39 protein-coding genes are annotated in these 46454 nt (G+C 72.4%); 12 read left to right on the forward strand and 27 right to left on the reverse strand.

Annotation, left to right across the window (positions count from 1 at the left end; translation table 11 throughout):
* Positions 1-54: 54 nt before the first annotated feature.
* The 4 genes from OF819_RS25235 to OF819_RS25250 all read right to left on the reverse strand — a co-directional run bounded on the left by OF819_RS25235 (position 55) and on the right by OF819_RS25250 (position 3350).
* Positions 55-1143, reverse strand: a complete 1089-nt coding sequence (locus OF819_RS25235; protein ID WP_267245933.1) for a PDZ domain-containing protein — start codon at positions 1141-1143, stop codon at positions 55-57.
* Positions 1144-1298: 155 nt separating this feature from the next.
* Positions 1299-1469 carry a hypothetical protein gene (locus OF819_RS25240; protein ID WP_267245934.1) on the reverse strand — a complete coding sequence of 57 codons (171 nt, stop codon included), beginning with the start codon at positions 1467-1469 and terminating at the stop codon, positions 1299-1301.
* A gap of 152 nt (positions 1470-1621) precedes the next feature.
* Positions 1622-2083 carry a molybdenum cofactor biosynthesis protein MoaE gene (locus tag OF819_RS25245; RefSeq protein WP_267245935.1) on the reverse strand — a complete coding sequence of 154 codons (462 nt, stop codon included), beginning with the start codon at positions 2081-2083 and terminating at the stop codon, positions 1622-1624.
* A gap of 139 nt (positions 2084-2222) precedes the next feature.
* Positions 2223-3350: an SDR family oxidoreductase gene (locus OF819_RS25250; protein ID WP_267245936.1), complete on the reverse strand. Its 1128-nt coding sequence runs from the start codon at positions 3348-3350 to the stop codon at positions 2223-2225.
* A gap of 198 nt (positions 3351-3548) precedes the next feature.
* Here OF819_RS25250 and OF819_RS25255 point away from each other — a divergent pair, with 198 nt between their 5' ends.
* Together OF819_RS25255 and OF819_RS25260 are read left to right on the forward strand one after the other, a co-directional pair.
* On the forward strand, positions 3549-5021 hold the full coding sequence (locus tag OF819_RS25255) for a zinc-dependent metalloprotease (protein ID WP_267245937.1): 1473 nt from the start codon (positions 3549-3551) through the stop codon (positions 5019-5021).
* Positions 5018-5545, forward strand: a complete 528-nt coding sequence (locus OF819_RS25260; protein ID WP_267245938.1) for an NUDIX hydrolase — start codon at positions 5018-5020, stop codon at positions 5543-5545. Before OF819_RS25255 ends, OF819_RS25260 begins: the two co-directional genes overlap by 4 nt.
* 105 nt (positions 5546-5650) lie before the next feature.
* Here the strand turns inward: OF819_RS25260 and OF819_RS25265 are convergent, their stop codons facing one another.
* From OF819_RS25265 to OF819_RS25280, 4 genes are all read right to left on the reverse strand, one after another.
* A complete protein-coding gene (locus tag OF819_RS25265) occupies positions 5651-6406 on the reverse strand; it encodes an AIM24 family protein (RefSeq protein WP_267245939.1) in 756 nt (251 codons plus the stop codon).
* 16 nt (positions 6407-6422) lie between these two features.
* Complete coding sequence (locus tag OF819_RS25270; protein WP_267245940.1) at positions 6423-7103, reverse strand: AIM24 family protein; 681 nt, start codon at positions 7101-7103, stop codon at positions 6423-6425.
* A gap of 14 nt (positions 7104-7117) precedes the next feature.
* Positions 7118-8764, reverse strand: a complete 1647-nt coding sequence (locus OF819_RS25275; RefSeq protein WP_267245941.1) for a TerD family protein — start codon at positions 8762-8764, stop codon at positions 7118-7120.
* Positions 8765-8873: 109 nt separating this feature from the next.
* Positions 8874-9470 (reverse strand): M48 family metallopeptidase, encoded by a 597-nt coding sequence (locus OF819_RS25280; protein ID WP_267245942.1) that lies wholly within the window; start codon positions 9468-9470, stop codon positions 8874-8876.
* Positions 9471-9680: 210 nt separating this feature from the next.
* Between OF819_RS25280 and OF819_RS25285 the strand changes: the two genes are divergently transcribed.
* Positions 9681-10859, forward strand: a complete 1179-nt coding sequence (locus OF819_RS25285) for a ThiF family adenylyltransferase (RefSeq protein ID WP_416370621.1) — start codon at positions 9681-9683, stop codon at positions 10857-10859.
* Positions 10860-10899: 40 nt separating this feature from the next.
* Positions 10900-12276 carry an ABC1 kinase family protein gene (locus OF819_RS25290; RefSeq protein WP_267245944.1) on the forward strand — a complete coding sequence of 459 codons (1377 nt, stop codon included), beginning with the start codon at positions 10900-10902 and terminating at the stop codon, positions 12274-12276.
* A 28-nt stretch (positions 12277-12304) separates the two neighbouring features.
* On the opposite strand, the gene OF819_RS25295 is transcribed toward OF819_RS25290, so the two are convergent.
* From OF819_RS25295 to OF819_RS25315, 5 genes are all read right to left on the reverse strand, one after another.
* On the reverse strand, positions 12305-12520 hold the full coding sequence (locus tag OF819_RS25295) for a hypothetical protein (protein ID WP_267245945.1): 216 nt from the start codon (positions 12518-12520) through the stop codon (positions 12305-12307).
* Between the two features lie 110 nt (positions 12521-12630).
* Positions 12631-12954, reverse strand: coding sequence for a hypothetical protein (locus OF819_RS25300; RefSeq protein WP_267245970.1), 324 nt, complete (start codon positions 12952-12954; stop codon positions 12631-12633).
* Between the two features lie 11 nt (positions 12955-12965).
* A complete protein-coding gene (locus OF819_RS25305; RefSeq protein WP_267245946.1) occupies positions 12966-13343 on the reverse strand; it encodes a WhiB family transcriptional regulator in 378 nt (125 codons plus the stop codon).
* Positions 13344-13516: 173 nt separating this feature from the next.
* Positions 13517-13837: a hypothetical protein gene (locus tag OF819_RS25310; protein ID WP_267245947.1), complete on the reverse strand. Its 321-nt coding sequence runs from the start codon at positions 13835-13837 to the stop codon at positions 13517-13519.
* 164 nt (positions 13838-14001) lie between these two features.
* Positions 14002-16173: an ATP-dependent DNA helicase UvrD2 gene (locus OF819_RS25315; protein ID WP_267245948.1), complete on the reverse strand. Its 2172-nt coding sequence runs from the start codon at positions 16171-16173 to the stop codon at positions 14002-14004.
* Positions 16174-16369: 196 nt separating this feature from the next.
* On the opposite strand from OF819_RS25315, the gene OF819_RS25320 reads away from it, so the two are divergent.
* The gene (locus tag OF819_RS25320) at positions 16370-16612 is read left to right on the forward strand and encodes a mycoredoxin (RefSeq protein WP_267245949.1); all 243 of its coding nucleotides are present in this window, start codon (positions 16370-16372) and stop codon (positions 16610-16612) included.
* Positions 16613-16629: 17 nt separating this feature from the next.
* On the opposite strand, the gene nudC is transcribed toward OF819_RS25320, so the two are convergent.
* The 6 genes from nudC to OF819_RS25350 form a co-directional block, all read right to left on the reverse strand.
* Entirely contained in the window at positions 16630-17589 is a 960-nt protein-coding gene (nudC, locus tag OF819_RS25325) for an NAD(+) diphosphatase (RefSeq protein ID WP_416370622.1), read from the reverse strand.
* Positions 17590-17632: 43 nt separating this feature from the next.
* Entirely contained in the window at positions 17633-19042 is a 1410-nt protein-coding gene (locus OF819_RS25330; RefSeq protein ID WP_267245951.1) for a dipeptidase, read from the reverse strand.
* Positions 19043-19052: 10 nt separating this feature from the next.
* On the reverse strand, positions 19053-22865 hold the full coding sequence (locus tag OF819_RS25335) for a UvrD-helicase domain-containing protein (protein ID WP_267245952.1): 3813 nt from the start codon (positions 22863-22865) through the stop codon (positions 19053-19055).
* 80 nt (positions 22866-22945) lie between these two features.
* Positions 22946-23752, reverse strand: coding sequence for a hypothetical protein (locus OF819_RS25340; protein WP_267245953.1), 807 nt, complete (start codon positions 23750-23752; stop codon positions 22946-22948).
* An 89-nt stretch (positions 23753-23841) separates the two neighbouring features.
* The gene (locus tag OF819_RS25345; RefSeq protein ID WP_267245954.1) at positions 23842-27558 is read right to left on the reverse strand and encodes an ATP-dependent helicase; all 3717 of its coding nucleotides are present in this window, start codon (positions 27556-27558) and stop codon (positions 23842-23844) included.
* A gap of 86 nt (positions 27559-27644) precedes the next feature.
* Positions 27645-27986: an MGMT family protein gene (locus tag OF819_RS25350; protein ID WP_323748964.1), complete on the reverse strand. Its 342-nt coding sequence runs from the start codon at positions 27984-27986 to the stop codon at positions 27645-27647.
* A 143-nt stretch (positions 27987-28129) separates the two neighbouring features.
* Between OF819_RS25350 and OF819_RS25355 the strand changes: the two genes are divergently transcribed.
* Both OF819_RS25355 and OF819_RS25360 read left to right on the forward strand, forming a co-directional pair.
* A complete protein-coding gene (locus tag OF819_RS25355) occupies positions 28130-31108 on the forward strand; it encodes a lysylphosphatidylglycerol synthase transmembrane domain-containing protein (RefSeq protein ID WP_323748965.1) in 2979 nt (992 codons plus the stop codon).
* A gap of 186 nt (positions 31109-31294) precedes the next feature.
* Entirely contained in the window at positions 31295-32875 is a 1581-nt protein-coding gene (locus OF819_RS25360) for an alpha/beta hydrolase (RefSeq protein WP_267245957.1), read from the forward strand.
* An 80-nt stretch (positions 32876-32955) separates the two neighbouring features.
* On the opposite strand, the gene moeZ is transcribed toward OF819_RS25360, so the two are convergent.
* The 7 genes from moeZ to OF819_RS25395 form a co-directional block, all read right to left on the reverse strand.
* A complete protein-coding gene (moeZ, locus tag OF819_RS25365; RefSeq protein WP_267245958.1) occupies positions 32956-34134 on the reverse strand; it encodes an adenylyltransferase/sulfurtransferase MoeZ in 1179 nt (392 codons plus the stop codon).
* A gap of 64 nt (positions 34135-34198) precedes the next feature.
* Entirely contained in the window at positions 34199-35086 is an 888-nt protein-coding gene (locus OF819_RS25370; RefSeq protein WP_267245959.1) for a spherulation-specific family 4 protein, read from the reverse strand.
* Complete coding sequence (locus OF819_RS25375) at positions 35074-36033, reverse strand: NAD-dependent epimerase/dehydratase family protein (protein WP_267245960.1); 960 nt, start codon at positions 36031-36033, stop codon at positions 35074-35076. The genes OF819_RS25370 and OF819_RS25375 overlap by 13 nt, the downstream gene beginning before the upstream one ends.
* Before the next feature lie 128 nt (positions 36034-36161).
* Positions 36162-37310, reverse strand: coding sequence for a hypothetical protein (locus OF819_RS25380; RefSeq protein WP_267245961.1), 1149 nt, complete (start codon positions 37308-37310; stop codon positions 36162-36164).
* The gene (locus OF819_RS25385; RefSeq protein WP_267245962.1) at positions 37307-39229 is read right to left on the reverse strand and encodes a DUF3492 domain-containing protein; all 1923 of its coding nucleotides are present in this window, start codon (positions 39227-39229) and stop codon (positions 37307-37309) included. Before OF819_RS25385 ends, OF819_RS25380 begins: the two co-directional genes overlap by 4 nt.
* Before the next feature lie 268 nt (positions 39230-39497).
* Positions 39498-40928: a DUF3152 domain-containing protein gene (locus OF819_RS25390; RefSeq protein ID WP_267245963.1), complete on the reverse strand. Its 1431-nt coding sequence runs from the start codon at positions 40926-40928 to the stop codon at positions 39498-39500.
* An 8-nt stretch (positions 40929-40936) separates the two neighbouring features.
* On the reverse strand, positions 40937-41905 hold the full coding sequence (locus OF819_RS25395; RefSeq protein WP_267245964.1) for an alpha/beta fold hydrolase: 969 nt from the start codon (positions 41903-41905) through the stop codon (positions 40937-40939).
* A 123-nt stretch (positions 41906-42028) separates the two neighbouring features.
* On the opposite strand from OF819_RS25395, the gene OF819_RS25400 reads away from it, so the two are divergent.
* From OF819_RS25400 to OF819_RS25415, 4 genes are all read left to right on the forward strand, one after another.
* The gene (locus OF819_RS25400) at positions 42029-42256 is read left to right on the forward strand and encodes a hypothetical protein (protein ID WP_267245965.1); all 228 of its coding nucleotides are present in this window, start codon (positions 42029-42031) and stop codon (positions 42254-42256) included.
* Positions 42257-42424: 168 nt separating this feature from the next.
* Positions 42425-43078, forward strand: a complete 654-nt coding sequence (locus OF819_RS25405; RefSeq protein WP_267245966.1) for a TetR/AcrR family transcriptional regulator — start codon at positions 42425-42427, stop codon at positions 43076-43078.
* A gap of 136 nt (positions 43079-43214) precedes the next feature.
* Positions 43215-43442, forward strand: coding sequence for a DUF3107 domain-containing protein (locus tag OF819_RS25410; RefSeq protein ID WP_267245967.1), 228 nt, complete (start codon positions 43215-43217; stop codon positions 43440-43442).
* 160 nt (positions 43443-43602) lie between these two features.
* The gene (locus tag OF819_RS25415; protein WP_267245968.1) at positions 43603-43875 is read left to right on the forward strand and encodes a hypothetical protein; all 273 of its coding nucleotides are present in this window, start codon (positions 43603-43605) and stop codon (positions 43873-43875) included.
* Between the two features lie 64 nt (positions 43876-43939).
* Here OF819_RS25415 and OF819_RS25420 read toward each other — a convergent pair whose 3' ends face one another.
* Positions 43940-44677 (reverse strand): ferritin-like fold-containing protein, encoded by a 738-nt coding sequence (locus OF819_RS25420; protein ID WP_267245969.1) that lies wholly within the window; start codon positions 44675-44677, stop codon positions 43940-43942.
* 337 nt (positions 44678-45014) lie between these two features.
* Here OF819_RS25420 and OF819_RS25425 point away from each other — a divergent pair.
* Positions 45015-46454 (forward strand): DEAD/DEAH box helicase (locus OF819_RS25425; protein ID WP_267245971.1); only part of this gene is annotated, 1440 nt, incomplete at its 3' end.

Below are 46454 nucleotides of genomic sequence, written 5' to 3' on the forward strand. Positions count from 1 at the left end.
GGGGGAAGACTCACGCCCGCAGGAACGATTCCCCGCACCCCGGCACCCCGCCCGTCACCGCGCCCCGCAACCCGGCAGCCCCTCCACGTCCCCCTCCCGGATCTTCTCCAGCGACTTCCTCGCGTCCGCGATCGTGTCGACCTTCACCAGCGTCAGCCCGTCCGGAGTGTCGGACGCCGCCGAAGCGCAGTTGTCCGCAGGGGTCAGGAAGTACTCCGCGCCCGCGTTCCGCGCCCCGACGAGCTTCATCTCGATGCCGCCGATGGGCCCGACCTTCCCGTCGTCGTCGATGGTCCCGGTGCCGGCCACGAACTCGCCGCCGGTCATGGCACCCGGGGTGAGCTTGTCGATGATGCCGAGGGCGAACATCAGACCCGCGCTGGGCCCGCCGACATCGGCGAGGTTGATGTCGATGGTGAACGGGAAGGTGTAGTCGGTCCCGGCGTGGATGCCGACGATCGCCCGGTCGCCCTCCGGGGCCTTCACGGTGGGAACCGTGACCTTCTGGGTGGCCGTGGGCTCGCGGCCCGCCTTCTCCGCGGCCGCCGCCGCATCGGCCGGGACGATCGTGAAGACGACGTCCTCGCCCGGCTTGCGCTTGACCACGAGCTTCGCGACATCGCCGGGCTCCTTCACCGCCGTGCCGTCCACCTCGCGGATCACATCACCGGCGTGCAGCCGCTGCTCCGCGGGAGAGTCCTTCAGGACGGAGGAGACCACCACGCGCGAGGTCACCGGGATGTCCAGCTGTTCCAGCGCCGCCACCTTGGCGCTCTCCTGCGACTGGGTGAACTCCTCGGCGTTCTCCTGCGTGGACTCTTCCTCCGTCTGCCCGTCGGGGTAGAGCGTGTCATGTGGCACCACGACGTTGTCGTGGGCCAGCCAGCCGTAGATCGCCTCGACGAGGTTCATGCGGTAGTCCGCGCCGGTGACCCGGACCGTCGTCATATTGAGATTGCCGCGCGTCGGGTACGTCTCGCGGCCGGAGATCTTGAGCACATCCTCGCCGTCCGTCGAGCCGAGGGTGTTCACCGTGGGACCGGGCGACATCTCGGAGTACGGCACAGGGAGGAACACGCCGACACAGAGCAGCGCGATGAAAGCGAGTGTGGAGGCGAGCATCGTCGCAGTGCGGCGGGGCATGGAACGACAGTACGGGACGGACCTGTCAGCGCACCGCCCGGACCGGTCCGTCCGGGCTCCGGTGCCGGACTGCGGTGCGGACCATGCGCCGGCTCGCGGGTCCGCTTGCTCTCCCGGTCACACCTCTGCTCACGGCCCCGCTCATACCGCGTCGGTCATATCGCGTCGGTCTGGGAGCCCGATTTGTCCATCGCATCACGGAACCGGGCGTACCCGGCGAGCTCCGCCACATCCCCGGACGTACGGTCCCGCGCGGCCCAGCTTCCCCATATGCCGGCGCCGACGACGGCGAACAGCGGAATCAGCAACCAGGCGAGCACTGCCATCGCAACCTCCCTCACCCCATAAGCGAATGCAACCGAGTGATCAGCAGATTAGTCGTCTGCCAGTTCAACGCTCGTAGCGGGTGTGCGGTTACGCAAATCGGGGCGGATGGGGCCGAATGCTTTCAGCCTCGCGTACCCCCCGGGGCCATTCGTCAGCAGGCCCCCACCCACTCCTCCGTACCGTCCGAGAACGTCTGGTGCTTCCAGATCGGCACTTCGTGCTTGAGGTCGTCGATCAGCTTGCGGCAGGCCTCGAACGCCTCCCCCCGGTGCGGACAGGACACGGCCACGACGACGGCCAGATCCCCGACCGCGAGGTCGCCCACCCGGTGGACGGCGGCCATGGCCCGCACCGGGAACTGCGCGGCGACCCGCTCCGCGATCCGCCGCATCTCTGCCTCGGCCGTGGGATGGCAGGAATAGCCCAGCTTCTCGACGTCCGCGCCGCCGTCATGGCTGCGCACGGTGCCGACGAAGAGCGCCGTGCCGCCCGCCGCGTCGTCGCCGACGGCCGTGAAGACCTCGTCGACGGAGAGCGGGGTGTCGCGGATCGCGAGCAGCCGGATGGGGTCCTGCGCCGCCTGTTCGCCGGGGTGATCGTTCCTGCGTGCCATGTGACCATCGTGCCGTACGCCGCCGACAGCGCGGAATACCCGTTTCCACCGGCCGGGCGCGCCCGCGGTTAGAGCCTCCTACAGGGCCGTACCGGCGTGTCGGGCACACCGTGACGGGCCCGGAGGGGCACCGGGGCGCTCAGAGCCGGCGGCGCGCCTTGCGGGCCCTGCGCACCAGGGCCGCGGTGCCGAGCAGGGCCACCGTCGCGCCCGCCGCGCCCGCCGCGGTGGCGTCCTTGCGGCCCAGCCTGCGACCGGCGACGGTGTGCCGTCCCGCCGCCTCCTCCAGCAGCGCGGCCAGCACCTCCTCGTTCGTCCACTGCGGACGCCAGCCCGCGTCATGCAGCCGGCTGACGCTGACGACCCAGGGGTGCATGGTGTACGCGAGGTCCCCGGCGGGGGACGGGGTGAGCCCGATCCGGTGCAGCCGGGCGGCGGCTCCCAGGGCGACCGCGGACGGCAGCTCCATACGCCGGATGCCGCTGAGCTCCTCCACCTCCTCCTGCTCCAGCCAGCCGTCGCAGCCGACCGCCAGCTCGCCCTCCACCTTCTCCAGGGCGGCGTACTCAAGCGCGCTGACCAGGTCCTCGACATGGCAGAACTGCCAGGTGGGGCGGGAACCGGCCACCACCAGGAGCCGCGGCGACTCGAAGTAGCGGGTCAGCGCGGTGTCCGTGCCGCCCACCAGGACAGCGGGGCGGACCACGGTGACGTTGAGACCCGGATGCGCGCGCGGAGCACGCCTGCCGAGCCGTTCGATCTCCAGCAGATCGCCGACTCCGGTGGCCTCGGCGGTGGCGCGCAGCTCCGCGTCCTCGGAGAGCGGGACGTCGTTGTCGGGCAGCGCCCCGTAGACCATCGCCGAGGTGCACAGGACGACCCGGTGCACCCCGGCGGCGGCCGCTGCGGTCAGCACGGTCTGCGTACCGCGTACGTTATACGCGGTACGGGCGGCCGGGTCGGTCTCCAGGTCCAGGTCGAGAGCGAGGTGGACCACGACGTCGGCCCCGCGCAGCTTCTCGGCGATGGCCGGGTCGCGGACGTCGAGGATGTGCCACTGCGCCTCGGTGACCTCGCCGCGGCGCTCGTCGATCGCGATGACCTGCTTGACCTCGTCGCAGCCGGCCAGCCGCCGCACGAGCAGATCGCCGACGCCCGAGGAGGCGCCGGTGACCGCGACGACGGGGCCGCGGCCTGCGGGCCCGCGGCCGCCGGCCGGGGTTGAACGGTTTCGCGCTGCGCGAACCTGCGGATCTGGGGAACTCACCAGGCGTCTCCAGCGGTTGTCTTCAGTACCGAAGTACCGACGCGCACGGCGCGTGCGTACCGGGTGCGTCCATCCTGCCGCAGGCCGGCAGCAGGTGGAGCACCGAGCCCGGATGCGGCCCGGATGTCTACGCTGGGTGGTGTTGTCGGGCATTCGCCGCCGGCAGGAAGCCGGCGGCCCTACGAGCCGAGGAAACCCGTGAGTGACACCCCATTCGGATTCGGCCTTCCGCCGGAGGAGCCGGAGAACGGCGACGAGGGCAAGAAGAAGGACCCCGCCGGAGGTGGGCAGGGTTCCGGAGGCCAGAGCGGCGGTCCGGGCGACCCCTTCGGCATCGGCCTGCCGGGCGGCGCGGGCGGTGACAATCCGTTCGCCGCGATGTTCGGCTCCATGGGTCCCCAGGACCTGGGCGCCGCCTTCCAGCAGCTCGGTCAGATGCTGAGCTATGAGGGCGGCCCTGTGAACTGGGACATGGCCAAGCAGATCGCGCGCCAGACGGTCTCCCAGGGCACGCCGGACGGCACGAAGGACGTCAGCGTCGGCCCCGCGGACCGGGCGGCCGTCGAGGAGGCGCTGCGCCTGGCGGACCTGTGGCTGGACGGTGTGACGTCCCTGCCCTCCGGCGCGAACACGGCCGTGGCATGGAGCCGCGCGGAGTGGGTCGAGGCGACCCTCCCCGCCTGGCAGCAGCTGGTCGACCCGGTCGCCGAGCGGGTCGGCATCGCCATGGGCGATGTGCTGCCGGAGGAGATGAAGGCCATGGCCGGCCCGCTGATCGGCATGATGCGGTCGATGGGCGGTGCGATGTTCGGGCAGCAGATCGGCCAGGCGGTCGGCGTGCTGGCGGGCGAGGTGGTCGGCTCGACCGACATCGGGCTCCCCCTGGGCCCGGCCGGCCAGGCCGCGCTGCTGCCGCTGAACGTGGACGCGCTGGGCAAGGACCTGGGCGTGCCGCGCGAGGAGGTGCGGCTGTATCTCGCCCTGCGCGAGGCCGCTCATCAGCGGCTCTTCGCCCATGTGCCGTGGCTGCGGTCGCATCTGTTCGGCGCCGTCGAAGGCTATGCGCGCGGGATCAAGGTCGACACCGGCAAGCTGGAAGACGTGGTCGGCCAGTTCGACCCGAGCCATCCGGAGCAGCTGCAGGAGGCGCTGCAGCAGGGCATGTTCCAGCCGGAGGACACCCCGGAGCAGAAGGCCGCACTGGCCCGTCTGGAGACCGCGCTGGCCCTGGTGGAGGGCTGGGTGGACGCGGTGGTGCACGAGGCCGCCGCGTCCCGGCTGACCGCCGCGAACGCCCTGCGCGAGACGCTGCGCCGCCGCCGCGCCAGCGGGGGCCCCGCGGAGCAGACCTTCGCCACGCTCATCGGGCTGACGCTGCGGCCGCGCCGGCTGCGGGACGCCTCGCGGCTGTGGGCATCGCTCACCGACGCGCGCGGGGTGGACGGCCGGGACGGGCTGTGGGAGCACCCGGACATGCTGCCGACGGCGACGGACCTGGACGACCCGGACGGTTTTGTGCACCGCGAGCAGATCGACTTCTCCGAGCTGGACAAGATGCTCGGCGAGGCGGCGGGCGGGCCCCGTCCGAAGGGCCAGGACCGGAGCGAGGACGGCCGGAGCGAGGACGACGGGGGCAGCGGCGACCGGGGCGGGGACGAGACTGACAAGTGAGTCTGCATGACGACGCCGTCCTCGTGCTGAAGGGGTATGAGGATCAAAGCGAGGAGCAGAGCGAGCTGCGCCGGCGGTATCTGGACCATCTCGCGGCGCACCCGGACGGCATGTGGAAGGCGTGCGCGGCGGGACATATCACGGCAAGCGCCCTGGTCGTCGACCCTTCGCGGAAGCGGGTGCTGCTGACGCTCCACGGGAAGATCAAAAAGTGGCTGCAGATGGGCGGCCACTGCGAGCCGGACGATGCGACGCTCGCGGCGGCCGCGCTGCGGGAGGGCGTGGAGGAGTCCGGCATCGAGGGGCTCGCCCTGCTGCCGGGCGGGCCGGTCCGGCTCGACCGTCACTCGACGCCCTGCGCCTGGCATCTGGACGTCCAGTACGCGGCGCTGGCTCCGGCGGGCGCGGTGGAGGCCATCAGCGACGAGTCACTGGATCTGCGCTGGTTCGGCTACGACGAGGTGGCGGACGTGGCCGACGCGTCAGTCGTACGGCTGATGCAGCGCACGCGCGAGCGGCTCTAGACGCCCGGGACGAGTGGGTAAGGGGCGGTCACCCTGGCGACCGCCCCTTACCCATGACCGTACGTCTCGTGCCTGTCTCGTGCCGGTCTCGCACCAGGAGGGGCACTAGCTCCAGACGTTGTTCTGGTTCTGGGCGTGGGCGCCGTGCTGGCCCACGCCGTACTGCGCACCCAGCCCCTGCCCGATCGCGGCGTTCTGCGGGGGCATCACCTCGCTGGGCTGGACGAGGGCGAAGCCCTGGCCGAGGAAGCTCAGCTCCCAGCCCTCTCCGGTGTTGCCACGCCGTCGCAGCACGCCCGAGGAGTGCGTCTGGGCCTGCATCTGCACCCGCAGCCCGGAGGACCAGGCCACGATGGCGTCCGCGTCGACGCTGACATACTTCTCGGGTGTGACCTGCATCATCAGCGGCTGGCCCGAGGTCATCAGCGCGACCTTGCCGCGCCCGGAGACATTGAGCTGGTACTTGCCGGACCCGGAGATTCCGTACTGGCTGTCCACCGCGATGACCTCGGTGTTCAGCGTGGAGTCAAGCGCCAGCACATAGGCGCTGTCGACGGTCAGCCCCTCGTGGTCGACATCCACGACATGGATGTACTGGGCGAGATTGGCGAAGTAGACGGTGCCCTGCCCGGAGCAGCGCATCAGATCCAGGCCCTCGCCGGTGTGGGCGCGGGCGCGGCGCTCGCTGCCCGACTGGTACTCGCCGTCGAAGTCGACGAGCCCCTGGTAGGCGACCATCGAGCCTTTGCGGGCCAGGATGTCGTCGTGACCGGTCAGCGCGACCCGCAGCAGCTGCGGGTTCTGCACGGTGTACCGCTCCTGGGACTGCTGCTCGGCATGGCTGAAAAGCGGACTCTGCATGGTGTGTGGCTCCCCCTCAGTGCCGGATCCGCAGACGGTCGGCACTGTCCTCGCTGGGCTGTACGACGACGATTCCCTGGCCCGAGAAGGCCATCTGGTAGGCCTCGCCGCTGCCCCGCCCGATGAGCGAGGACGCCTTGAAGCTGCGCTTGCCCTTCACCTTGAGGTTCGGGGACCAGGCGACGAGCGCGTCCGGGTCGACATACGTCTCGTCGTCGCCGCGCCCGCAGTCGACCACAATGGGCGTGCCCCGGGAGGTCAGGGCGACCCAGCCGGTGCCGCCGATCTGCACGTTCCACAGCCCCTGTCCGGCGAACTTGGCCAGACCCTTGACCTTTTCGACGCCCCACTGGAGGTGTGCGTCGAAGGCGAGCACATTGGTGCCGTTGACGGAGATGGAGTCGTTGTCGAGGTTGATGACGACGACGTCCGCGCCGTAGTCGGCGAGGTAGAGGAGCCCGTCCCCGGAGCACTTCATGATCGGCGCGCCTTCGCCGGTCACCCACTGGGCGGCGATCTGGCGGACCGCGGGCGGGTTGGGCTCGTACTGGATGAAGCCCTCGTACGACACCATCGACCCGGTGCGGGCGTACAGGTCCTGGCCGGAGGCCATGGCGACCTTGAGCATGGTGCTGCCGTGGTTCTCCATACGGGCCGTGACGGGGGCGGGGGCAAAGCCCGCGAGCTGCTGGTTCATATCTTCGGGCTCCCTTAGACCTCGTACGGCTGGACGACGATGAAGTTCCCGGGAGCGCCCCGGAATTGGAGGTTCACGGTCTCTCCGCTGTGTCCGGGGTAGGCGTTGCGGCGCAGTCTGACCTGGCTGGAGAGGATCACCTGGGAGGCGGCAGACCAGGCGACGACGGCGTTGGCGTCCGCGAAGGTCGTCGGCGTGACCGGCAGCACCACCGGGACGCCCCGGGTCTTGACGACGACCGTGCCGGTGCCCTGGAACATCATGGTGAACAGCGCACCGCCGGGGATGCCGTGGCCCTCGATCCTGCGGACCTCGTGGTGCAGCGACTCGTCAAAGGCGAGGACGTTCTCCGCGGAGACGCAGATGCCGTCGCCCTGGAGTTCGATGGGGTGCAGTTGCGCGCCGTTCTCGGCGAGGAAGACCTGGCCGCGGCCGGTGCAGCGCATCAGCTGCATCTCCTGGCCGGTGGCGTTGCCGACGATGCGGCCGGCGAAGCCCGCGCCCTTGTAGCTGAAGTCGACCTTGCCCTGATACATCACCATGCTGCCCTGGCGGGCGAGGACGGGCATGCCGCCCATGGTGAGGTCGACCCGCATCAGCTGCTGGTTCTGCGGGGTCCAGCGCTGTCCCGTGGGCTTCTCCCGGTACGGCTGGAGAGCCGCCTCCAGGCCCGCGCCGGTCTGCGGGACGGCCGGCGTCTGCGGGGCCCCGGGGGCGGGCGGCTGGCCGTACGGGGCGAAGGGCTGCTGCCCGTACGGCGCCGGGGGCGCAGGCGGCTGCCCCTGACCGGGAATCTGGCCATAAGGGGCGGGCGCGGGAGGCGGGGCCGCGGGGGCGGCCATCGGGACGGCGACCGTCGGCGCGGAGTGCGTCTGCGGGGCGGCGGGCGGGGCGGGAGGCGGGGCGGCGGGTGCGCCGAAGGCCGGTGCGGGCTGGGGTGCTTGAGGCGCGGGAGGCGCCTGGTACGGCGGCGGGGCCGGGGCGGGAGGCGCCGCCGGTACGGGCTGCGGGGTCCCGGAGGCGGGCGGCGCAGGCGCGCTCGGCGGGGCGAAAGGCGGCGGGGCCGCGGGCTCCGCGGGCGGGGCGAACGCGGGCCGCGCGCCAGGCTGCGGCTGAGCGGCCGCGGGCTCCTCCTCGGCGACCTCACCGCCGAAGTTCTTCAGCAGCGCCTCCAGACCGCCGTCAAAGCCCTGGCCGACGGCGGCGAACCGCCACACGTCCTTCAGATAGAAGTCGCCGAGCATCACCGCGCGTTCGGTGGAGAACTCCGAGCCGTCGAACGCGTACCGCGCGACCTCTTCGCCGCCCGCGACGACGCGGAGATAGCCGGGGCCGATCTGGGACATCTGGCCCTCCCCGTCGATCGTCGCGGTGAACGAGAGCCTCTGGACCGAAGCCGGGATGCGGTCGAGCGTGACCCGGAACGACTCGGTGTCACCTGCCTGCGGGCCGAGCAGCTGGATGGACTCCTCGGGCGATTTCGGCTGGTTGAAGAAGATGAAGTAACGGTCGTCGGACAGCCGCTCGTCCGCATCGAGCCCGAAGCAGCTGATGTCGAAGGTCAGCCCGGGAGCGGCGATCTGCACGCCCACATACAGATCCGTTCCCGACGTGAGATCACTGATCTTGGCCTTGTGGCCGCGCTGGAATTCCCTGGCCATGCGTAACGACCGTCCCCCATCCCGGAAATGTGAATGCGTCGCGCCAGGCTAACGGCTGTGGACGACATCAAGCCAAGCCGGTGCGCATTCGGTACAGGACTGTTGACGATCACTCTCCGCGTGCGGACGGCACATGCGGCAGCCGCTCCGCGGCGACGACTCCCTCAAGGTAGCCGCGGGCGCGCTCGGTGCGCGGATAGGCCTCCAGCAGCCGCCAGAACCGCGGGCCGTGCCCGGGCACGAGCAGATGTGCCAGCTCATGGACGAGCACATAGTCGATGACGTACTCGGGCATCCCCTGGAGCCGGTGGGACAGCCGGATGCTGCCTTCCGCGGGGGTGCAGGAACCCCAGCGGGTGTTCTGGTTGGTCACCCACCGCACGGACGCGGGGCGGGCGCGGCCGTCGAAGTACTGGTCCGACAGCCGTTCCGCGCGCTCGGCCAGTTCGGCGTCGCCGAGGATGCGTTTGCTCTCCTGGGCGGCCAGCTTGTCCAGCATCACGCCGACCCAGCGCTGCTCCTCGGCCTCGGACATCCGCGCCGGAATGAGCACGATGGTGCGGTCGCCCTCGCGGTAGGCGGAGACCGTTCTGCTGCGCCGGGTGCTCCTGCGGACCTCGACCGCGCTGGTCCCCGATCCGCGGGACGGGCGGCTTGTCGGACTGCGCTGCTGGCTCTTGGCGCTGTGCAGAGGGTCGGCGGGCACGCCTTGACGTTACCCGCTGCCAGCGGCGGAAGTCCCGTGTGCGGAACGGTTCAGACTTGATCCACTCCATGTGCGCACGATTTGAACGACTAATGCCCCTCGCCTGTGGATAACTTTTCACACGCTCTGCCGCGGACGGGCATTCTGCTGACACACGCCGGAGGGGCGGGAAGCAAGGCGATCAAGGCGGGGGACGGAAATATGCATCCGATGGTCAAGCCTGCGTTGCGACGGGCGTGGCGGGAGCGGCAGTCCGTGCAGTTCGGGGTCACACCCGCGCATGCGGTGACGCTCGGTCCGGTGGACACCGCGACCGGTGCCTTTCTGGAGCTGCTGGACGGCACGCGGGGGCTGTCACTGCTGCGGGAGGAGGCGCGGGCGATGGGCCTGCCCGACGGCCAGGCGGATGCCCTGCTGAGCCGGCTGGCGGCTGCCGGTCTGCTCGACGACGCCACGGCCGGGGGCGGGCGCGGGGCGGTGGGGCCGCGCCTGGGGGACGGTGCGCTGGAGCGGCTGCGGCCCGATCTGGCGTCGCTGTCCGTGATCCACCCCGAGCCGGGCGCGGGGATACGGCGGCTGACCGCCCGCCGGGCCATGCGCGTCCAGGTGCGGGGCGCGGGCAGGGTGGGCGCCACGGTGGCGTCGGTGCTGTCAGCCGCGGGGGTGGGGCGGGTCGAGGTGCTGGACGGCGGATGCGCCGAGCCGTCGGACATCGCGCCCGGAGGACTGCCGGAGGAGGCGGTGGGCCGGCGCCGGGACGTCTCGGCACGCCAGCTGGTGGGGCGCTGCTCGCCCGGCCGTGCGCCGCGCGGCGCCGGCCCGGGCGTTCCGGGGGACCGTCCAGGCGCCGCCACGGGCGAACCGGGCCTTGCGCTGATCGTCGTCGCGCCCCGCGACGGGCTGGCGGCCTATGTGCCGGAGCCCGCCGCCGCGGAGCAGTGGGTCGCCGTCGGCACCCCTCATCTGTATGCGGGTGTGGTGGAGGCCACAGGTGTGGTGGGCCCGCTGGTGCTGCCGGGCGCGACCGCCTGCGCGGGGTGTCTGGAGCTGGGCAGGGGGCAGCGCGATCCAGGGCGTCCGAGGCTGCTGGCCCAGTGGCGTTCGGGACGCCGCAGGGCTGCGCAGGCCTGCGATGTCGCGCTGGCCACGGCGGTCGCCGGCCTGGCGGCGGCTCACGCGCTGGCGTTTCTCGACGGGGAGTCGCCGACGAGCATCGGCGCGCGGTGGGAGACATCGTTGCCGCTGCTGCAGTGGCGGTCCGAGCGGATCGCGCCGCAGCTCGACTGCGGCTGCAGCGCGGAAGGCAAGAGTGGGGGAGCACACCTCGGGCGTGAGGTCGCCGCACGACACAATGGCCAAGTAACCGCCGTCAACGGAGCAACGCCGTAGGGCATATGCGGCGCAGGCTGTCTGGGATTTGGAGGGGCGTATGTCTGATCTTCCCCGGAAGGCGGTCACCCGGACCGCCAAGCTGGCCGCGCTGCCCTTGGGTTTCGCCGGGCGGGCGACATGGGGGCTGGGCAGGCGGATCGGCGGCAAGTCGGCGGAGATCGTCGCACGCGAGCTGCAACAGCGCACGGCGGAGCAGCTGTTCAAGGTCCTCGGCGAACTCAAGGGGGGTGCGATGAAGTTCGGCCAGGCTATGTCGGTGTTCGAGTCGGCCCTGCCGGAGGAGCTGGCGGGTCCTTACCGTGCCTCCCTGACGAAGCTTCAGGACGCCGCGCCTCCGATGCCGACGCGCACCGTGCACACGGTCCTTGAGGAGCGGCTCGGCGAGGAGTGGCGGGAGCTGTTCCTCAGCTTCGAGGACAAGCCGGCGGCTTCCGCGTCGATAGGCCAGGTCCACCGCGCCGTCTGGCACGACGGCCGGGAGGTCGCGGTGAAGGTGCAGTACCCGGGGGCGGGTGAGGCGCTGCTGTCCGATCTGAGCCAGCTCAGCCGCTTCGCCCGGCTGCTGGGGCCGCTGATTCCGGGCATGGACATCAAGCCGCTGATCGCCGAGCTTCGCGACCGGGTCACCGAGGAGCTGGACTATGAACTGGAGGCGCAGGCGCAGCGGGAGCACGCCGCGACGTTCGCGGACGATCCGGATGTGCTGGTCCCGGATGTGGTGCACCAGTGCGACCAGGTGCTGGTCACGGAGTGGATCGACGGCATACCGCTGGCCGAGGTGATCGCCGGCGGCACCCCGGCCCAGCGGGACCGTGCGGGTCAGCTCCTCGCCCGCTTCCTCTTCTCGGGCCCGGCGCGTACGGGACTGCTGCACGCGGACCCCCACCCCGGCAACTTCCGGCTTCTGCCCACGCAAGGCGGCAGCGAGGGCTGGCAGCTGGGAGTGCTCGACTTCGGCACCGTGGACCGGCTGCCCGGGGGTCTGCCCCAGCCGATCGGCGAGTGTCTCCGTATGACGCTGGAGGGCGAGGCCGAGGAGGTCTATGCCCTGCTGTGCGAGGAGGGTTTCGTCAAGGACTCCATCGATCTCGACCCGGACGCGGTGCTGGACTATCTGCTGCCGATCATCGAGCCCGCGCAGGCGGAGGAGTTCACCTTCAGCCGCGCCTGGATGCGCACCCAGGCGGCCCGGATAGCCGATGTCCGCTCCCCCGCGTATCAGCTCGGCAAGCAGCTCAATCTGCCGCCGGCGTATCTGCTGATCCATCGGGTCACCCTGAGCACGATCGGCGTGCTCTGCCAGCTGAACGCGACGGTCCGCCTCCGGGACGAACTGGAGTCCTGGGTCCCGGGCTTCGTTGCGCCCGCGCCGGTCGAAGCCCCTGCCGCTCCGGTGGCCGAGGCGCAGGCCTGACGCCGGCGGGCGCGGCAGTCCCGGTGGGTCACCACCAGGCGGAGTCGAGGCGTCCCTCAATGGATCTGATGTTGGCCCGGGCACAGTCATCGCAGAAGTAGTGGCGGACGCCGTTCTCCACGGAACAGGTCCAGGTCGGGGGTGTGTCCTCGGCGCGCTTGCCGCAGCGGGAGCAGACGACGGGCCCGGTGTCCTGTCGAGCGGGGTCGGGTCTTGCGGGGTCAGGAGGCTGGTGCTGGTCCACCACGTGACGATAACTCCGCGGGCGGCCGGGCGCGGGAACAACGCACCGCGGGGGCCGGTCCGTTCGGACCGGCCCCCGCGAAGGTTCTCAGACGGTCAGCCGCCGGCGGTTCAGCTCATGATCGCCAGGGCCAGCGCACGGCGGGCGCGCATGGAGACACGCTCGGCGCGGCGCTGCATCCGGCGCGCGGCGGCCAGGCGTACGGCCTGACGGTCGCGGTCGGCCTCCCGCAGGCGCTCGTGCATATGCGCACGGGCCAGGGCTTCTGGGATGAGTTGCATTTCACGGGTCCTGTTCTGGCGCGAGGTGTTCGCACCGATGGTGTTGAAGTTCTGGGTCGCGGAGCGCGCGGGCTCGCTGGTGGAAGAGGTCATGAGGGCCTGCTTCTGAGGGTTGTGCGTGAGGGGGCGATCGATCGTTCCGATGGCGTTCATGCCGTTGGCGTTCATGCCGTGACCGGGTTCTTGCGCGGACGGCCACGCGGACGCTTGCGGGCGACGACCACACCCTGAACGAAGAGCTCTCCGCCCCAGACGCCCCACGGCTCACGCCGCTCCTTGGCGCCCGCGAGGCAGGCCTCCATCAGCGGGCAGGTGCGGCAGAGGGACTTGGCGTACTCGACGTCTGCCGGCGACTCGGCGAAGAAGACTTCCGGGTCGTAGGAACGGCAGGGGACGGGCTCGCCGAGGTTCTCGATGGCGTCGTCGAGTGCGGTGAGCGCCGTGAGCGCGGTGAGCGGAGACAAGGTGGAGTCCTCCGTGGGGACGGGCGGGGGGACGGTCTTGGCGGGCGGTACGGACGCGGCGTGCGCTTCGAGTTGCACGGTGGTGTCGTTCCTCGTCTGGTCGGCCCGGCCGGTTGGCCGGGGGGAGGCTGGTACCGGGTGCTTCTTGTCCCGAGGCCCCTTCGCTCCGCTCTCCCCGTTCGGGGAAAACAGAAGGGCCGCGGATCCCGGGTGGGGTTCCGCGGCCCTGAAGGCGCCGGCCTGAGTCTCAGTCAGGCTGGATCACTCCAGGGTTCGAGCCCACGGAAGGCCCACATCGTGTGGTGCTGCGTCTGGTTCGTCTCGGCACTGGCCGCTGCGATGGCATAGGCCTGGGCCTGCGCCGCCGCTACTCCTGCTTCCAGTGCCTTGGTCGGTCGCTCATTGCGCTCCCGGACGGGGAGGCCGCCCAGGCCGGACACGGGAAGCACGGCAAAGCCGCCGGACATACGGGTGCCGGAGAACGCGAAGGAGAGGCCGAGCGAGCACACGGAGACGACCGAGCAATCGGTCATTTTGGCGGTGCTGACGGTGCTGGTCTTGATGCTGATCACTTCAATCGCCTCCTCTCGGCGTCTCGGGACCGGCCGGGGCCGGTCGCAACTATTCGGATAAGTACAGCACGGAAGCAGCGCTTCAGAGAAGTCGCTGTTTCCGTGGTTAAGAACCTATGGGGACGGCTGGGGCGTGCGCAAACTATTTTTTCGACGAGTTTGCATCAGTCCTCCTCGTCGCCTCCCCCAACCTCCTGGCCTGCGCAGATGGCCAGCACATCGGCGCCGAAGCGTTCCAGCTTGCGGCCGCCGACTCCGGAGATGGCGGCGAGCTCGCCCTCGCTGCCGGGGGTGGCCTCGGCGATCGCCATCAGCGTCTTGTCGGTGAAGACGCAATAGGCGGGCTGGCCCAGCGCCCTGGCCTGGTCCGAGCGCCACTCGCGAAGCCGCTCGTACAGCGCCTCGTCCATGTCGGAGGGGCAGTCCTCACAGCGCATCAGCTTCATCTCACCGGCGTCGGTGAGCGTCTTGCCGCAGACGCGGCACAGCACCGGGCCCCGGCGCTTACGGCGGCCGCCGCCGCGCTCGATGCCGCCCGCGCCGCCGGCGCTTCGTGTGCCGGGGGCCGTGGAGCCGGGCCGCAGCCCGTTCAGAAACCGGGTGGGGCGGCGACCCGCACGGCCTCCCGGCGAACGGGACAGCGCCCAGGAAAGGGACAGATGCAGCCGGGCGCGGGTGACGCCGACGTACAGCAGCCGGCGCTCCTCCTCCACCTGTTCGTCCGTCTTGGCGTAGGTGATCGGCATCATGCCCTCGGTGAGGCCGACGAGGAACACCGCGTCCCACTCCAGGCCCTTCGCGGAGTGGAGCGAGGCGAGGGTGACGCCCTGGACGGTGGGCGCATGCTGGGCGGCGGCCCGCTCGTCCAGCTCGGCGACCAGATCGGCGAGGGACGCCTCCGGCCTGGCCCGGGCGAAGTCCTCGGCGAGGCGGACGAGCGCGGCCAGCGACTCCCAGCGGTCGCGCACGGCCCCGGAGCCCGCGGGCGGCTCAGGGGTCCAGCCCTTGGTGGAGAGCACCGCACGGACCTGGGAGGGCAGATCCTCCGCGTCGTCGAGCAGGGAGTCGTTCCCGCCCGCACGGGCCGCTCCGCGCAGCGCGACGCCGGCTTCGCGCACCTCCTGCCGCTCGAAGAAGCGCTCGGCCCCGCGCAGCTGGTAGGGCACGCCCGCGTCGGCGAGAGCCTGCTCATAGACCTCCGACTGGGCGTTGACCCGGTAGAGCACGGCGATCTCTCCGGCCGGAACGCCTGCCGCGATCAGATCGCGGATGCGGCGAGCGGTGCCCTCGGCCTCGGCCGGCTCGTCCGCGTACTCGGTGTAGACGGGCTCCGGGCCGGGGTCGCGCTGGGAGATCAGCTCCAGCCGGTGCTCCGCTGCGCGGCCGCGGGCCTGGCCGAGCAGCCCGTTGGCGAGATGGACCACCTGGGGGGTGGAGCGGTAGTCGCGGACCAGCTTGACGACGGTGGCGTCGGGGTGGCGGGTGCGGAAGTTCAGCAGATGGTCGGGGGTGGCCCCGGTGAAGGAGTAGATCGTCTGGCTGGCGTCGCCGACGACGCAGAGGCTGTCGCGGTCGCCGAGCCACAGTTCGAGCAGCCGCTGCTGGAGGGGGCTGACGTCCTGGTACTCGTCCACGACGAAGTGCTGGTACTGGCGGCGGATCTGATCAGCGATGTCGTGCCGGTCCTGGAGGATGCCGACGGTGAGCAGCAGCACATCCTCGAAGTCGATCACCGAGCGGTCGCGCTTGAGCTGCTCGTAGACGCCGTAGATCTGGCTGATTTCCGCCGTGTCGCGCGGGGCGTCGCGGTGGGACTTGGCGACCGCGGCGGGATAGTCGGCGGGCACGGTCTGGGTGACCTTCGCCCATTCGATCTCACCGGTGACGTCCCGCAGCTCATTGCGGTCCAGCCGGACGCGGCAGCGGGCGGCGGACTCCGCGACGAGCTGGATCTTGCGCTCCAGCAGCCGGGGCAGCTCGCCTCCGACCGCTCTCGGCCAGAAGTACTGAAGCTGGCGCAGCGCGGCTGAGTGGAAGGTGCGGGCCTGGACTCCGCCCGCGCCGAGCTGCCGCAGCCTGCCCCGCATCTCACCCGCGGCCCGGTTGGTAAACGTGACGGCGAGGACGCTGGCGGGCGGGAGTATCCCGGCGCGCACCCCATAGGCGATGCGGTGGGTGATCGCGCGCGTCTTGCCCGTGCCGGCGCCGGCCAGCACGCACACCGGGCCGTGCAGTGCCGTGGCGACCTCGCGCTGCTCGGGGTCGAGCCCGTCGAGCACCGCGTCGGCCGACTCGGGGACCTGCGGGAAGTGGGAGAGGTGCGTTGCAGCTGTCACCCCGCCATGCTGCCAGGTCCGTGGAGGCGGATGGGGCAGTTGTCCACAGCCGTGGGAGCGCAGTCGTACGAATACGGGAATGGCGGCCGGGTCCCGTACGTTCTACGCGGGGAAACGAATCCCCGGGATACCCCCGTGGGGTTGCCGGCCGAGCCTGGTCCGGCTCCCGGACCGACCGTGAGGAAAGCGAGAGACGATGCTGGGGACTGTGACGATGTACAGCACCACGTGGTGCGGCTACTGCCGCCGGCTGAAGAGCCAGATGGACCGCGAGGGCATCGCGTACACCGAGATCAACATCGAGCAGGACCCGGCGTCGGCGGCCTTCGTCGAGAAGGCCAACGGCGGAAATCAGACCGTGCCGACTGTCCTCTTCGAGGACGGTTCGACGCTGACGAACCCCTCGCTGGCCCAGGTCAAGCAGAAGATCGGCGCCTGAGCGGCGCCGATCCGCGATCAGGCGAGCTCTCCCGGCCTCGGGAGGGGCTTGCCGTACCAGAGCTCGAGCAGGCGGGCCGCGATCGAGATGCCGAAGGGAGGCAGCACCTCCCCGGACTCGAATGCGGCCCGCAGCTCTTCCCGTGAGAACCAGCGCGCCTCGTGGATCTCCTCGCCGTCGACGTCGATCTCGGCGGAGGTGGCGCGGGCCATGAAGCCGAGCATCAGGCTGGAGGGGAAGGGCCAGGGCTGGCTGGCGATGTACTCGACGTCCCCGACGGTGACGCCCGCCTCCTCGAACACCTCGCGGCGCACGGACTGCTCGATGGACTCCCCGGGCTCGACGAAGCCGGCCAGCGTGGAGAAGCGGCCCTCGGGCCAGTGCACCTGCCGCCCCAGCAGCGCACGGTCCTCCTCGTCGGTGACGAGCATGATGACGGCCGGGTCGGTACGGGGGTAGTGCTCGGCGCCGCAGGCCGGGCAGCGGCGGATGTGCCCGGCCGCGGCGATGACGGTGCGTTCGCCGCAGCGGGAGCAGAAGCGGTGCATCCGCTGCCAGTTCTCCAGGGCGACGGCGTGGACGAGTAGTCCGGCGTCGCGCGGAGAGAGCAGCAGTCCGGCCTCGCGCAGGCCCGCGGGGCGTGCGGACTGGTCCATACGGCCCGGGAGGGCGTCCTTCTGGAGGGCGAAGTAGCGCACCCCGTCCGCGTCGGTGCCCAGGAAGTAGCGGTGGGTCTCGGTGACGGGGGCCTCGAACGCGGGGGTCATCACCAGTTCGGTGCGTCCGTCGGGGGTGTCGTCGATCAGCGCCTGTCCGCCGGAGACCACAAAGACCCGGGTCGTGGGGTGGCTCCACGCCGCCGCCAGCCATGCCTCGTCGAGACGGTGGTGCGCCTCGCGGTCGATGCCGCTGAAGGCGGTGAGGCTGATCGGGGCGGCGAGGTCCGCCGCGCGGCTCGCGGTGGCGTAGCTGTCGATGCTCACGGTACTTCCAACTCCCCCTGGTGGTTTGGGTGTCAGCTCAGCGAAGGGCGTTCGGCAGATCCGCCCACAGATGGGCGGCGCTCTCCGCTCCTTTGAGAAGGAGGTCCAGTTCGGCCTTTTCGTTCGGGGCGTGCCAGCCGTCGGAGGGGACGGAGACGCCGAGGAAGAGTACGGGCGCGCCGAGGACGTCCTGCAGGTCGGCGGCGGGACCGGAGCCGCCCTCGCGGGTGAAGCGGATCTTCTGGCCGTCGAAGGCGCGGGACATGGAGCGGGCGACCGACTGAAGGGCGGGGTGGTCGAGAGGGGTCAGACAGGGGCGGGTCGGGGCGCCGAACTCGATCTCGTGGCGGATGCCCCGGGGAAGCTGTGCGGCGGCCCAGTCGCGCACCGCCAGTTCGATCTTCTCGGGGTCCTGGCCCGCCACCAGGCGGAAGGACAGCTTGACCCGGGCGGAGGCGGGCACGATGGTCTTCCCGCCGGGGCCCTGGTAGCCGCCGCCGATGCCGTTGACCTCTGCGGTGGGGCGGGCCCAGACGCGCTCCAGGGTGGAGTAGCCGGCCTCGCCGAGCGTGCCGTGGGACTTGGCGGTGCGCAGCCAGGACGCCTCGTCGAAGGGGAGCTCGGCGAAGAGCTCGCGCTCGGCGTCGGTGAGCGGGGTCACGCCGTCGTAGAAGCCGGGGATGGCGACGCGCTCGTCCGCGTCGTGCAGGGCGGCGACGAGGCGGGCCGCGACGGCGGCCGGGTTGGGGACCGCGCCGCCGAAGGAACCGGAGTGGATGTCCTGGTCCGGGCCGTACAGGGTGATCTCGCAGTCGGCGACGCCGCGCATGCCGGTGCAGACGGTGGGGGTCGTCTCGGACCACATGCCGGTGTCCGAGACGATCACCGCGTCGGCGGTGAGGCGGGCGGCGTTGGCCTCGACGAGGGCGCGGAAGTTCGGGGAGCCGGACTCCTCTTCGCCTTCGATCAGCAGCTTGAGGTTGACGGCCGGCGCGGTGCGGCCGGTGGCGGCGAGGTGGGCGCGGAGCCCCAGGGTGTGGAAGAAGACCTGCCCCTTGTCGTCGGCCGCGCCGCGGCCGTACATCCGGCCGCCGTCGATCCGCGGCTCGAAGGGGTCGGTGTGCCAGCCGTCCGCGCGTGCCGCGGGCTGGACGTCGTGGTGGCCGTAGACCAGGACCGTCGGCGCGTCCGGGTCGTCGGACGGCCAGGAGGCGAAGACGGCGGGGGCGGCGGCCCCGGAGCCGTCCGGGGTCCAGACCTCGACGATCGGGAAACCGGTCTCCTTGAGCTTCTCCGCGAGCCAGTCGGCGCTGCGCCGTACGTCCGCCGCGTGCTCGGGCTGCGCCGACACGGACGGGATGCGCAGCCAGTCGGCGAGGTCGCCGAGGAAGGCGTCGCGGTGCTGCTGGACGTACTGGCGGACGGCGCTGTCCGGGGTAGGGCTCATGCTCTTGAGCCTAACGGCCCGGGGAGGCCGTCTCGTCCGCCGTCTCGCCCAGCAGGATGCGTTCCAGTTCGGCCCGGCCGGGGAGGGCGTCCGGGCGGACGACCTCCCCGCTGCGGACGTAGACGAAGGCGGCGGTCACGGCCTGCAGGGGTATGCCGTGCTGCTCGGCCCAGGCGAGGCGGTAGACGGCGAGCTGGAGCGGGTCGGCGGTGTGGTGGACGTTGGTCTTCCAGTCGACGATCTCGTACTCCGGGATGCCGGGCTCGGCGGATGCGTCGGCCGGCGGGGGCGCATCGGTGCGGTAGACGGCGTCGATCCGTCCGCGCACCACCCGGCCCGCGAGCGTGATCTGGAAGGGGGCCTCGACGCGGTAGGGGGTGCGGTGGGCGTACGGGGTGCGCTCGAAGGCCTCCTTGAGCGCGGCGAGGTCGCGCTCGTCGGCGATCTCCGGGTCGTCGTCCTCGCCGCCGGGCAGCTCGTCGGGGCCGAGCATCGGCAGCGGCAGCGCCTCGAAGCGGGACTCCACCCAGGCGTGGAAGCGGGTGCCCCGGCGCGCGGCGGGCTGCGGGGGCCGGGGCATGGGGCGGGCCAGCTCCTGGGCGAAGCCGTCGGGGTCGGCGGCGAGGCGCAACAGCTGGGAGGCGGACAGGGAGGGCGGCACGAGGACGTCGCGCACGGCGGCGCGGCTGCGGCGCAGCTCTCCGGCGAGTGCGTCGAGGTCGCGGTCCCAGGAGGCGATGGTGCGGGCGTCCTCGGGGGTGAGGTCCGCGAGCGGAGCGCCGGCGGGAGGCGCGTGCCGGGGCGCGGGCAGCGCGACGCGCGGATGATCGTCGTCCGCCGGCCAGGGGCCGGAGTCCCAGGGGGCAGAGTCCTGAGGGTCAGATTCCTGGGGCCCGGGGTCCAGGGGCCCGGTGTCGCAGAGGTCGGAGTCCTGAGGGTCAGATTCCTGGGGCCCGGAGTCCCAGGGGGCAGAGTCCTGAGGGCCGGAATCCTGGGGCCCGGGGTCCAAGGGCCCGGAGTCCCAGGGGTCAGAGTCCTGAGGGTCAGAGTCCTGGGGCCCGGAGTCCCAAGGGGCAGAGTCCTGAGGGCCGGAATCCAGGAGGCCGGGGTCCCAGGCGTCCTCGTCGGGCTCCGGCTGCACGTCGGGACGACGTCCGGGCTCCTGGTCGGGCGCGGACGGGCGGGCAGGCGCGCTCTCCGGCGCGTGATCGTCCGCGGGGGCCGGTTCAGGCCGGGGAGCGCTGTCCGCGGGGACCGTCTCCCCGGTGGAGCTCCGCGCCGGATGTGCCAGGTGTGACAGGTGTGACAGGACGGTGTCGGCGGCCGCCCGGCGGCGGGCGAGGGAGCCGGGGTCGAGCGGCAGCGGCCAGGCCAGGTCGGCAGCGGCGGCGTCGCGCAGGGCCGGGTTCTCCGCGTCCTCGGCCGGTTCTTCAGCCCAGACCTCCACCTCGCCGTGGCCCCGCGCACAGTGCTCGTACAGCTCCCGGAGGAAGGGCGAGGGGCCGCGCCGCCGCTTCTGGGCGGGCCCCCACCAGTGGCCGGAGCCCAGCAGCAGGGAGCGGGGCCGGGTGAAGGCGACATAGCCGAGGCGCAGCTCCTCGGTGTGCTGATGGTCCTTGAGCGCCTCCTTGAACGCCTTGATCCCCTTCGCGTCCCAGGACGGCACCTGGGGCAGGGTGGCGGCGTCGCCGCGCAGCGGGTGCGGCAGCACCCTGGCCTGGGCGGTCCACGCCTCGCGCGGCTGCTCGCTGGGGAACTGCTTGGCGACCAGCCCGGGGACGGCGACGACGTCCCACTCCAGCCCCTTGGACTTGTGGGCGGTGAGCACCTTGACCGTGTTCTCGCCGCCGGGCAGGGCGTTGTCCAGGCCCTTCTCGTACTGGGCGGCGGTGCGCAGGAAGCCGAGAAAGGCCAGGAGCGTGGCCTCTCCGTCCAGGGCGGCGAAGCCCGCTGCGATGTCGAGGAAGCCGGAGAGGGTCTCGCGGCGGCGGGCGGCGAGGGCCTGCGGGGAGGCCGAGAGCTCGACCTCAAGACCGGTGGCGGCGAGGACGCGGTGCAGTACGTCCATCAGGGGGTCGGCGAGGCCCCGGCGCAGTTCGCGCAGTTCGGCGGCGAAGCGGGCGAAGCGGATGCGCGCCTCGGAGGAGAAGGGCAGGCCGTCGCCGGCCTCGTCGGGGGCGGCCGGGGTCAGGAAGGTGTCGAGGGCGTCGGCGAGGGAGATCACTTCGGCGGGGTCGGTCCCTTCGACGGCGGCGGCGAGCCGCTCGTCGGCGTCGGCTTCCTCGCCGGGCCGGTCGCGCTGGACCAGCCGCTGGGCGAGCCGGCCGAGCAGGGCGAGATCGCGGGGGCCGATCCGCCAGCGGGGGCCGGTGAGCAGCCGGACGAGCGAGGCGTTGGCGCCCGGGTCCTGGAGGACCTCGCACATGGCCACGAGGTCGGCGACCTCGGGCAGATGCAGCAGCCCGGACAGGCCGACGACTTCGACGGGGACGTCGCGGGCCACGAGGGCCCCCTGGATGCGGGGGAAGTCGGCGGCGGTGCGGCACAGGACGGCGATCTCGCCCGGCTCCTTGCCCGTGCGCACAAGGTGGGCGATCTGGTCGGCGAGCCATTCGAGTTCTTCTGCGTGGGTGGGCAGCAGGGCGCAGCGTACGTATCCGTCGCGTTCGGCGCCGGGGGCGGGGCGGAGCGCTTCGACGCCTTTGTGCAGGGCGCGCAGGGGTGCGGCCAGGCCGTTGGCGAGCTGGAGGAGGCGGCCGCCGCTGCGGCGGTTCTCGCTGAGGGACTGGCGGGTGGCGGGGCGGCCGTCGGCATGGGGGAAGTGGGCGGGGAAGTCGTCCAGATTGGCGACGGAGGCCCCGCGCCAGCCGTAGATGGCCTGGCAGGGGTCGCCGACCGCGGTCACGGCATGGCCCGTGCCCTGTCCGAACAGGCCGGACAGCAGCAGTCGCTGGGCGACGGAGGTGTCCTGGTATTCGTCGAGGAGGACGACGCGGAACTCGTCGCGCAGCATCGCCCCGACCTCGGGCCGGGTGAGGGCGAGCTGCGCGGAGAGGGCGATCTGGTCGCCGAAGTCGAGCAGGTCGCGGGCGCGCTTTGCCTCGCGGTAGCGGACGGTCAGCTCCAGCAGCTCGCGGCGGGCGGCGGCGGCCTCCGGGACCTTGCGCAGATCGGCGTTGGTCAGTCTGGCGGCGTCGAGTGTGCGCAGCAGCTCGCTGTCGTGGGCGAGGAGCTGCTCGGGGCGTACGAGGTGTTCGGCGAGCTCCGCGTCGAGGGCGAGCAGGTCGGCGACGAGGAGGGAGAAGGAGCGGGTGAGGGAGGGGTACGGACCGGGAGCCTCGCGCAGCACGCGGGCGGCGAGCTGGTAGCGGGTGGCGTCGGCGAGCAGCCGTGCGGTCGGTTCGAGGCCGATGCGCAGGCCGTGGTCGGTGAGCAGCTGTCCGGCGAAGGCGTGGTACGTGGAGATGCGGGGCTCGCCCTGCGGGGCGTCCGGGCCGCCGGCGGACGCGCCGGGCGCGCCGGGCGCCTCATGGGCGTCCGGGTCGGTGACCCCGGCCCGTACGAGAGCGGTGCGGACGCGCTCGGCCAGCTCACCGGCGGCCTTGTTGGTGAAGGTGAGGCCGAGGACCTGTTCGGGGGCGACCTGTCCGGTGCCGACGAGCCAGACCACGCGCGCCGCCATGACGGTCGTCTTCCCCGAGCCGGCTCCGGCCACGATGACCTGCGGGGCGGGCGGCGCGGTGATGCAGGCCGTCTGCTCCGGGGTGAAGGGGATGCCGAGGAGCTCCTTGAGCTGCTCGGGGTCGGTGATGCGTGCGGTCACCTGGAAGAGGCTAGTGGGGGCCACTGACAGCGCCGGAAGCCGGCGGCGGTCATGGCCCCCACAGCCTGGGGCGGGGTGCGTCAGCCGCCCAGCTTGGCCGGGTCCAGGACCTCGCCGGCGGGCGGCGCTTCGACGGTGAGGGACGCGTTGAAGTCGGAGAACTGCACCGACTCGGGCTCCTTGCCGCCTTCGGAGGTGAACTTCAGCAGGTAGGGCTCGCTGTCCTTGGCCACGTAGTACGTGAACGTTTCGCCGCCGCTCTTCTTGGTGAGCACGGCGGCCTTCTTGCCGTCGACGTCGGCGTCCTCGCCCTTGGCGAGGCCGGTCTTGGAGCGGTCCGCCAGTTCCAGGTGGGTGTCGACGTCGCACATGGCGCTCATGCCGTCGGGGTCGCCCTCGTCTTCGGGGACCTTGATCCAGCGGCCCTTGAGGAGCTCGGCCATGCCGGCGGCCTCCTCCGCCGAGGTGTCGTCCTCCTCGCCCAGCTGCTGGTAGTACTTCTCGTCGCCCTTCACATAGGCGGCGCTGCCCACCACGCGCACGTCCGCGCCGGCGCCGCCGGAGCGGAGTGTCCCGCCGCAGTCGCCCTTCTCGGTGATCGCCACATCGAACTCCGCGAGCTCGCCGTCGGAGGTCTTGGAGCCCTTCGCCTTGAGGGAGTCCACGACCTTGGTCGTGTCGAGCGCCTTGTCGGCGATCTGGTCGGCGGTGAGCCCGGCGAACGGGTCCGGCTTCTCCGTCTCCTTGGGCGACGGGGAGGCCGCCGGGGTCGACGCGGCGGCATCGGCCTTCTTGTCTTCGCCGTCCTTGCCGCCGCCACAGGCGGCCAGGCCCATGGCCGCTGTCACACACAGCGTCGCCGTGACCAGAAATCTCCGGTTCTTCACCGTTCGCGCTCCCCTTTAGGTGCTACTTATGTCGCACGATCGGACTCGTGTTTCAGCCATTTGGATGCACCACGCGGGCGTGATTCGCGTCACTCGACGATGTGGCGGCCCTCGGGGCGGGCGCTGCAGGAGGAGCGGAAGGCGCAGTTGTCGCACTGGGAGCCGGCAGTGGGGGTGAAGCGCTCGTCCAGGACGCGGCCCGCGGCGCCAGCGAGGAGCTCACCGACCCAGGCGTCGTCAGGTGGCGCCTGGGACTGCACGCGCGGGAGGGCGTCACCGCCCTCCTTCTTGGGGGCCGGCTGGCGGAGCTGGACCAGTTCCGCGCCCGCCGGTTCGGGGCGGCGGCCGCCGAACACCTCGTCCACCGCGCCCTCGCGGACCGCCCGCTGGTAGACGGCGAGCTGCGGGTGGGCGGCGACCTCGTCCTTGGCAGGGGTCTGTTTGCCCGTCTTGAAATCGACCACGTACGCGCGGCCGTGCTCGTCGGTCTCCACGCGGTCCATGGAGCCGCGGATCCGCACCTCGTACGGGCCTGCCTCCAGGGTCACGTCGAAGGCGTGCTCGGTGGCGGCCGCGGTGCGGCCGCCGCGGTCCATGACGTGCCAGCGCAGAAAGCGTTCAAGGGCGGCCCGCGCGTGTTCCTTCTCCTGCTGGGACTTCCAGGGGGCGTCGAAGGCGAGCGCGTCCCAGACCGTGTCCAGCCGCTCCATCAGGACCGCGAGGTCGGCGGGGGTGCGGCCGGAGGCGACCTCGTCGGCGAGGACGTGCACGACATTGCCGAAGCCCTGGGCGGCGGTGGCGGGGGCATCGGCCTTCACCTCGCGGCCGAGGAACCACTGCAGGGCGCAGGCGCCGTCGGCGAGCTTCTCCAGGGCGCTCGGGGACAACACGATCGGGTGATCGCGGTCGCGCAGGGGAACAGCGCTGTGGGTGGGTTCGTTCAACCCCCACCAGCGGTACGGGTGTGCGGCGGGCGCCAGCGGCTGGCCCTCGTCGTCGGTGAGCGCGGCGAGCCGGGCGAGGCGGCGGGCGGCGGCCTCGCGCAGCGCCGGGGAGGCGTCGGGGTCGACGGTGGCGGCGCGGAGTTCGGCGATGAGCGGGGCGACGGCCAGGGGGCGGCGGGGGCGGCCGGTGACGTCCTTTGGCTCCACGCCGAGTTCGGCGAGGAAACGGGAGGGGGTTTCGCCGTCGTCGGCGGGGGCCTTGACGGCGGTGACGACGAGCCGGTCGCGGGCGCGGGTGGCGGCGACATAGAAGAGGCGGCGCTCCTCGGCGAGGAGGGCGCCCGGGGTGAGAGGTTCGGCGAGGCCGTCGCGGCCGATGCGGTCGGCCTCCAGGAGGGAGCCGCGGCGGCGGAGGTCGGGCCACAGGCCCTCCTGCACGCCTGCGACGACGACGAGCCGCCATTCGAGGCCCTTGGAGCGGTGGGCGGTCATCAGGCGTACGGCGTCGGGGCGTACGGCGCGCTTGGCGAGCGTGTCGGCGGCGATGTCCTGGGCGTCGAGCTCCTCAAGGAAGTTGAGGGCGCCACGGCCGCCGATGCGGTCTTCGGCGCGGGCGGCGGTGTCGAAGAGGGCGCAGACGGCGTCGAGGTCGCGGTCGGCGTTGCGGCCGGCCGCGCCGCCGCGGAGGGCGGCGCGGTGCAGGCGCTGCGGCCAGGAGGTGCCGTTCCACAGCAGCCAGAGGGCCTCCTCGGCGGTGCCGCCGCCGTGGAGGAGCTCCTTCGCCTTGCGCAGGAGCGCGCCGAGATTCTGTGCGCCGCGGGCGTACGCGGGGTCGTGCACGACGAGCCGCTCGGGCTCGGCGAGCGCGCGGGCGAGGAGCTGGTCGGAGGGCGGCGGGAGCTTGTTGCCCGCCGCCCTCTCCTCGTCCCGCAGGGCGCGGGCGAGCCGGCGGAGGTCGGCGGTGTCCATGCCGCCGAGGGGGGAGGTGAGGAGGGTGAGGGCGGTCTCGGGGTCGAGGGGGTGGCTCTCCTGCCCCGCCCCTTCCCGGAACTGGGGCTCCGCCCCGGCCCCCGACGCGCCCGGCTCGCGGCGCGGCCCGGCCCCCGCCGCGCCCGGGGCGACGCCCTGATCGGGCGACCTGTCATCGGTGGCCCCGCCCTGGCGGGCGCGCCCACCCGACGAGGACGGGGGCACGGATCCCGGCCCCTGCGGGGGATCGCCGAAGGCGGCGGGCGCCGGCGCCCCCTCCCCTCCGCCGGTACGGCCGTCACCCGTGCCGGTGGGCGAAACGCTCCCGGCGGCGACACCGGTCCCGGAAGTCCCGGCTCCGCAGGGACGGGTCTCCGGCGCACCAGCGGAGCCGTCCGCGGCGGCGGACGGCGGTCCGTCCGAGTGACCGCTTCCCGCGGCCGTAGACGTGGCCGCGGCCGTGGCCGGTACGCCCGGCGGCAGGGGGAGCGTGGCTGCGACCCGGAGGGCTGTCAGCAGGGGGGCGACGGCCGGTTCGTGGCGGAGGGGGATGTCCGCGCCGTCCGTTTCAACGGGGACGCCCGCGGCGGTGAGGGCGCGGCGGGCCGCGGGAATGGTGCGGCCGCCCGCGCGGACGAGGACGGCCATCTCGTTCCAGGGGACGCCGTCTTCGAGGTGGGCGCGGCGCAGGATGTCCGCGATGTTGTCGAGTTCCGCGGAGGCCGTGGGGTAGGTGTACGCCTCCACCCGGCCGCCCTCCCGTACGGCGGCGAGCTCCCGGTGCGCCCGCGCCTTGTCCGCGGGCAGCCGGGGCAGCGGCATCCGGCGGGTGAGCAGCCGGGTGGCGGCCAGGAGGTCCGCGCCGCTGCGGCGGGAGCGGGTCAGCACCGTCACCGGGGCGGGCCGCCCGTCCGCGCGGCGGAAGGCGTCCGGGAAGTCGAGGATGCCGTTGACGTCCGCGCCCCGGAAGGCGTAGATCGACTGGTCGGGGTCGCCGAAGGCGACGAGCGTGCGGCCGCGGCCCGCCAGCGCCCGGAGCAGCCGCACCTGCGCGGGATCGGTGTCCTGGTACTCGTCCACGAAGACCGCGTCGTAGCCGAATGCCTCGTCCGGGAACTCCATCCGCTCGGCCAGCAGGACCGCACGGTGCACCAGCTCGGAGTAGTCGAGAACGCCCTGCAGGTCCAGCACATCGAGATACTCGGCGAGGAACGCCGCGGCCGCCGTCCAGTCGGGGCGGCCGGTGCGGTCCGCGAACCGGGCCAGGGCATCCGGCCCGAGGCCCAGCTCCCGGCTGCGCGCCAGCACCGCCCGCACCTCGTCGGCGAAACCGCGCGCCGTCAGCGCCGCGCGCAGCTCGTCCGGCCAGCGTATGCGGGCCGCGCCCGCCCGCTCGAAGTCGAGCTGACCGGCCAGCAGCTCCCGCACGGCGACGTCCTGTTCCGGGCCGGACAGCAGCCGCAGCGGCTCGGCGAACAGCTCGGCGTCCTGGTGCGCCCGCACCAGCGCGTAGCAGAAGGAGTGGAAGGTCGTCGCCTGCGGCCCCCGCGCTCCCCCCAGCCGGGCCACTGCGGCCGCTGTCCGGTCGCGCAGCTCCGCCGCCGCCTTGCGGCTGAAGGTGAGCACCAGGATCCTCTGTGGGTCGACGCCGCGCGCCACCCGGGCGGCGACGGCCTCGACCAGGGTGGTCGTCTTCCCGGTTCCGGGGCCGGCGAGCACCAGCAGCGGGCCCTCGCCATGGTCAACCACCGCCCGCTGGGCTGCGTCCAGGAGAGGGGGCTCGGGCCGGGCCGGCGGGGTGCGCACCAGCCGGTACGCGCCGGAGGTCCGCCGCCGCGCCTGTGGCTGGTGCGGTGCGTATGGCGTACGCCCGGTGGTGGAGGAGGAACTCACGTGGATCGCCGGTCCTGGTGGGTGTGCTGATGCGGAGGGAGCGGTTCGCGCCGCGGGAGGAGCCGCATGGACTCAGAGACGCTACGTCAGCCCGCGTCGGACGCACAGCCGCCGTCCCACCGCGCCCGTTTCATATCGATCCGCGGCATATGCCCCTCCGCGGCAGCCGCCGCTCCCCGCAGCGGCGTCCTCTCCGCGCGGTAGTGCTGGAGCGCGCGCAGCTCATGGCCGGGCAGCAGCACCCCGTCCGCGCGGACCACTCGCCACCACGGCGCCGCGCCCCCGTACAGCGCCATCACCCGGCCCACCTGGCGTGGGCCGCCCTCGTCGAGCCACTCGGCCACGTCCCCGTACGTCATCACCCGGCCGGGCGGGATACGTTCGGCGACCTCCAGCACCCGCTCCGCGTACTCAGGCAGCACATCCATCCGGCCCATCCTGCCGTACGCCACGGACAATGGCCCCATGAGCGGATCTTCGGAACGCACCCTGACGCCCCCGTTGTCGTCCGCTCGTGCCACCATCGTGCCGGGGGTCCCCCTCGTCCGCAGGGGCGCAGGGGGAGGTGACCGTGATACGAGACCAAGAAGAGACAGAGACGGCGAAGGAGCAGGGCGTGCAGCCTCGCAGGGCGGCCGGCGCCTCTGAGCCCGAGCCGCATCCGGACGATCCCGGGACCGGGCGCGCGGCGCACGGCCCGGTCGGCGGCGTGCCCGGACACGTCCGCGACGCAGCCGCCGGATCGGACGCCCCTCCCCCGGACGACCCGCCGTCGGACCGCCCGGCACCCGACGACCCTGCAGACGACCCGCCATCGGACCGCCCGGCACCCGACGACCCGGCAGACGACCGCCCGGCAGACGACCGCCCTCCCCCGGACGGCCCCTCCCTCTCGAAGGGGCCGAAGGGACCGAAGGGGCAGAGGGAACCTGAGGAGCCCGAGGTGATCCGGGCCGACAGCGTCTCCCGGGACGAACCGCTGCTCGCCGCGCGCGTGCACCGGCCGTCCGATCTGCTGCGGCTGCTGATCGGCATCCTGGCGATCGCCGTCATCCTCGCCGTCGCCGCGTTTGCCCAGGGCACGACCACCGGCCTGGAAGAGGACATCGACAAGGGCACGCAAGGAGCCCCCGCCCTCCTCGTCAAGATCGGCGGACTGGTCTCCAGCATCGCCGTGTTGCTCGTCCCCGTCGCCTTCGCCATCGAGCGGCTGATCAAACGCGACGGGCTGCGGATCGCCGACGGCGTGCTCGCCGCCGTCCTCGCACACGGCGTCACCCTCGCCACCGACCTGTGGGTGGCCAAGGCCGCGCCCGGCTCGCTCCAGGACGCCCTGACCCAGCAGCAGGCGAGCGGCGAGCTGACCGACCCCGTGCACGGCTATCTCGCCCCGGTCATCGCCTATATGACGGCCGTGGGAATGGCCCGAAGACCCCGCTGGCGCGTCGCCCTGTGGGTGGTCCTGCTGATGGACGCCTTCGCGATGCTCGTCGCGGGCTACACCACCCCCTTCTCGATCATCCTGACCGTGCTGCTCGGCTGGACGGTCGCCTACGGCACCCTGTACGCCGTCGGCTCGCCGAATGTGCGCCCCACCGGTCAGAACCTGCTCGCGGGCCTGCGCCATGTGGGCTTCCACCCGGTCAGCGCCCGGCGCGCCGAGGAGCCCCCGGCAGAGGCCGAAGGGCACGGCGAGGGCGGCGACCGCGGCCGCCGCTACCTCGTCACCCTGGAGGACGGCCCGCCGCTCGACGTCACGGTCGTGGACCGCGAACAGCAGGCCCATGGCTTCTTCTACCGCCTGTGGCGGCGGCTGACGCTGCGCTCCATCACCACCCGCCGCTCCATCCAGACGCTGCGCCAGGCCCTGGAGCAGGAGGCCCTGCTCGCCTACGCGGCGATCGCGGCCGGCGCCAACGCCCCCAGGCTGATCGCCACCTCCGAGCTGGGCCCGGACGCCGTGATGCTGGTGTACGAGCATCTGGGCGGCCGGTATCTGGACTCGCTGGCGGACGAGGAGATCACCGACGAGGTGATGCGGGGCGCCTGGCAACAGGTCAGAGCGCTGCAGTCACGGCGGATCGCGCACCGCAGGCTGACCGGGGACGCCGTCCTGGTGGATCGTTCCGGCAAGGTCATCCTGACGGATCTGCGGGGCGGCGAGATCGCGGCGGGCGATGTGGTGCTGCGCATGGACGTGGCACAGCTGCTGACCACGCTCGGCCTGCGGGTGGGCGCGGAGCGCGCCGTCGCGGGCGCGGTCGAGGTGCTCGGCCCCGACGCGGTCGCCGACTGTCTGCCGCTGCTCCAGCCGATCGCGCTGAGCCGTTCGACGCGGGCGACGCTGCGCCGGCTGGCCCGCGAACGGGCGCAGCGGGAGCGCGACGCGGTGCTCCAGGCGGCCGAGGCCTCCCGCAGGGCGCGTACGGCGGCGGGCGCGGGGGCCGCCGCCGGAGACCGCAAGGCCCAGCGCAAGACCGAGCGCGCGGAGAAACTGGCCGACAAGAAGGCCGCCGACGAGGCGCTGGACGAGGTCCGCGAGGAGGATCTGCTCACCCAGATCCGCCACGAGGTGCTGCTGATCAGACCGCAGGCGCCGGTGGAGCCGGTCCGGCTGGAGCGGATCAAGCCGCGGACGCTCGTCAGTCTGATCGCCGGCGCGGTCGCCGCGTACTTCCTGCTCTCGCAGATCGCCGGGATCGACTTCGGCACGATCTTCTCGCAGGCGCACTGGGGCTGGGTGGCCGCCGCGGCCTTCTTCTCGGCGGTGAGCTACTTCGCCGCCGCGATGGCCCTGCTGGGCTTTGTGCCGGAGCGAGTGGGCTTTATGCGGACCGTGCTGGCCCAGGTCGCCGGGTCCTTTGTGAAGATCGTCGCTCCGGCGGCGGTCGGCGGCGTGGCCCTCAACACCCGCTTCCTGCAGCGCTCCGGCGTACGGCCCGGCCTGGCCGTGGCCAGCGTCGGCGCGTCCCAGCTCTTCGGCCTGGGCGCGCACATCCTGCTCCTGCTGTCCTTCGGCTATCTGACCGGCACGGAGGAGACGGCGTCCCTCACCCCGTCGAGAACGGTCATCGCCGGGCTGCTGACGGTCGCTGTGCTGGTGCTGGTGGTCACGGCGATCCCGTTCCTGCGCAAGTTCGTGGTCACCCGGCTGCGCTCGCTGTTCGCGGGCGTGGTGCCGCGCATGCTGGACGTGCTCCAGCGGCCGCTGAAGCTGCTCACGGGCATCGGCGGCATGCTGCTGCTGACCGGTGTGTTCGTGATGTGCCTCGACGCGTCGATCCGGGCGTTCGGGGACGGCGCCCAGCCGGTGAGCTACGCCGCGGTCGCCGTGGTGTTCCTGGCGGGCAACGCGCTCGGCTCGGCGGCGCCGACGCCCGGCGGCGTGGGAGCGGTCGAGGGCGCGCTGCTCGGCGGTCTGCTCCTGGTGGGCCTGCCCAAGGACGTGGCGGCCCCCGCGGTGCTGCTGTACCGGACGCTGACGCTGTGGCTGCCGGTGCTGCCCGGCTGGTTCGCCTTCAACCACCTCACCCGCAAGGGGCTGCTGTAGGCCGGCTGCCGTAGGCCGCCGGCGCCGCCGTGGGCCAGGCCCGGCCGCGCCGCCCCCCCCTGCCTCCGGGCTTGGGTTCCAGTGGCCGGGGGCCAGGTCAGGGGCCGGGCCGGGGTCCTGGCGGCGCGACCACCCGCATGGCCCGCCGCGGGGGCGGCGGCCGCCGGGCGGGCGCAGGATGGCGGCATGCCGACCTCTTCCGCCGCCGGGCGGGCCGCTTCCTCCGCCGGGCGGGCCGTCTCGCTCGCCGTCGCCGTGTCCGTGCTGCTGGCCGCGGGCTGCTCGGGCGACGGCGGCGGGAACGACCGCGACCGCGCGCAGGACCTGGCCTCCCAGGAGCTTGTGTGGGAAGCCTGCGGGCCTCCCTCCGAAGAGCAGGGAAACGGCCCCGCCCCCTCCCCGCTGCCCGGCGGCGCCGAGTGGGAGTGCTCCTCGATGGACGTCCCGCTGGACTATGACGACCCCGGCGGCGACACCGTCTCCCTGGCCCTCATCCGCGCCCGGGCACGCGACCCCGACCGCCGCATCGGTTCGCTGATCTTCAACTTCGGCGGGCCCGGCGGTTCCGGGGTGGCCACGCTGCCCGGCTTCGCCGAGAGCTTCGAGACCCTGCGCGCCCGCTATGACCTGGTCAGCTTTGATCCGCGGGGCGTCGGGGACAGCGCCGGGGTGGAGTGCCTGGACGACGAGCAGCTGCAGGCGTACTTCGCCGAGGACGCGACCCCCGACGACGCCGCCGAGGAGCAGGAGTTCGTCGACGGCATCGCGGCCTTCTCCGACGCCTGCGAGAAGCACTCCGGCAAGGAGCTGCCATATGTCGGCACGGTCAACGCCGCCCGCGACATGGATCTGATGCGCCAGGTCCTCGGCGACGACAAGCTGTACTACTTCGGCATCTCGTACGGCACCGAGCTGGGCGGCGTCTACGCCCACCTCTATCCGAAGAACGTCGGCCGGGCGGTCTTCGACGCCGTCGTGGACCCGACCAAGAACATGGAGCAGGGCGCGCTCGGCCAGGCCCGGGGCTTCCAGCTGGCGCTGGACAACTTCGCCCAGGACTGCGTCGACCGGGGCGAGGCCTGTCTGCTGCCCGGAGCGACCGCGAACGAGGTCGTCGACTGGATCATCGCGCTGCTCGACCGGCTGGAGCAGGACCCGATCTCCGGAATCGGGCTGCGGCGGCTCAATGCGACCCAGGCCCTCAACGGAATCGCCCAGACCCTGTACTCCAAGGAGTACTGGCCGCTGCTGGAGCAGGGGCTCGACGAGGCCGACGGCGGCTCCGGAGGGCTGCTGCTGGCGTTCTCCGACTCGCTCAACGGCCGCAACGAGAACGGCACCTACAGCAATATCCAGGCCGCCAACACGGCCATCAACTGCGTTGACTCCAGCGCCCGCTACACCCTGGCGCAGACGAAGGCCAAGCTGCCGGAGTTCCGCGCGGCGTCCCGGGTGTTCGGGGACGCCATGGGCTGGGGCCTGATGTCGTGCAGCGAGTGGCCGGTGCCGGGCCTTGCGGCCACACCGGATGTATCGGCGCCGGGCGCGCCCCCGATCCTGGTGATCGGCACCACCGGCGACCCGGCGACGCCGTACGAGGGCATGCGGGCCATGGCCGACGCGCTCGGGGGCGGCGTGGGCGTGGAGCTGACGTACGAGGGCGAAGGGCATGGCGCGTACAACACCGGCGACACCTGTGTGATGCGGGCCGTCGACGCCTACCTCCTGGACGGCACAGTCCCCGAGGACGGCACCACATGCGGCTGACGGCTTGAGGGCCCCGGACCGGGTGAATCCGGATCCGGGGCCCTCAAACATGCCTTCGGGCAGTGGTCCGCCGCGGCGGATCAGTAGACCGGCTTCTCCGGCTCGATCTGGTTGACCCAGCCGATCACGCCTCCGCCGACGTGTACGGCGTCCGCGAAGCCCGCGGACTTGAGGACGGCGAGGACTTCCGCGCTGCGGACACCCGTCTTGCAGTGCAAGACGATCCGCTTGTCCTGCGGCAGATCGCCGAGCGCCGAACCCATCAGGAACTCGTTCTTCGGGATCAGCTTCGCGCCCGGGATGGAGACGATCTCGAACTCGTTCGGCTCACGGACGTCGATGATCTCGATGTTCTCCCGGTCGTCGATCCACTCCTTGAGCTGCTTGGGAGTGATCGTCGAACCGGCGGCCGCCTCCTGGGCCTCCTCCGAGACGACGCCGCAGAAGGCCTCGTAGTCGATGAGCTCCGTGACGGTCGGGTTCTCGCCGCAGACCGCGCAGTTCGGGTCCTTGCGCACCTTGACCTGGCGGTACTGCATCTCCAGGGCGTCGTAGATCATCAGCCGGCCGACCAGCGGGTCGCCGATGCCGGCGAGCAGCTTGATGGCCTCGTTGACCTGGATGGAGCCGATGGAGGCGCAGAGCACGCCCAGCACGCCGCCCTCGGCGCAGCTCGGCACCATGCCCGGCGGCGGGGGCTCCGGGTACAGGCAGCGGTAGCAGGGCCCGTGCTCGGACCAGAAGACGGAGGCCTGGCCGTCGAAGCGGTAGATGGAGCCCCAGACGTACGGCTTGTTCAGCAGCACGCACGCGTCGTTGACGAGATAGCGGGTGGCGAAGTTGTCGGTGCCGTCGACGATCAGGTCGTACTGGCGGAAGATGTCCATCACGTTCTCGGCCTCAAGCCGCTCTTTATGAAGGACGACGTCCACGTACGGATTGATGCCCTTGACCGTGTCACGGGCCGACTCCGCCTTGGAGCGGCCGACGTCGGACTGGCTGTGGATGATCTGGCGCTGCAGGTTCGACTCATCGACCTCGTCGAACTCCACGATGCCGAGGGTGCCCACACCGGCCGCCGCCAGATACATCAGGGCGGGCGAGCCAAGGCCGCCCGCGCCCACGCAGAGCACCTTGGCGTTCTTCAGCCGCTTCTGCCCGTCCATCCCGACATCCGGGATGATCAGGTGGCGGGAGTACCGGCGGACCTCGTCGACGGTGAGCTCAGCAGCTGGCTCGACCAGGGGTGGCAGCGACACGGGGACTCCGTAGATCGGTAAGTCAGTACGGTTTGGTCTCCCCGTAACACTGCCACGGCCCTCCTCATTCCGAGACACCCGGTCCGATCTGCGAGACGATTTCGTCCCAGTAGCCGGGCAGCGTGTCGAATGCCGCGTTTTCCGTGAGCTGTTCCGAATATCCCGGATAGCCCGAATAGACAGAATCATCTGTTTGTTCCGGATGCGCCGTGCGGGCCGCCTCTTCTGTGCGGTCGGTGAAGAAGACGGTGCCCGCGCCCTGCCAGCGCGCGATCCGCGCGGCCTCCTCCAGATGGGTGCGCGGAACGCCCTGGACGATATGGACGAACCGTTCCGCCGGATGGTCGGCCGTCCACTCCGCCACCTGCGACCAGCGATAGTCCGCCCAGCGCCCGCAGAACGTGATCAGCTGGTCGGCGGCCTGAGCGTACCCGGGATGCGGGTGGACGCCCTGCCCCAGCACCAGACGCCCGCCGTCGGAGAGCACCTCCAGCGTGGCCGTCGTACGGCATACGCGTGACAGCGCGGCGCGGTCCGCCGGGCACCGGTCCAGCAGAAAGCCGTCGACCCGGTACCACTCAAGGAAGTGACAAGCGTCACCGATCAGATCCGCGTGGGGCCGCTCCGCATGGCACAGATCGAGATGTCCCAGGACGCACACGCCCGCGTTGCGCAGCCGTCCGACCGCTTCCAGGCAGTGCGGGTCGGGCCGTTCGCCCGGCCCTCCGGAGACTTTCCGGTCGCCCCGGCCCCCGGAGACATTGAGGACCACCCAGTCCAGCGCGGCGCCGGACCGGCTCAGTTCCCCCCATTCGGCGGGGGCGAGCAGCGGGTGGGCGAGCCCGGGGACCCCCAGGCCGAGTCTGCCCCACCCCTGCTCCTGCGGCTGTTTTCGGCAGCCCGGCCGGGGCTTCCCGGCCGCCGTGACGTCGGAGTCGGTCAGATGCGGCATGCCGCCTCCATCCAGATGTCGGCGAGGGACTCTTCGAGGTTGATGCGCGGCCGCCAGCCGAGCCGGTCGCGCGCGGTGCGCACATCCGCCTGCTGCCAGGGGCCGCAGCCGTCCGGGTACGGCATGGGCGAGACGGCCATGTGGTCCATTCCGCCCTCCCCCCGCTGGGCTCCGATGACGGGCCGGCCGGGCGGCACGTCCAGCTCGTGGAGGGTGCCCGTATAGCCGGCGACGCGCGCCAGGACGGCGGCCGCGTCACGCAGCCGCACCGCGCGTCCCGTGCCGATGTTGACCACGCCCTGCGCGGCGGAGAGGGAGGCCGCGTGCACGGCCCGGGCCACATCGCGTACGTCGACGAAGTCGCGCTGCACCCCGAGACCGCCGAGTTTGAGCTCGCCGTCCCCGGACTGCATGGCGCGGCGCATCGCCTCGGCGAGCCTGCCGAGCGGGGAGCCGGCCGGGGTGCCGGGGCCGACCGGGGAGAAGACCCGCAGCACGACGGCGTCGAGTCCGGAGCCGAGGACCAGCTCGGTCGCGGCGAGCTTGCTGACGCCGTAGGGGCCGCCGGGGCGTGGAATGGCGTCCTCCGCGGTGGAGGAGCCCTGCTGCGATGGGCCGTACTCGGAGGCGCAGCCGATCTGCACCAGCCGTGCGCCGCAGCCGCTGCGGCGCAGCGCCTCGCAGACGGTGGCGACGGAGACGGTGTTGTGCCGGGTCAGCTCCCGCGCCCCGCCGCGGGTGGCGCCCGCGCAGTTGATGACGACGCCCGGGTGGACGGCGCTCAGGAAGCGGGTGAGGGCGCCGGGGCTGCCGCCGGCGAGGTCGAAGCGCACATCGGCGTCGTCACCGCGCCCGAGGGCGGTGAGATGGACGGCGGGGTCGGCGAGCAGCCGTTCGGCGACGAAGCGGCCGAGGAATCCATTGGCGCCGAGCAGAAGCACCCTCATCGCACCGCTCCTCGAAGACGTCCGGAGGTTGCCGTTGGGGGTGGTTGGGGGGTCATGTCCTTCTCTCCTTCGCAGTGGTGCTCCAGGGAGCTGTGGGTGCTGTGGGGGTGCGGGTTGCGACGTGCTGGTCAGCCGGACGGGGCCACGGTGTGGGCGGAGGCCCGGGAGAGCGCCACGGCGGCGTGGACGAGCAGGGCGAGGGCGGCGGCGCCGCAGGCGAGTTGGGGCAGGGCGGCGGCGCCCCAGGTCGCGACCGCCGACTCGACGGGTCCCGCCAGGAAGCCGCAGCCGGGCAGCCGGGCGGCCAGGAGCAGTGCGGGGACGGTGAGTTCGAGACCGCAGGCGGCGGCGAGTCCGGCGCGTGCGGCCCCCGCCGCGCCGTGCACGGCGAGCAGTCGGGCCAGAAAGAGCAGGGTGCCCAGGGCGACGGCGGAGCCGAGGTGTTCATACGGGAACGCGAGGCGGGCGACGGCGAGCAGCCCTGCCAGGCAGAGGAGATAGAGCGCCGTCGCCGAGAACAGCAGCGGGCGCGCGGCGGACGAGAAGTCGTCGAGCCCCCGGCTGGCGGCCAGCCGTCTGCGGGCCCGCACGGCGAAAAGGCGGGCGCACCAGGCCGCCGGGGCGACGGCGAACGCCAGGCCGACGAGCGGCTGCGGGGCGGGCGGCCACGGCCCGGCGGGGCCGCCGCCGATCAGCTCGTCCGGAAGCGGGTGCCCGTACGCCGCGTAGGCCAGCAGCCAGAGTGTGCACAGGCGCGTGACGGCCCCGGTGCGCCGTCCCGGTACGGACAGGGGGCCGCGCCGCAGGCAGAGGAGCAGCGCGGCGGCGACGGCGGCGATGCCGGCAGCGGCGACGACGGTGCGGGCCGCGCCCTGGGCGGTCTGCCAGCCGGCGACGGCCAGCGCGCACATCACGCCGGGCGTCAGCGTGAGTACGGCGTATCCCACCCGGCCGAGCGATGGTGTGCCGCGGGGCCGTGCGCCGGGGCGTCCGGCGCACGCTTCGGCGGGTTCTGCGGGCTCCGCGCCGCGCGGCACGTGCGGCACGCGCGCGTACAGCTCCTCGGCCAGTGAGAAGACGTCACGGTGGCGGAATCGGGCGGCTGTTCTGTCGGTGACGCCGTGTGCTTCGAGCCCCGCGGCGATCTCCAGCGGGTCGACGGCCCGTTCGCACAGCTCCCGGTGACGGTGCAGCAGCGCCTTGACCGGGTCGGCCGGTCCGCGGCGCGGGGCGATGAGCGGCCGCCGCGCGGCCGGTCTTTCCGGCGCCTCGCTCATGGGCAGGCCTCCTTCGCCGGGGAGTCCACCAGCGGCGGCGCGGAGTCGAGAAGGGTGTACGCGAGTGTGTGCGGGCCGGTGCGGGCGGTCGCCGGGGCGGCCGGCTGAGGGGCGGGGGCGGTCTGCGCCGGGCGACGCGGACGGCGGGGGCCGCGGACGTCCGCGCGCCCGCGGGGCCAGCCGCCCGGCACATGGATTTCGACGGGGTTGGCGAACGGCAGCGGCTCACCGTCCTCGTCGACCGCGTCACGGCGCACCGGGGAGTGGGAGATCACCTCCAGATAGATCTCGCGGAATGCCGCCAGATTCTGTTCGACGGTGAACAGTTCCAGCGCACGCGCGCGTGCGGCGGCGCCCAGCCGCCGACTGCGCTCGGGGTCGCGCAGCAGCGCCAGACAGGCGTCGGCGAGTGCCCGCGGATTGCGCGGGGGCACCACGAGGCCCGTTCCTCCGATGACTTCGACGACCGCCCCCACATCCGTGGACACGGTCGCGCGTGCGCAGAACATGGCCTCGATCAGGCTGATCGGAAAGCCTTCGACGACGCTGGAGAGGACCGTGATCCCGCCTGCGGCATAGGCGTCGGCGACTTCCGGGGCCTCCGGGCCGCCGATCTCCTCGAAGGAGACCGGGTTGTCGCCGACGGCGTGCGCGTCGGCGGCTTCGTCGGGGAAGAGCTGGGCGGCCAGCGCCTGGCAGTGGGCGAGATAGGGCGCGGAGTGCCGCCCCTGTCCGGGGGCGGCGAAGAGCCGCAGCCGGGTCCGGGGCGCTTCCTTGCGGATCTCCGCGAAGGCGTGGAGCAGCGCGATGAGGTCCTTCGCCGGCTCGATCCGGCCGACCCAGACGAGCGTGTGGGCCTCTGCCTCGGTGTCGGTCTCCGCCCCGGCCGCCGCGTCCCCGCGGCTCACGCTCTCGCCGACCGCCGCGAAACGGTCCGCCTCCATGCCGGGATAGACCGTGCGCAGCTTGGCGCGGTCGGCGCCGCACTTCTCCTGCCAGCGGCGCGCATGGGTGTTGCCCGGTGTGATCACCGACGCCTGGCGGTAGATCTCCGCCGCCAGTCTGCCGTGGAAGCCGGCGAGCAGGGCGCGGACCGGAGCGCTCAGGGGTGCTCCGCCGGCCGCCAGATAGTGTGCGCGGAGCTGTACGCCGTACTCCGTGACCAGCAGCGGAACCCCGAAGAAGCGTTTGGCCACAAGGCCGGGCAGGGCCGCGGATCCGCCCGACGCGGCATGGCAGAGGTCGACGGCGCCCAGACCGTCCTCCTCGTCGTACCAGTCGAGCGAGAGCGGACGCAGGGCGCGCTCCAACTGGTCGGCGAAGGCCAGATAGTCGGCGACGCCCGCGGAGCGCACGGTGCGACGCGCACCGGGGGCGCGGCAGGCGGACTCCAGGGCGCGCACGGTGTGTTCGGAGCGCAGGGCGGCGGGCAGTCCGCCGTGCTCGCGGGCGAGGCCGGCGAGTGCGTACAGCCCGTCGGCGAACCCGCCGTCGGTCCCCTCGCACCCGTCTGCTCCGTCCAGCCCCTCGCTCCCGTCGCCTCCGTACCCCTCGTCCCTTCCGGGCTCGCCCGTCACCGGCGCCCCGCCCGGCCCCTCCGTGCAGACGGCGGCGGCGAGAGGCTCGAAGCACTCCAGGAATCGCCGCCGTTCGCGCCGGCCGTACGCGCGCTCCCGCGCCCCTTGTCCGCGCCTGTCTCCGCCGGACCGCCAGTCAGGCGTCCAGAGCGGCGCGGTACTCACCCGGCCCACCTGGGGCGGGAGTGCGACCCAGCCGGCCGCTTCCTGCTGAGCGCTGCGGCTCAGCGCGTAGACGTCAAAATCATGCTGGTCAAGCCCGCGCACAAGCCGGTCGCACCAGAGCCTGGACTCACCCGTCGCATACGGATAACCGCCATCCGTGAGCAGTCCGATCCGCACGAGCGCACCCCCGATCTCCCTTGTGGACGGCCGCCGTTGGTCGGCGACTCACAGCGGGACGACGGTAAGCGGACAGGCGGGCGACACGACGGACGGTTGTCCGTCGCGCCACCGGAAGGGGTGAATGCTCGTGACTTTCGCGCCCTGGTTGCGTTCCGTTGCGCTAAAGGCCGATTCGGCTACACACCGTGAGTCTGCGCGTGGCGCACCACCGGCGCACCACGCCCACCGACCCCTCCGGCGGACTCACCCGCCCGGTGCATCCTCGTCAATCGCCGGGGTGCACCCAGGGATTGACACGGCATCTGATGCCGTTGATCTCCAGGGACTTCGTCTGCTGCTGCATCACCGGGGCGAGCGCACCGGGGGTCGTGCAGTTCACATGGTTGTGGCCGAGGCGGTGCCCGACCTCATGGTTGATCAGCATCTGCCGGTAGGCGAGCATCCGGTCCGGCCCATAGGTCTCGGCGCCCTGCGCCCAGCGGTAGGCGTTGATCATCACGCGGTCGGTCGCCGCCGAGTCGCAGGAGACATTGTCGACGGTGGTGTCCAGGCCGGATTTGGCGCACCAGACGGCCGTGGTGCCCGGGCTGGCCAGCGTGATCACAAAGTCCGGCTTCCCGGAGGAGATCCGTTCAAAGGTCATCGCGCCGCCGTGTGCCCAGCTGCGGTCGTCGTTCAGGGTCTCCTGGACGGCGCGGGCGAACACCGCCGCATCGAGGTCGAGGCCCTTCTCGACGTCCAACCGGTAGCGGACCTTGCGGCCCTTGCCTGGGGCCTTGTCGAGCCCGGGCACCGCCGCGAACTCGCCCGACAGCTTCAGCTCCGGGTCGACCGGGAACTGCTCGGCCATCAGCTGCTCATAGGAGGGCGGCGTGGCCGACGGGGAGGCGGCAGCCTGCCCGTCCCCGGACGGCGTCGGCCGGTCCTCGGAGCGGCCCGGCCGCTCCTCGGCGTTCCGGCCCTGGCCGGCGGCGCGCGACGCGTCCTCTCCGCCCGTCCCGTCGGCGGCGACCTGACCGGCGACGACGACGGCGAGCACGGTGGTCACGGCGGCGGCCGCGATTCCGGTGAAGGTGCGGCCCTTGCTGCCGCCTCTGCCGTTGCCGCCGTCCTTGCCGGCCGTATCCACGGCGCCCGCGGCATCCCCGCCATCGCTGTCGTCGTCGGCCTGTTCGACGCCGTCCTCAGCGGCGTCGGCGCCGGCGAACGACTTGTACGTGTCGAACGCCTCGACGAACTCGCGGCGCGGCCCCGGAACGAACGCCGCGCCCGCACCGCCCGCGCCGCCGTGCGGGGGCTGCGCGACGGCCGTCGCCGTCCGCCCGGCCTCGTGGCCTGCCCCCTGCTCGCGTCCGTACCCGTGCGGCGTCGCGGGCGGGACGCCCCATCCGCCGCCGGCCTCGTACTGCTGGGGATGCCCGCCTCTGGCGAGGCCGTCGTCAGGGGAGGGCGCCGAGTCGCCGCCGGCCGGACCAGACCCGGCCCCGGACCAGGCGTCGTACGCGCCGGGATGTCCGGGCGGCGGCGCGGGGGCGTGATGGTCGTGTACGGCGGGGCCGGTCCGCCTGCGCCGCCCGTTCCCCGCGCCCGCGGCCCCTTCGGCCCCGCGCTCTTCGCCGGATATGCCGGCCGCCCTGTTGCCGCCTGCCGTGTCCGAGCCCTTGGGTGCGGGGCCCTTGCGACTATGCCGTCCCACGCCCCGGATCAGCCTCCACCGCAGTCGTCGATCAGTCCCCGCACGGCCTGGGCGACCGTCTCCGGATACTCCATCATCGCCACATGCCCCGCCTCCGGAAGGGTCAGCAGCCGCGAATTGCGGAAGGCCGCGGCCGCCTTGCGCGCCATACGGTACGAGACGAGCCGGTCCCGCGTTCCGTAGACGAGCAGGGTCGGCGCGAGAACCCGCTCCGCCTGCCGCCACAGCCCGTGCTGACCGCCCAGCGTGTAGGCGTCCACGATGCCACGCGCGGAGCGGGCCATCACCTCCCAGAAGTACGGGAGCTGCAACCGCCGCTCCATCTCCTGCACGGCGTGGCGCAGCCCCTCCTCGGTGACCCTCGCGGGGTCTCCGTAGCACAGCGCGAGCACGCTCAGGGTGCGCTGCTCCGCCGTCCACCCCCTGGTGAGCCTGCGGAAGACGCCCACCGCGCCGGGCACCGCCAGCAGCGCCGTCGGCACGGCGGAGCGCTGCACCCGCAGCTCGGGCAGGGCGGGTGAGACGAGCGTCAGACTACGGACCAGGTCGGGCCGTACGGCGGCGATGCGGGTGCACACGGCCCCGCCCAGGGAGTTGCCGAGCAGATGCACGGGCCCGCGGCCACCCGCGTCGAGGAGGCGGATGACAGCCCGGGCGTGCCCGGTGACCGAGTAGTCGCCGTCCTCCGGCGGCGGGGAGGCGCCGAAGCCGGGGAGGTCGACCGCCTCTCCGTCGACATCGCCTTGGAGCCGGGCCATCAGCTCCGACCAGTTCAGCGAGGAGCCGCCGAGCCCGTGGACGTACAGCGCGGGCGGCAGCCCGGGGCGCACCGGCGGTCTGGATCTGACGCTGAGCCGCAGTCCGGGCAGCATCGTGGAGCGCAGCGCCTCTCCGTCGGCCACGCGGACGGCTCGGTCCTTCGGCCCCGCCACGGCGGCAGCGGCGGCGCGGACTCCCGGCAGCTCGGTCGAAGACATACGCCGATGTTACGAGACGATCACGCGCCCGCTCGCGTGTCCGGCGTCACACACCGCATAGCGCGGCGCATGGGTAGCTCGTAGTCTCGTAGAAGAGGCCCTCTCCATGGAAAGCGGTGCCGCATGGCTGTCGATCCGACCGATCCCGACACCTTCGAAGACATCGCCGAGGACGACGCGGCCACGGACCTCGACGAGGAAGTGCCCGAGGCAGACGCCGCCGAGCAGCACACCGACGTACGGCCTGAGCGCGATGACGAGATGACGGACGTCGCCCAGGACGAGGCGAATGAGGCCGACCTCGCGGAGCAGGCCCGGGTGGTGGCGCTCAACGAGGACGAGTATCGGTGATCATGCACCCTTTGACCGTGATTGTGCGCACGTTGTGCACGGTCGGAGAGCTGTGCCGACTGTCCGGTCCGTGAAATTCTGCGTTCGCACCGCGCACAGCCGCGTTACCCAAAAGTACGATGGCCGCGCGCGGTGCCACGCGCAGATAGAACGATCATGGGAGGCGGCGTGACAGCCATCGAGCAGACAGAGGCGGCGCGCCCGCGGGGCACACGCCTGCCACGCCGAGCCCGCAGGAACCAGCTCCTGGGCGCGGCCCAGGAAGTGTTTGTGGCCCAGGGCTACCACTCGGCCGCGATGGACGACATCGCCGAGCGGGCCGGCGTCAGCAAGCCGGTGCTCTATCAGCACTTCCCCGGCAAGCTTGAGCTCTATCTGGCGCTGCTGGACCAGCACTGCGAGTCGCTGCTCCAGGCGGTGCGCACAGCGCTTGCGTCGACGACGGACAACAAGCAGCGCGTCGCGGCGACGATGGACGCCTACTTCGCCTATGTGGAGGACGAAGGCGGGGCGTTCCGGCTGGTTTTCGAGTCGGATCTGACGAATGAGCCCGCGGTGCGCGAGCGCGTGGAGCGGGTCTCGCTGCAGTGCGCGGAGGCGATCTCCGATGTGATCGCAGAGGACACCGGCCTTTCCAAGGAGGAGTCCATGCTGCTGGCCGTGGGCCTGGGCGGGGTCTCCCAGGTGGTCGCCCGCTACTGGCTCTCCAGCGAGTCGGGCATTCCGCGCGACAAGGCGGTGCAGCTGCTGACCTCGCTGGCGTGGCGCGGCATCGCCGGCTTCCCGCTGCACGGCGGCGAGCCGCACCCCGACGGACGCTGACGTATCCGACCGCCGCCCGCCTGTTCGCTCCTGGCGTGCGCGGGCCGGGCGTAGCCTGTGCTCTCTCCGGGCTAATGTGTGCTGCGTACGGCGCGGCTGACCGCGCACCGCACTGACCGTTCGGAGGGACATAGCCGTGGAGGTCAAGATCGGCGTGCAGCACGCGCCCCGGGAGATCGTTCTGGAGAGCGGGCAGTCCGCCGAGGACGTCGAGCGCGCGGTGAGCGAGGCGCTCGCCGGCAAGACGGAACTGCTCAGCCTCACGGACGAGAAGGGCCGCAGGGTCCTGGTGCCGTCGGAGAAGATCGCCTATGTCGAGCTGGGCGAGCCGACGGCGCGGCGTGTCGGGTTCGGAGCGCTGTAGCACGCACGACGCGGCGTCACGACTCGGCAAGGCCCCGGCGGATCCGCCGGGGCCTTTGCGCTGCTCGCAGAGGGTGCATCGGAGGGTTGCCCTCCGTTGACGCCGGGTAGTACGGGGCTGTGACCGCATTGCCCGCACGGTGTCCGCGAGGTGATCAGCAGTGCTCTGGGAAGTGCTCGGCTCCGTCCTGCTCGGACTCGCCCTGTCCTGGGCCGCCGCCCGTCAGCTGTCCGGCCGTCTCCCGTCCCGCCGCGTGGTGTACGCCACGGGCCCGGCAGGCGCCCTGTTCGGCGCGTACGTCACTCATGCGGCGCTCGGCCCGGGCCATCTGCTGGCGACGCTGGCGGGCGCGCTGGCCATCGGGGCCGTACTGCTCTCGCTGCTGATCCGGCCATCCGGCAGCCGCCGTCTGCGACGCGCCCTGCCATACTGACCGGGCCGCCGCCATGCGCAGCGTCAGCTCCCGCGGCAGCGGGAGCCGGGGGCGGGGCCGGTCGTCAGGCGGCCAGGCCCAGCGCGGCCATCCGCTTGGTGTGCGCCTCGGTGATACGGGAGAACATCCTGCCGACCTCCGCCAGGTCGAAGCCGTCCGCCACCCCGCCCACGAGCATCGTGGACAGCGCGTCGCGCTCGGCGACCACCCGCTGCGCCTGGGAGAGCGCCTCGCCCATCAGCCGGCGGGCCCACAGCGCCAGCCGCCCCCCGACGCGCGGATCGGCCTCGATCGCGGCGCGGACCTTCTCCACAGCGAAGTTGCCGTGCCCGGTGTCGTCCAGGACGGCGAGGACCAGCGCGCGGGTGTCGCCGTCCAGCCGGGCGGCCACCTCACGGTAGAAGTCGCTGGCGATCGAGTCGCCGACGTACGCCTTGACCAGGCCCTCCAGCCAGTCGGACGGCGCGGTCTGGCGGTGGAAGTCGTCCAGCGCCTGGGCGAAGGGCTCCATGGCGGCGGTCGGCTCCTCGTCGATCGCCGAGAGCCGGTCCCTGAGCTGCTCGAAGTGGTGGAACTCGGCGGACGCCATCTTGGCCAGCTCCGCCTTGTCGGCCAGGGTGGGCGCGAGCTTCGCGTCCTCGGCGAGCCGCTCAAAGGCCGCGAGCTCGCCGTAGGCGAGCGCGCCCAGCAGATCCACCACCGCGGCGCGGTACTGGGGGTCCGCGGAGGCCGCGGCCCAGTCCTGGGCGGCGATCCCGGTGTGTTCGGCGGCGTGCTCGGCGGCGGTGTCAGGCGTCTCCATGAACCGCACAATAGCCCGCTCACGCCGGACCGGAAGGACCTGGTCAGCCCGGCCGCCGCAACAGCTCCCGGACCGGCGCCGGGCACACCCCCCGGGAATTCGGCCAACACAGATGCGCGAATCCGGGGTACAGTGGTAATGAGCCTGCCGAGCATGGATGCTTTTTTCTGCCCGACAGGTCGTCTGTTGAATGAGGATGCCCGGTCGGTGGCCCGATCGGCTCCGACCCGACCGCCCTCCACGCGGGCGGTGCGCTCCGGTGCACCTCCGCAGATGAGGGGCCCCCTCAGCGGCATAAGCGCTCGAGCGACGGCAGTGGTCCCGCGTCATCCGGCCAATCCACGGCCGGTCACGTACCCAGGCGCGGTACGACCCCCAGCGTTCGCCTTGTGCCGCGTCTCACAGAAGAGGCAACACCCTGACTACGCAGCCCAAGACTTTCCGGGATCTCGGAATCCTCTCCGAGACCGCCGAGGCCCTCGAAGCCGTCGGCATCATCACTCCCTTCCCGATCCAGGAGATGACGCTCCCGGTCGCCCTTTCCGGCGCCGACGTCATCGGCCAGGCCAAGACCGGCACCGGCAAGACGCTCGGCTTCGGCCTGCCGCTGCTGGAGCGCGTCACCGTCCCCGCTGACGTCGAGGCGGGCCGGGCGCGGCCCGAGCAGCTCACCGACGCCCCGCAGGCGCTGGTGGTCGTACCCACCCGTGAGCTGTGCACCCAGGTCACCAACGATCTGCTGACCGCCGGCAAGGTGCGCAATGTGCGCGTTTCGGCGATCTACGGCGGCCGGGCGTACGAGCCGCAGGTCGAGGCGCTCAAGAAGGGCGTCGACGTCGTCGTCGGCACCCCCGGGCGACTGCTCGACCTGGCCGGCCAGAAGAAGCTGAACCTCTCCCATGTCCGGGCGCTGGTGCTCGACGAGGCGGACGAGATGCTCGACCTGGGCTTCCTCCCCGACGTCGAGAAGATCATCCAGCTGCTTCCGGCGAAGCGGCAGACCATGCTGTTCTCGGCGACCATGCCGGGCGCGGTGATCGGTCTCGCCCGCCGGTATATGTCCCAGCCGACGCACATCCGCGCCACCGCGCCGGACGACGAGGGCGCGACCGTCGCGAACATCGCGCAGCATGTGTACCGCGCGCACTCCATGGACAAGCCCGAGATGGTCGCCCGCATTCTGCAGGCCGAGGGCCGCGGGCTCGCCATGGTCTTCTGCCGTACGAAGCGGACGGCGGCGGATATCGCGGACCAGCTGTCCCAGCGCGGGTTCGCCTCCGGCGCGGTCCACGGCGACCTGGGGCAGGGCGCGCGGGAGCAGGCGCTGCGGGCCTTCCGCAACGGCAAGGTGGATGTGCTGGTCTGCACCGACGTCGCCGCGCGCGGCATCGACGTCGAGGGCGTCACCCACGTGATCAACTACCAGTCGCCCGAGGACGAGAAGACCTATCTGCACCGCATCGGCCGCACCGGCCGGGCCGGGGCGTCCGGCACGGCCGTGACGCTGGTGGACTGGGACGACATCCCCCGCTGGCAGCTGATCAACAAGGCGCTGGAGCTGGAGTTCAACGACCCTGTCGAGACGTACTCGACGTCTCCGCACCTCTACGCGGACCTCAGCATCCCCGAGGGGACCAAGGGCGTCCTGCCGCGGGCCGAGCGGATCCGCGCCGGCCTGGCCGCGGAGGAGATCGAGGACCTCGGCGAGCCGGGAGCCGCCCGGGGCCGCGGGCGCGGCGGCGCTCGTGAGGAGCGGCCGGCGCGGCAGCGGACGCAG

This window comes from Streptomyces sp. PR69, from assembly GCF_026420845.1.
Classification (GTDB): domain Bacteria; phylum Actinomycetota; class Actinomycetes; order Streptomycetales; family Streptomycetaceae; genus Streptomyces.

Bases quoted from the DNA above. Each gene is read 5' to 3' on its own strand.
- OF819_RS25235 (WP_267245933.1), bottom strand. From the start codon at position 1,143: ATGCCCCGCCGCACTGCGACGATGCTCGCCTCCACACTCGCTTTCATC.
- OF819_RS25240 (WP_267245934.1), bottom strand. From the start codon at position 1,469: ATGGCAGTGCTCGCCTGGTTGCTGATTCCGCTGTTCGCCGTCGTCGGC.
- OF819_RS25245 (WP_267245935.1), bottom strand. From the start codon at position 2,083: ATGGCACGCAGGAACGATCACCCCGGCGAACAGGCGGCGCAGGACCCC.
- OF819_RS25265 (WP_267245939.1), bottom strand. From the start codon at position 6,406: ATGCAGAGTCCGCTTTTCAGCCATGCCGAGCAGCAGTCCCAGGAGCGG.
- OF819_RS25270 (WP_267245940.1), bottom strand. From the start codon at position 7,103: ATGAACCAGCAGCTCGCGGGCTTTGCCCCCGCCCCCGTCACGGCCCGT.
- OF819_RS25275 (WP_267245941.1), bottom strand. From the start codon at position 8,764: ATGGCCAGGGAATTCCAGCGCGGCCACAAGGCCAAGATCAGTGATCTC.
- OF819_RS25285 (WP_416370621.1), top strand. From the start codon at position 9,681: ATGGTCAAGCCTGCGTTGCGACGGGCGTGGCGGGAGCGGCAGTCCGTG.
- OF819_RS25290 (WP_267245944.1), top strand. From the start codon at position 10,900: ATGTCTGATCTTCCCCGGAAGGCGGTCACCCGGACCGCCAAGCTGGCC.
- OF819_RS25300 (WP_267245970.1), bottom strand. From the start codon at position 12,954: ATGAACGCCATCGGAACGATCGATCGCCCCCTCACGCACAACCCTCAG.
- OF819_RS25320 (WP_267245949.1), top strand. From the start codon at position 16,370: ATGCTGGGGACTGTGACGATGTACAGCACCACGTGGTGCGGCTACTGC.
- OF819_RS25330 (WP_267245951.1), bottom strand. From the start codon at position 19,042: ATGAGCCCTACCCCGGACAGCGCCGTCCGCCAGTACGTCCAGCAGCAC.
- OF819_RS25350 (WP_323748964.1), bottom strand. From the start codon at position 27,986: ATGGATGTGCTGCCTGAGTACGCGGAGCGGGTGCTGGAGGTCGCCGAA.
- OF819_RS25360 (WP_267245957.1), top strand. From the start codon at position 31,295: ATGCCGACCTCTTCCGCCGCCGGGCGGGCCGCTTCCTCCGCCGGGCGG.
- OF819_RS25370 (WP_267245959.1), bottom strand. From the start codon at position 35,086: ATGCCGCATCTGACCGACTCCGACGTCACGGCGGCCGGGAAGCCCCGG.
- OF819_RS25375 (WP_267245960.1), bottom strand. From the start codon at position 36,033: ATGAGGGTGCTTCTGCTCGGCGCCAATGGATTCCTCGGCCGCTTCGTC.
- OF819_RS25380 (WP_267245961.1), bottom strand. From the start codon at position 37,310: ATGAGCGAGGCGCCGGAAAGACCGGCCGCGCGGCGGCCGCTCATCGCC.
- OF819_RS25395 (WP_267245964.1), bottom strand. From the start codon at position 41,905: ATGTCTTCGACCGAGCTGCCGGGAGTCCGCGCCGCCGCTGCCGCCGTG.
- OF819_RS25400 (WP_267245965.1), top strand. From the start codon at position 42,029: ATGGCTGTCGATCCGACCGATCCCGACACCTTCGAAGACATCGCCGAG.
- OF819_RS25420 (WP_267245969.1), bottom strand. From the start codon at position 44,677: ATGGAGACGCCTGACACCGCCGCCGAGCACGCCGCCGAACACACCGGG.